The 57184-nt window shown below is 65.7% G+C and carries 52 protein-coding genes and 1 tRNA gene (2 of these 53 cut by a window edge); 28 read left to right on the top strand and 25 right to left on the bottom strand.

Annotated features, from left to right (window positions below):
* Together ACIA48_RS04420 and ACIA48_RS04415 are read left to right on the top strand one after the other, a co-directional pair.
* On the top strand, positions 1–1261 hold the 3' end of the coding sequence (locus ACIA48_RS04420) for a molybdopterin-dependent oxidoreductase (protein WP_396727973.1). The gene continues 1448 nt to the left of window position 1, outside the view; the window shows 1261 of its 2709 coding nt (coding positions 1449–2709); its start codon lies beyond the left edge, outside the window; it ends in the stop codon at positions 1259–1261.
* On the top strand, positions 1258–2223 hold the full coding sequence (locus ACIA48_RS04415; RefSeq protein WP_396727971.1) for an antibiotic biosynthesis monooxygenase: 966 nt from the start codon (positions 1258–1260) through the stop codon (positions 2221–2223). The genes ACIA48_RS04420 and ACIA48_RS04415 overlap by 4 nt, the downstream gene beginning before the upstream one ends.
* Here the strand turns inward: ACIA48_RS04415 and ACIA48_RS04410 are convergent.
* Both ACIA48_RS04410 and ACIA48_RS04405 read right to left on the bottom strand, forming a co-directional pair.
* A complete protein-coding gene (locus ACIA48_RS04410; protein WP_396727969.1) occupies positions 2220–5384 on the bottom strand; it encodes a multicopper oxidase family protein in 3165 nt (1054 codons plus the stop codon). The genes ACIA48_RS04415 and ACIA48_RS04410 overlap by 4 nt on opposite strands.
* A gap of 48 nt (positions 5385–5432) precedes the next feature.
* A complete protein-coding gene (locus tag ACIA48_RS04405) occupies positions 5433–5900 on the bottom strand; it encodes a nuclear transport factor 2 family protein (protein WP_396727967.1) in 468 nt (155 codons plus the stop codon).
* Positions 5901–5966: 66 nt separating this feature from the next.
* Between ACIA48_RS04405 and ACIA48_RS04400 the strand changes: the two genes are divergently transcribed.
* The gene (locus ACIA48_RS04400; RefSeq protein ID WP_396727965.1) at positions 5967–6647 is read left to right on the top strand and encodes a GAP family protein; all 681 of its coding nucleotides are present in this window, start codon (positions 5967–5969) and stop codon (positions 6645–6647) included.
* On the opposite strand, the gene ACIA48_RS04395 is transcribed toward ACIA48_RS04400, so the two are convergent.
* Positions 6642–7280 carry a TetR family transcriptional regulator gene (locus ACIA48_RS04395; RefSeq protein WP_396727963.1) on the bottom strand — a complete coding sequence of 213 codons (639 nt, stop codon included), beginning with the start codon at positions 7278–7280 and terminating at the stop codon, positions 6642–6644. The genes ACIA48_RS04400 and ACIA48_RS04395 overlap by 6 nt on opposite strands.
* Before the next feature lie 97 nt (positions 7281–7377).
* Here ACIA48_RS04395 and ACIA48_RS04390 point away from each other — a divergent pair, with 97 nt between their 5' ends.
* Genes ACIA48_RS04390 through ACIA48_RS04380 form a run of 3 tightly spaced genes read left to right on the top strand, consistent with a single transcriptional unit; the run spans position 7378 to position 10607 of the window.
* The gene (locus ACIA48_RS04390; protein ID WP_396727961.1) at positions 7378–8388 is read left to right on the top strand and encodes an ABC transporter permease; all 1011 of its coding nucleotides are present in this window, start codon (positions 7378–7380) and stop codon (positions 8386–8388) included.
* The gene (locus ACIA48_RS04385; protein ID WP_396727959.1) at positions 8375–9538 is read left to right on the top strand and encodes an FAD-binding oxidoreductase; all 1164 of its coding nucleotides are present in this window, start codon (positions 8375–8377) and stop codon (positions 9536–9538) included. Before ACIA48_RS04390 ends, ACIA48_RS04385 begins: the two co-directional genes overlap by 14 nt.
* Before the next feature lie 16 nt (positions 9539–9554).
* Positions 9555–10607: an NAD(P)-dependent alcohol dehydrogenase gene (locus ACIA48_RS04380; protein ID WP_396727957.1), complete on the top strand. Its 1053-nt coding sequence runs from the start codon at positions 9555–9557 to the stop codon at positions 10605–10607.
* Here the strand turns inward: ACIA48_RS04380 and ACIA48_RS04375 are convergent.
* On the bottom strand, positions 10604–11035 hold the full coding sequence (locus ACIA48_RS04375; RefSeq protein ID WP_396727955.1) for a nuclear transport factor 2 family protein: 432 nt from the start codon (positions 11033–11035) through the stop codon (positions 10604–10606). The two genes, ACIA48_RS04380 and ACIA48_RS04375, sit on opposite strands and share 4 nt — an antisense overlap.
* Between ACIA48_RS04375 and ACIA48_RS04370 the strand changes: the two genes are divergently transcribed.
* Positions 11034–11936, top strand: a complete 903-nt coding sequence (locus ACIA48_RS04370; protein ID WP_396727953.1) for an aldose 1-epimerase — start codon at positions 11034–11036, stop codon at positions 11934–11936. The genes ACIA48_RS04375 and ACIA48_RS04370 overlap by 2 nt on opposite strands.
* Here ACIA48_RS04370 and ACIA48_RS04365 read toward each other — a convergent pair.
* The 4 genes from ACIA48_RS04365 to dnaK are packed head-to-tail and all read right to left on the bottom strand — an operon-like array spanning position 11933 to position 15970.
* A complete protein-coding gene (locus tag ACIA48_RS04365) occupies positions 11933–12298 on the bottom strand; it encodes a heat shock protein transcriptional repressor HspR (RefSeq protein ID WP_396727951.1) in 366 nt (121 codons plus the stop codon). The two genes, ACIA48_RS04370 and ACIA48_RS04365, sit on opposite strands and share 4 nt — an antisense overlap.
* Positions 12298–13479, bottom strand: a complete 1182-nt coding sequence (gene dnaJ, locus ACIA48_RS04360; protein ID WP_396727949.1) for a molecular chaperone DnaJ — start codon at positions 13477–13479, stop codon at positions 12298–12300. Before dnaJ ends, ACIA48_RS04365 begins: the two co-directional genes overlap by 1 nt.
* A gap of 23 nt (positions 13480–13502) precedes the next feature.
* Positions 13503–14108: a nucleotide exchange factor GrpE gene (grpE, locus tag ACIA48_RS04355; protein WP_396727948.1), complete on the bottom strand. Its 606-nt coding sequence runs from the start codon at positions 14106–14108 to the stop codon at positions 13503–13505.
* On the bottom strand, positions 14105–15970 hold the full coding sequence (gene dnaK, locus ACIA48_RS04350) for a molecular chaperone DnaK (RefSeq protein ID WP_396727947.1): 1866 nt from the start codon (positions 15968–15970) through the stop codon (positions 14105–14107). Before dnaK ends, grpE begins: the two co-directional genes overlap by 4 nt.
* Before the next feature lie 175 nt (positions 15971–16145).
* Here dnaK and ACIA48_RS04345 point away from each other — a divergent pair, with 175 nt between their 5' ends.
* Genes ACIA48_RS04345 through ACIA48_RS04325 form a run of 5 tightly spaced genes read left to right on the top strand, consistent with a single transcriptional unit; the run spans position 16146 to position 19306 of the window.
* Positions 16146–16766: a TIGR03085 family metal-binding protein gene (locus ACIA48_RS04345; RefSeq protein WP_396727946.1), complete on the top strand. Its 621-nt coding sequence runs from the start codon at positions 16146–16148 to the stop codon at positions 16764–16766.
* Between the two features lie 20 nt (positions 16767–16786).
* A complete protein-coding gene (locus ACIA48_RS04340; protein WP_396727944.1) occupies positions 16787–17323 on the top strand; it encodes a hypothetical protein in 537 nt (178 codons plus the stop codon).
* 32 nt (positions 17324–17355) lie between these two features.
* Positions 17356–18288: an LLM class F420-dependent oxidoreductase gene (locus ACIA48_RS04335; protein ID WP_396727942.1), complete on the top strand. Its 933-nt coding sequence runs from the start codon at positions 17356–17358 to the stop codon at positions 18286–18288.
* Positions 18289–18327: 39 nt separating this feature from the next.
* A complete protein-coding gene (locus tag ACIA48_RS04330; protein ID WP_396727940.1) occupies positions 18328–18786 on the top strand; it encodes a hypothetical protein in 459 nt (152 codons plus the stop codon).
* A 19-nt stretch (positions 18787–18805) separates the two neighbouring features.
* Entirely contained in the window at positions 18806–19306 is a 501-nt protein-coding gene (locus tag ACIA48_RS04325) for a hypothetical protein (RefSeq protein WP_396727938.1), read from the top strand.
* Here ACIA48_RS04325 and ACIA48_RS04320 read toward each other — a convergent pair.
* The 4 genes from ACIA48_RS04320 to ACIA48_RS04305 form a co-directional block, all read right to left on the bottom strand.
* Positions 19303–20796, bottom strand: coding sequence for a dynamin family protein (locus ACIA48_RS04320; protein ID WP_396727936.1), 1494 nt, complete (start codon positions 20794–20796; stop codon positions 19303–19305). The two genes, ACIA48_RS04325 and ACIA48_RS04320, sit on opposite strands and share 4 nt — an antisense overlap.
* 12 nt (positions 20797–20808) lie before the next feature.
* Positions 20809–22638: a dynamin family protein gene (locus tag ACIA48_RS04315; protein WP_396727934.1), complete on the bottom strand. Its 1830-nt coding sequence runs from the start codon at positions 22636–22638 to the stop codon at positions 20809–20811.
* Between the two features lie 97 nt (positions 22639–22735).
* Positions 22736–23755, bottom strand: a complete 1020-nt coding sequence (locus ACIA48_RS04310) for an IniB N-terminal domain-containing protein (RefSeq protein WP_396727932.1) — start codon at positions 23753–23755, stop codon at positions 22736–22738.
* Between the two features lie 272 nt (positions 23756–24027).
* On the bottom strand, positions 24028–24561 hold the full coding sequence (locus tag ACIA48_RS04305; RefSeq protein ID WP_396727930.1) for an Rv0340 family IniB-related protein: 534 nt from the start codon (positions 24559–24561) through the stop codon (positions 24028–24030).
* A 231-nt stretch (positions 24562–24792) separates the two neighbouring features.
* Between ACIA48_RS04305 and ACIA48_RS04300 the strand changes: the two genes are divergently transcribed.
* The 5 genes from ACIA48_RS04300 (at position 24793) to ACIA48_RS04280 (ending at position 35004) form a co-directional block, all read left to right on the top strand.
* Positions 24793–26580 carry an Hsp70 family protein gene (locus tag ACIA48_RS04300; protein WP_396727928.1) on the top strand — a complete coding sequence of 596 codons (1788 nt, stop codon included), beginning with the start codon at positions 24793–24795 and terminating at the stop codon, positions 26578–26580.
* Positions 26577–29078, top strand: coding sequence for an isoniazid response ATPase/transcriptional regulator IniR (gene iniR, locus ACIA48_RS04295; RefSeq protein ID WP_396727926.1), 2502 nt, complete (start codon positions 26577–26579; stop codon positions 29076–29078). Before ACIA48_RS04300 ends, iniR begins: the two co-directional genes overlap by 4 nt.
* A gap of 169 nt (positions 29079–29247) precedes the next feature.
* Positions 29248–32400, top strand: a complete 3153-nt coding sequence (locus ACIA48_RS04290; protein ID WP_396727924.1) for a (Fe-S)-binding protein — start codon at positions 29248–29250, stop codon at positions 32398–32400.
* Between the two features lie 20 nt (positions 32401–32420).
* Positions 32421–33713 (top strand): pyridoxal phosphate-dependent aminotransferase, encoded by a 1293-nt coding sequence (locus tag ACIA48_RS04285; RefSeq protein WP_396728506.1) that lies wholly within the window; start codon positions 32421–32423, stop codon positions 33711–33713.
* 31 nt (positions 33714–33744) lie between these two features.
* A complete protein-coding gene (locus ACIA48_RS04280; RefSeq protein WP_396727922.1) occupies positions 33745–35004 on the top strand; it encodes a YibE/F family protein in 1260 nt (419 codons plus the stop codon).
* Here the strand turns inward: ACIA48_RS04280 and rfbA are convergent.
* Genes rfbA through ACIA48_RS04260 form a run of 4 tightly spaced genes read right to left on the bottom strand, consistent with a single transcriptional unit; the run spans position 34958 to position 38264 of the window.
* Positions 34958–35821, bottom strand: a complete 864-nt coding sequence (gene rfbA / locus ACIA48_RS04275; RefSeq protein ID WP_396727920.1) for a glucose-1-phosphate thymidylyltransferase RfbA — start codon at positions 35819–35821, stop codon at positions 34958–34960. The two genes, ACIA48_RS04280 and rfbA, sit on opposite strands and share 47 nt — an antisense overlap.
* Entirely contained in the window at positions 35821–36168 is a 348-nt protein-coding gene (locus ACIA48_RS04270; RefSeq protein ID WP_396727918.1) for a nuclear transport factor 2 family protein, read from the bottom strand. Before ACIA48_RS04270 ends, rfbA begins: the two co-directional genes overlap by 1 nt.
* 19 nt (positions 36169–36187) lie before the next feature.
* The gene (locus tag ACIA48_RS04265) at positions 36188–36937 is read right to left on the bottom strand and encodes a maleylpyruvate isomerase family mycothiol-dependent enzyme (RefSeq protein ID WP_396727916.1); all 750 of its coding nucleotides are present in this window, start codon (positions 36935–36937) and stop codon (positions 36188–36190) included.
* 1 nt (position 36938) lies between these two features.
* Entirely contained in the window at positions 36939–38264 is a 1326-nt protein-coding gene (locus tag ACIA48_RS04260) for a cytochrome P450 (RefSeq protein ID WP_396727914.1), read from the bottom strand.
* 16 nt (positions 38265–38280) lie between these two features.
* On the opposite strand from ACIA48_RS04260, the gene ACIA48_RS04255 reads away from it, so the two are divergent.
* Positions 38281–38898 (top strand): TetR/AcrR family transcriptional regulator, encoded by a 618-nt coding sequence (locus ACIA48_RS04255; protein WP_396727912.1) that lies wholly within the window; start codon positions 38281–38283, stop codon positions 38896–38898.
* On the opposite strand, the gene ACIA48_RS04250 is transcribed toward ACIA48_RS04255, so the two are convergent.
* From ACIA48_RS04250 to dcd, 4 genes are all read right to left on the bottom strand, one after another.
* Complete coding sequence (locus ACIA48_RS04250; RefSeq protein WP_396727911.1) at positions 38876–40225, bottom strand: UDP-glucose dehydrogenase family protein; 1350 nt, start codon at positions 40223–40225, stop codon at positions 38876–38878. The genes ACIA48_RS04255 and ACIA48_RS04250 overlap by 23 nt on opposite strands.
* Before the next feature lie 90 nt (positions 40226–40315).
* A complete protein-coding gene (locus ACIA48_RS04245; protein WP_396727909.1) occupies positions 40316–41905 on the bottom strand; it encodes a hypothetical protein in 1590 nt (529 codons plus the stop codon).
* Positions 41906–42149: 244 nt separating this feature from the next.
* Positions 42150–43466: an ammonium transporter gene (locus ACIA48_RS04240; RefSeq protein WP_396727907.1), complete on the bottom strand. Its 1317-nt coding sequence runs from the start codon at positions 43464–43466 to the stop codon at positions 42150–42152.
* A gap of 112 nt (positions 43467–43578) precedes the next feature.
* The gene (dcd, locus tag ACIA48_RS04235) at positions 43579–44151 is read right to left on the bottom strand and encodes a dCTP deaminase (protein WP_396727905.1); all 573 of its coding nucleotides are present in this window, start codon (positions 44149–44151) and stop codon (positions 43579–43581) included.
* A 57-nt stretch (positions 44152–44208) separates the two neighbouring features.
* Here dcd and ACIA48_RS04230 point away from each other — a divergent pair.
* A tRNA-Gly gene (locus ACIA48_RS04230) sits at positions 44209–44282 on the top strand.
* Here ACIA48_RS04230 and ACIA48_RS04225 read toward each other — a convergent pair.
* Positions 44271–45230 (bottom strand): TauD/TfdA family dioxygenase, encoded by a 960-nt coding sequence (locus ACIA48_RS04225; protein ID WP_396727903.1) that lies wholly within the window; start codon positions 45228–45230, stop codon positions 44271–44273. The two genes, ACIA48_RS04230 and ACIA48_RS04225, sit on opposite strands and share 12 nt — an antisense overlap.
* A 131-nt stretch (positions 45231–45361) precedes the next feature.
* Here ACIA48_RS04225 and ACIA48_RS04220 point away from each other — a divergent pair, with 131 nt between their 5' ends.
* The 3 genes from ACIA48_RS04220 to ACIA48_RS04210 are packed head-to-tail and all read left to right on the top strand — an operon-like array spanning position 45362 to position 47357.
* Positions 45362–46411: an AbrB family transcriptional regulator gene (locus ACIA48_RS04220; RefSeq protein ID WP_396727901.1), complete on the top strand. Its 1050-nt coding sequence runs from the start codon at positions 45362–45364 to the stop codon at positions 46409–46411.
* Positions 46412–46452: 41 nt separating this feature from the next.
* Entirely contained in the window at positions 46453–46851 is a 399-nt protein-coding gene (locus ACIA48_RS04215) for a hypothetical protein (RefSeq protein ID WP_396727899.1), read from the top strand.
* A gap of 20 nt (positions 46852–46871) precedes the next feature.
* Entirely contained in the window at positions 46872–47357 is a 486-nt protein-coding gene (locus tag ACIA48_RS04210) for a quercetin 2,3-dioxygenase (protein ID WP_396727897.1), read from the top strand.
* On the opposite strand, the gene ACIA48_RS04205 is transcribed toward ACIA48_RS04210, so the two are convergent.
* Complete coding sequence (locus tag ACIA48_RS04205) at positions 47354–48052, bottom strand: DUF427 domain-containing protein (RefSeq protein ID WP_396727895.1); 699 nt, start codon at positions 48050–48052, stop codon at positions 47354–47356. The genes ACIA48_RS04210 and ACIA48_RS04205 overlap by 4 nt on opposite strands.
* A 236-nt stretch (positions 48053–48288) precedes the next feature.
* On the opposite strand from ACIA48_RS04205, the gene ACIA48_RS04200 reads away from it, so the two are divergent.
* Both ACIA48_RS04200 and ACIA48_RS04195 read left to right on the top strand, forming a co-directional pair.
* Positions 48289–48615: a CD225/dispanin family protein gene (locus tag ACIA48_RS04200; protein ID WP_396727893.1), complete on the top strand. Its 327-nt coding sequence runs from the start codon at positions 48289–48291 to the stop codon at positions 48613–48615.
* 23 nt (positions 48616–48638) lie between these two features.
* Positions 48639–49043 carry a DUF2752 domain-containing protein gene (locus ACIA48_RS04195; RefSeq protein WP_396727891.1) on the top strand — a complete coding sequence of 135 codons (405 nt, stop codon included), beginning with the start codon at positions 48639–48641 and terminating at the stop codon, positions 49041–49043.
* A 10-nt stretch (positions 49044–49053) separates the two neighbouring features.
* On the opposite strand, the gene ACIA48_RS04190 is transcribed toward ACIA48_RS04195, so the two are convergent.
* Both ACIA48_RS04190 and ACIA48_RS04185 read right to left on the bottom strand, forming a co-directional pair.
* Positions 49054–50385: an FAD-dependent oxidoreductase gene (locus ACIA48_RS04190; RefSeq protein ID WP_396727889.1), complete on the bottom strand. Its 1332-nt coding sequence runs from the start codon at positions 50383–50385 to the stop codon at positions 49054–49056.
* 1 nt (position 50386) lies between these two features.
* Positions 50387–52573 carry a protein kinase gene (locus ACIA48_RS04185; RefSeq protein ID WP_396727887.1) on the bottom strand — a complete coding sequence of 729 codons (2187 nt, stop codon included), beginning with the start codon at positions 52571–52573 and terminating at the stop codon, positions 50387–50389.
* A 105-nt stretch (positions 52574–52678) separates the two neighbouring features.
* On the opposite strand from ACIA48_RS04185, the gene ACIA48_RS04180 reads away from it, so the two are divergent.
* The gene (locus ACIA48_RS04180; protein WP_396727885.1) at positions 52679–53452 is read left to right on the top strand and encodes an SDR family NAD(P)-dependent oxidoreductase; all 774 of its coding nucleotides are present in this window, start codon (positions 52679–52681) and stop codon (positions 53450–53452) included.
* A gap of 10 nt (positions 53453–53462) precedes the next feature.
* Here ACIA48_RS04180 and ACIA48_RS04175 read toward each other — a convergent pair whose 3' ends face one another.
* Positions 53463–54125, bottom strand: a complete 663-nt coding sequence (locus ACIA48_RS04175) for a hypothetical protein (RefSeq protein WP_396727883.1) — start codon at positions 54123–54125, stop codon at positions 53463–53465.
* A gap of 153 nt (positions 54126–54278) precedes the next feature.
* Here ACIA48_RS04175 and ACIA48_RS04170 point away from each other — a divergent pair, with 153 nt between their 5' ends.
* The 3 genes in view from ACIA48_RS04170 to ACIA48_RS04160 are tightly spaced (at most 30 nt apart) and all read left to right on the top strand, a layout consistent with a single transcriptional unit that may run on beyond the window.
* Positions 54279–55064: a FadR/GntR family transcriptional regulator gene (locus tag ACIA48_RS04170; protein WP_396727881.1), complete on the top strand. Its 786-nt coding sequence runs from the start codon at positions 54279–54281 to the stop codon at positions 55062–55064.
* Between the two features lie 30 nt (positions 55065–55094).
* Positions 55095–56672, top strand: a complete 1578-nt coding sequence (locus ACIA48_RS04165; protein WP_396727880.1) for a class I adenylate-forming enzyme family protein — start codon at positions 55095–55097, stop codon at positions 56670–56672.
* Positions 56669–57184, top strand: partial view of a class II aldolase/adducin family protein gene (locus tag ACIA48_RS04160; protein ID WP_396727878.1) — the 5' portion only. Its footprint extends 258 nt past the window's final position; the window shows 516 of its 774 coding nt (coding positions 1–516); it begins with the start codon at positions 56669–56671; its stop codon lies beyond the right edge, outside the window. Before ACIA48_RS04165 ends, ACIA48_RS04160 begins: the two co-directional genes overlap by 4 nt.

Genomic DNA, 57184 nt, shown 5'->3' with positions numbered 1-57184 from the left:
CATGCAATACCGCTGTCCCAATAAGAAATTCGACGGCTACTCGGCGTACACGAACACCGTGCCCAGCGGTGCGCTACGCGGATACGGCATGACCCAGCCCTCGTTCGCGGTGGAGTCCGCGATGACCGAGTTGGCGATCGCACTGCACATCGATCCGCTGGAACTGCGTCGCCGCAACGTCATCCAGCCGGGTGATGCTTTGGTGGCGATCGGTGAACATCCCGAAGATGTGACGTTCACCGAGGACGGCCTGACCGCCTGTATCGACCTGGTCGACGAGGCACTGCGTCGCAGACCCGAATCGCAGGACCTAGGGCCGGATTGGCTGCTCGGTAATGGGACAGCAAGTTCCATCCACGAAACCGCCCCGCCAACCGACCATGTGTCCGAGGCCTGGGCCACCCTGCGCGACGATGGAAGCTACGAGATCGCGGTGGGAACGGTCGAATTCGGCGAGGGTACCTCCACGGCGCATGTGCAGATCGCAGCGAGCGTGCTCGGCACCACCACATCTCGGATCCACCTCGTGCAATCCGACACCGACAGGACGGGTTTCGACACCGGCGCGTTCGCGAGCGCGGGCCTGTTCGTCTCGGGCAACGCCGTGCAGAAGGCGGCGACCGCGCTGCGTGACAGCATCCTGCAGTTCGCCGCTCGTCATGTCGGCGTCGATGTCGGGTCCTGTTCGATGGACGACGACGGGGTGTCGTGTGGCGATACCAGGCTGACGCTGACCGACGTGTTGGATGCTGCCCGGGCACGCGGGAGGCGGTTCACCGTGGCTCGCAAGGCCTATGGCTCGCCGCGCAGCGTGACATCCAACGCGCACGGCTTCCGTATCGCCGTCCATCGCGTCACCGGCGAGATCCGCATTCTGTACAGCGTGCACGCCACCGATCCGGGAGTCGTGATAAATCCGCAGCAGGTCCGCGGACAGATCGAGGGCGGCGTGGCGCAGGCGATCGGCTTCGCACTCACCGAGAACTTCCGTGTCGACGAGAACGGGGTGATGGTCAATCCGAACCTGCGCAACTACCGCATCCCTACCTACGCCGACATTCCGCGCACCGATGTGCTGCTCGTCGAAACCCATGATTCGGTCGGACCGATGAGGGCGAAGGGCATTGCCGAGTCGAACGTCAACCCGGTGGCACCGGCATTGGCCAACGCGCTCCACGACGCCACCGGCGTCCGGTACCGCGAGCTGCCGTTCACCCCGGATCGCATTTATCGTCGCCTGATCGAAGGGACACGACCATGACCGGGACCGCTGACACCTCGGCCACGGTCATCATCGGTCAGCGCGTACGGCCTGGACGAGAACAGGCTTTCGAGGCATGGCAGTTGAACATGAACCGTGAGGCCGCCAAGTATCCGGGCTTCATCGGGGCAGAGATCAATCGGCCCACCGCGGTCCAGAGCGACTGGGTCAACGTGTACCGGTTCGACTCGATCGCCCATGTTCAGGCGTGGCTCAACAGCGCCACCCGCCAGGAGCTGCTGCTCGATGCGGAACAGTATTTCGAAGGACCGGGAACCCAACAGATCGTCGGCGGCGGTGGCCGGCGGACGGACCCACTGGTGACCGTCGTGGTGACCCATCGGGTCGATCCGGCCGACGTCGACGAGTTCTTGGCCTGGCAAGAGCGACTTCGGTTGGCGGAAAACGCATTTCCGGGCTTTCGTGGTACAGAGCTGTTCCGTCCGGTGGAAGGCGCCCAGGAGGAGTGGACGGCGCTGTATCGCTACAGCACCGCCGACGATCTCGATCGCTGGCTGATTTCGAACGAGCGTAAGGAACTTCTCGCCGAGGGTGAGAAGTTCAAAGACTACCAATCCCGGACGGTCGACAACTCATTCGGCAACTGGTTCGCCTTCGACGACAAGGGTGCCGAAGCGCCTCCTCCGTCGAACTTCAAGTCGTCTGTCGCCGTGTGGGTCGGTGTCTACCCCGCTGTGGTGTTGATCACCCTGGCGCTGTGGCCGTTGAGGTTGCCGATGTGGATCAACCTGTTGATCGGAAACCTGTTGTCCAGCTTGGCACTCAGTTACTTCGTGATGCCGCATTTTGTCAATCCGCTGCTCAAGAACTGGCTGCGGCCGCCGCCCGATGTTTCCGTCACCATTTCCAACTGGCGTGGATTCGCACTTGTCTTCGCCGTTATGACGATCTTGAGCACGGTCTTCTACATCCTGACGCGAGTGGTTCTACATCTGCACTAGCGTCCGGCGAGTGGAGCCGTTCCGGTCGACACCTTCGGCAGCGTGGTGAGCAACTTCGGTACCACGGTCGTCGCGTCCGGCACCGAACGCTCGAAGCCGTATTTGCGGACCTCCTGACCGCCGGGAGCCGTCCCTGCCACGATCAGATCTGCTCCGTAGACCGTGCTGCTCGTCGCAACCGTAGCGCCGCCGGGAAACGGTGCGAAAGAAGCGATCTCAGCATACTCGATGTTCTCCTCGTGATGGTTCGGGCTCTCCAGGTACATGCTCGGCTGTCCGTCGAGCTTCGACCCCGTCGACCACACCCGCACCGTGCCTGGCCCAGCGAGCTGGCTGGTGATGATGCTCATGGCACCGCCTTCGCCGCCCGCGACCCAACCCGTGGACAACGCGACCCCGTCCTTGTAGTTCTCGTCGTAGGCAAGGAAGTTCGACGTCATCTTCGGCTCATTGGGTTTGGCGGCGTGCTCGGTGGCGGTGCCGTCGGCCTGAGACCGTGCGGTCGGCGTATAAAGGTCCCACCGGAATGACTTGATCAGGGGTGCCTCCCCGGGACCCGGCGCGGTCACGATCGTCTCGCGACCCGAACCGAATTCGACCATTCCGGTGGCCAGCGTGACCCCGGCCTGCGATCCGGGATAGGGCGTGAACGCGGAAAACACGTCGGGCTCCTTGCCCGCCTCGGACGGAAGTTTCGAGGTATACACCTTAACCTGCGATTCCGTTCCCGGCCCCGTGCCGACAATGATGTTGTCGGCCAGCGAATTTCCGTCGATGTCGGCTCCCGCGACCGTAACACCGCCCTTGAACTCGGACTCGAACGGGGCGAATCGCGTGATCTCGGTCTTAAACAGCCCGAGGTTGGTGTCGTTGCCGTCGTACACGACCACCTCAGGTGATGCGTCCTTACCGGTGCCCGCGACCAGATCGAGAATCATGTCGCCGTTCACGTCGGCCATCGCCACCGACGGCGTGCCCTCGAAGTCCGGGAATGGGACTACGGTCTGTAATACCTTGTCGCCGTTGCCATCCCGGATCTGAACCGAAGCCGGCCTACCGCCCGATCCGGGTATCGCCACGGCGTACGTCGACACCTCGGGAATGACGTTGATGGTGGCCATCAGACCGTTGTCCTCGTGGTTGAGTCGATGGCAGTGGATCACATAGGTTCCGGCGAACTCCAGGAACTCCTGGCGTAGGGTCAACGTCGCCGGCGTGCTCACGACGTGCTGATCGTTGAAAATCGGTGCGGGGACGTTGACGTTGTCGAGGCCCCACGGCTGCACGCCTGTCTTGCCCCGGTTCGGATCGTCAATCGACATCACCTGAAAGTCGTTGACGTGGATGTGCATTGGATGCGCATCGTTGTTCATGTTGATGATCTTCCATTCCTCAACCGAGTTGAGGCGTGGCTGAATCAGCGAGACGTTCGGAAATCCGGCGGGTTTGAACTGGTAGATGACGGCCTTCGGGTCGTTGTTGCTCGCGATGTTGCCACCGATGGTATCGGTGATCGTCATCTCGCGGGTGACGGCAGGGGTCATGACAGACGTGTCCACGAACGAGGTGTACGCGTCGAGGTTCTGGCCCGGCTCGAAGGCCGTCGTCTTCCCTTCACCACTGGTGTCCTGTGTGGCGCGAATCAGCGTTTGGGTCGGGAATACGAAGAAGCCGTCGGCGAAGGCCATGTACTTAGGGTCGACGGTGAGGGTGCCCAGCACGGCTGGCGGGTTCTCGGTGCCGTTGTTGGTATACAGCACACCGGGATTCACGAGTGGCTTGGCATTGGGGTCCGGCGGGAACTCCAGAACCAGGTCGCCTTCCTTCGGCATCGTGACCGCGATCGCGTAACGCGACCCGGGGGGCACGCTCAGCGTGGTTCCGTCACCGTAGACCGGCCTGCCGACCTGGGTGTAAGGATTGCCATCCTGTCCGACGATCGCGAACTTTGGATGGTTACCGGTCGCCGTCTCGGTCAATCGCAGTGTCATGTAAGCGATGTCGCTGATGTTGGCGACCGTCCAGATCTCCGTCTGGCCGGGCTTGATCTTCAGCTCAGGCTGGAACTGGCCGTTGATGGTGAACTGCACATCGCGCTGATTCTCCGGCAGGTCAGGGTTCTCGGCGACCTTGGTCGTCGGGCTGTCGAACTTCATCAGGTTCGAGGGGATGAACTGGGTCTGGCCCCGATTGTTCTTCGGCGACAGCGGTCCGGACCACCACGGTGTCAGATACTGGGCGCCCATGGTGGTTTCGGCGATGTTCACCGGTGCCAGGCTGGGCTGGTACGTACCGTCGGCGAGTTCGTCGCCTTCGGGCGGTTGGAGGGTACTCGCCCACTGTGGCCAGCTGTAGTTGTTGAGCTGGTGCCCCTTGCCGATGCGGTCGAACACGTAGTTGTACTGAATCGCCATGGTGCGGATGGGAATATCGTTCTGTGTGACCAGTGGCAGATTGCCGTCGGGACGGCCGATTTCCAACAGACCGGCCAATCCGGCGTACGTCTGCTGCGCCGTCATTGTGTGCCGGTGGCTGTGGTACCAGTACAGCCCATTGGGCATGTTCGTGGGCACGTCGTAGGTGAAGGTGTTGCCCATCCCGGCCGGAATCGACAACAGCACGTTGTCGGCGTTGCCCGACGGGCTGATGTGCAGACCGTGGGTGTGCAGGTTCAGCGGGGACTCTTTGAGAGGTGGCGGATAGAGCGGCACCTCGCCGCCCTTGGGAGTCATGGCGGGGTCGTAGAAATCCTCGATTGTCAGATTCTCAAGGTCGTTGTCGTAGTGGACGATCAGCTTCTCGCCGGGGTCGACCCGCAATGTCGGCGCGGGATAGAGGTTGTCACCCTTCGTCGATCCGTCCGACGCCGTTCCTTTGATGAGGTCGTAGGAGAAGATCAGGAAATTGGTCACCGGCTCGGAGACCGTGTCGAGGTTGACGGTGCCCTGATGCGCCGACAGCCGAACCTCGAGTACGCCGTCCTTGCTGGAGAGCCGCACGGGTTCCTTGAACGGGGCGGGCTTGCCGTCGAGCCCCGCGTTCACTCCGGCCTGCGGCGCGGGCGCCTCCTTCTCACGCGAGCACGCCGCCGTCATCGCGGCGATCAACGTGACGACCAAAAATAGGCCAACGAGTACGCGAAAACGGGGGCGCCGCGGCATGCGCAGATGCTAACGGCAAATTTGCTGGAATGTGCCCGACCCGGCACCTCAGGTGGCGGTCTCCTGTGCGGACAGCGCCATCCACTGGCCGTTCTGCAACTCGAAGACATCGGTGAATCGCTCGACAGCCATCACCTGGCCGTCCTGGAGCAACGTGTTGACCCCGTGGATCACCGCGGTGTTGCCCGAGATGTCGACGATCTGATCGGACGGGTTCATCGTGAACGGCAGCGGCGTCGTGCCGGCGATCTCCTCGGCCCGAGTGATCAGCCGGCCTTCGGAGTTGACGTGTTTGAAGGTCGGGCTCAGGATCGCCTCGATGGTTGCGACGTCGCCGGCGGTGATTGCCGTCAGCCAACGCACCTCCTGGCGGAGCACATCGGCGCACGGCCCCATCTCGAGCGGCAGCGGAGCCCCCGTCGCCGCGTCGAAGCAGGTGTTGGCGGCACTGGCCGACGCGGGTGCATACAGAGCGAGGGCCGAAAAAGCGATCAAAAGCGTCAGCCATCGCTTCATAAGAACAGTCCCCTTCATCAATGATTGCTAGGTTGCTTGTCGAATGATGCGACGAAAGGACGAGCATTGGCGGGCGATTGGGGATCAGTGCTCGTCGAGCTCATACCGCTGGCGCTCGTCGTCGCACTCTCACCGGTATCGATCATCCCCGCGGTACTCGTGCTACAGACGCCCCGTCCACGACCGGCGGGATTGGCATTCCTCGCGGGTTGGCTAATCGGACTTGCCGCGCTGACGACCATCTTCCTGCAAGTGTCGGGGCTCGCCGGCGGCCACCACGGTAAGCCTCCGAGCTGGGCATCCTGGCTGCGCATCACGGTGGGGGCGGCCCTAATCGTGTGGGGTGTCTACAAGTGGCTCAACCGCAACAAGTCCGAACACAGCCCCAAGTGGATGCGGAGCATGTCCAAGCTGACACCGGCACGTGCGGGGGTGACAGGACTCGCGCTCACGGTCATCAATCCGAAGGTGCTGTTCATCTGTGCCGCAGCGGGTTTGGCGATCGGTACGACGAGGCTGGATGGCACCCGGCTCTATCTCGCCGTGCTTTGGTACGTCATGGTCGCGGCTTCAACAGTTGCGCTGCCGATCCTCGCCTACGCCGTATCGGGCGACCGCCTCGATCCGCTTCTGGTACGGGTCAGGGACTGGATGGACCGCCAGCACGCCGTGCTCATCGCGGCGATCCTGGTCGTGATCGGTCTGCTGGTGCTGTACAAGGGAATTCACGGCCTGGGCCTCTTATAGCGCGGGCAATCCCAACTCGTCGGCGTCGGCGGTCAAGTAGCGGGTAACCGTCGGCGCGATCAGCCGGACCACATCGTCGTCGGGCAAGGTCGCCAATGGCGCCACCCTCATGACGTAACGCAGCACCGCCGCCCCGACGAGTTGACTCGCTGCGAGCATCGAGCGCAGCCTGGCCTGTTCCCCGCCACCGAGCACGCCAGACACCGCTGTCAGCACATAGTTCTGCATGAAGGCGCGGAATGCGTCATGGGCATCGGAGTTGGACGTGGCCGACTGCAACATCGCGACCATGCTGGGACCGGTGTCGGGAGCCTCCCAGATCCGCAGGTACGTCCGCACCATGCGGGTGCCGATATCAGGATCCTCGTCGGGACCGCCGGTCAGCGCGGCGACAAGCACAGCCGGATCGATGATGAGCCGGAGCGCCTCGCGGAACAAATCGGCCTTCGAGCCGAACAGGTACAGCACCATCGACGGATCGACGTGGGCGTCGTCGGCGATCGACCGCAGCGTCGTCTTCTCGTATCCCTCTGCGGCGAACCGCACCTTCGCCGCCGCCAGCACAGCCTCGCGCGACACCGGATCTCCCTGGCGTCTTCCCCGACGCTTCGTCGTTTTAGCTGGTGAAGGCATATAACGACAGTAGCATTTCACTGACTGTTGAAATTCACGCCGACCCGGGATACGCTTTCGTCGGCATTAATTCAACGATTAGTGAAAAGAGCGTTCAATGAGCACCGAGACACTGCCCCGGCACACCCATCACGCATCAGCCGGGCACGAACCTCCGGCGGCGCTCCGGGCTACCGGCATCGTCGTGGCGCTCACTGTCGCGCTGGCGATCATCGCGATCGCGTTCGCGCTGCCCGCCGCCCGGACCGCACCGCACGACGTGCCCATCGGCATCGCCGGCCCGCAGGCGGCCAGCGGCCAGATCTCCGCAGCCCTGGAGAAGCAGGCACCGGGCGCCTTCGCTATCACCTACTACCCGGGCGAGGCCGCACTGCGGGACGCGATCCACAATCGCGACGTCTACGGCGGTATCGCTTTCGGCCCCGACGGACAACGCTTGCTGATCGCCACTGGCGGGAGCCCGATGGTCGCGCAGCTGCTGACGCAGATCGGCAATGGCATCGCCCAGCAGGCCGGGGTACCGATACACACCGAGGACCTCGCACCGCCGACGACCGACGATCCACGCGGCGTCGGACTGGCCGCATCCGCGCTGCCGATCACCCTGGCCGGACTACTGCCTGCCATCGCCTTGTTGTCAATGCTCAAGCGTGAGGTGTGGACCCGGTTCACCGCCACGGTGGTCTTCTCGGGGGTGGCGGGCGTGTCGGTCGCTGCACTGCTCAAGTACGTGTTCGGCTCCGTCGATGCAAACTTCTGGGGCGTCGCCGCCGGACTCTCGCTGGGAGTGATGGCGATGGCCTTGTTCATCCTTGGGCTCGGCTCGCTGTTCGGCCGGGTCGGCCTGGCGCTGGGAGCGTTGTTGGCGCTGCTGCTGGGCAACCCGCTATCGGGGCTGAACAGCGCACCGGAGATGCTGCCCGCCGGCTGGGGCCAATTGGGGCAATGGTTGCCGCAGGGTGCCAATGCCACACTGCTGCGGTCGACGGCGTTCTTCGAGGGAGCAGGCGGAGCGCTGCCGATCGTGGTGCTGACCTGCTGGTCGCTGCTCGGTGTGGCGCTCGTCGTGGTGGCAGCGCTTACTATCGAACGGCGTGGGACTCGATGATCGGGACGCGCTGCGCATATTGCGCGACACCGTCGACCCCGCACTCGGCTCCGACGCACTGATCCGTCGCTTCTACACGCGCTGGTTCGCCATCGACATGTCGGTCCGCGACCTGTTCCCCCCGGACATGACGGCTCAACGCAGCGCCTTCGCCAAGGCGGTGACGTGGCTGTTCGGTGAACTCGTCGAGCAGCGGGCCCAGGAGCCGGTGGCGTTCCTCGCGCAGCTGGGCCGCGACCATCGCAAATACGGTGTGACACAACGGCATTACGACAGCCTGCAGGATGCCCTGCTGACGACGCTTCGCACTCAACTGATCGAACAGTGGGACGACCGGCTCGCCGAGGCCACCAGCGACGCGGTCGCGTTGCTCGTCGGGGTGATGCGAGGCGCCGCGGACGCCGAGAAGGGTCCGCCCTACTGCGACGGCACGGTGATCGAACTCATCCGCGCTACCAGGGACGTCTCGGTGATCCGGCTGCAACTGGACCGTCCGCTCTATTACCACCCGGGCCAGTACGTCACCGTCCAGGTGCCGCAGTGGCCGCGGCGGTGGCGCTACCTGAGCCCGTCCATTCCCGCCGACCGCGGAGGCGGTATCGAGTTCCATGTCCGTTCGGTGCCCGGCGGCATGGTGAGCCCGGCGATCGTCGGCGAGACCAGACCGGGCGACCGGTGGCGGGTGTCGAACCCGCACGGCGCGATGCACATCGACCGCGACGGCGGCGACGTGCTGATGGTGGCGGGCGGCACCGGCCTGGCGCCGCTGCGGACGCTGATCATGGATCTCACACGTAAGGCCGTCAACCCGCGAGTCCACCTGTTCTTCGGCGCCCGCTATCCATGCGATCTCTATGATCTGAAAACGCTGTGGCAGGTCGCGTCACAGAACCCGTGGCTGTCGGTGACGCCGGTGTCGGAGTACAGCACCGATCCGCCGTGGGCCACCGATTTCCCCGATGTGGCGCCCCCGCGCGGTCTGCACGTCCGCCAAACGGGAACGCTGCCCGAGGTCGTCACCAGGTACGGCGGTTGGGGCGACCGACAGATCCTCATCTGCGGTAGCCCGGAGATGGTCGCCGCCACCAAGGCGGCATTGCTCGCCAAAGGTGCTCCGGCCGAACGGATCCAGCACGATCCGCTCGCCTGACCCCTAATATGTGATCATGATGCGCGCGGCACGGATGCACGGATACAAGCAACCTCTGCGGCTCGAAGAGATCCCGATCCCCGACATCGGGCCGGGCGAGGTCCTCGTCAAGGTGGGCGGTGCGGGCATGTGCCGCACGGACTTTCAGCTCATCGACGGGTACTTCGGCACCGATATGCCGATGCCCGCAACCCCGGGACACGAGATCGCCGGAACGATCGACCGGGTCGGTGCGGGCGTGCCCGCGGCGGCCGGGCTGTCGGAGGGCGACCCGGTGGTGGTGTTCGGCCCGCTCGGTGACGGCTCGTGCCGCCAGTGCCACCGCGGCAACGAACACATCTGCAACCAGGGTCACTGGATCGGTTTCGGACCGCACGGCGGTTATCAGGAGTACGTGCCCGTCGCCTACCAACAGCTGATAAAGGTCAGCGGCAACCTGTCGCCGCTGTCGCTGGCGCCGCTAACCGACGCGGGCCTCACGCCGTACCGGGGTTTGAAGAAGCTGCGCGCCGCCGGAGTCCTCGGTCCCGGCACGGTGCTCGCGGTAATGGGCATCGGCGGCCTCGGCGCCTACGGCGTGCAGTACGCGAAGCTGCTCGGAGCGGGTGCGACCGTCGTCGCGCTCGCCCGGAATCCCGAAAAGCTGGCGCTGGCAACGGAAAACGGTGCCGACCACACCATCAATATCCGGGACAAGTCCGACGATCAGGTGCGCGACGCGCTCGAAGAGGCCACCGGCAAGCGTGAGTTCGACGCGGTGATCGAATGCGCGGGTGCCGAGGAGAGCATCCGGTTGGCCTTCTCACTGCTGGCGACCGAGGGTGCTGTTGCGTCGGTCGGACTGGTGGGCAACCGGGTGGACATCTCGCTGTTCCCGTTGGTCAGCCGGGAGTACACACTGTTCGGGTCGTTCTGGGGCAACTACACCGACCTGACCGAGGTGGTCGCGCTCGCCGAGGCGGGCAAGATCAAGGACTCGGTCACGCAAGTCAACTTCGAGGACGTCAACGACCATCTCGATGCGCTGGGCCGCGGCGACTTCGTCGGGCGCGCGGTCATCGTCTACTAGACGGGTACCCGCCGCCACAGTTCGTCGAAGGCGATGCTGTCGAAGAACGCGGTGCCCTTGACGATTCGGTCGCCCGCGAACGTCAGATACCACGTATAGGTGTTGCGGTAGGGCACGCCGTCACGGGCGGTGGCTTTGCCGTCGAAGAACACGATGACGGTGTCCCCGTCGGCATAGATCTCGCGGACCGTCGGCTTCAGCGGGACGGACAAGCGCTCGTTGAACTGTCGGATGACGTTGCTCAGGAAGTCCTGCTTGCCGTGGTACACCCGCGACGCCACCGAATTGCCGACGACCTCCCATGTGACGTCGTCGGCGATCGCTGCGAGCGGGCTCCCGGTGCCGTTGGCCCACGCCTCGAATCCCGAGCGCACCGCCTCGAGGTTGCGCGTCTCGCGGTCGTCGTGCATGGCAGGATCGTAAGTCATGCCGAAATTCGAGCCCGTCATTCTTCGCGATCCGTCGTCCGCCCTAACGGGCACCTTCGTACCGGCGGCCGGCCTCATCGGCACCTCACTCGCCGACGGCGACGACGAGTTCCTCGGCCAGCGTCGCGGGCTGGAGGCCTACGTCAGCGCGGGCAAGACGATGGGCATTCCGATCCTGTATCCGTGGGCAAACCGGTTGAGCGCCAGCGAGTATGAGAGCGACGGCATCGCCGTCACCCTGACCCCCGGCAAGGGCGGCGTCCGCGCCGACGACCACGGCCTGCCCATCCACGGAGTGCTCGCCGCCTACCCGGGTTGGGACGTCACGGCGCAGTCCGAGAACACGCTGGCGGCAACCGTCGACTTCGGAGCGAGCCCGGAATTGCTCGCGGCGTTCCCGTTCCCTCATGTGCTCACGCAGAGCATCACGCTCGCCGACCGCACACTCACGATCGAGACCACTGTGACGCCGACAGCGTCGGCTCCGGTGCCGCTGTGTTTCGGTTATCACCCGTACTTCACGATTCCGCGTGTGCCACGCGACCAATGGCGGCTCACCACACCGGAGATGCGGCATCTGCCGGTGGATGACCGCGGCATCCCGAACGGGGAGCACGAAGACTGGACGGGCGGTGCCCAGTCGTTGGAGTCCGTGACATACGACGACGGCTTCGACGAGGTACCCGCCGGCGCGATGTTCTCGCTTGCCGGCGGCGACCGTCGGGTCGATGTCACGTTCGAGGCGGGTTACCCGGCCGCGCAACTGTTCGCTCCCGGCACGGACAGCCTGGTCGCGATCGAGCCGATGGCCGCGCCGACCGACGCGCTGCGCCGTGGTGACTACCGCAGCGCGCTGCCCGGACAGCCGGCGACGCTGCGGTTCTCCGTCAAAGTCACCTAGCGCTTGTTGCGCGGCTGCCAGACCACCAGGGCTGTGCTTTTGGACCTGGGTTGTGAACGCAGTTCGTCGATCTCGCGCGCCATCTCCTGCAGGCGAGCCTGCAACGCCTCGACCTGATTGGTCAGCTCGATGATCCGCTTGATGCCCGCGAGATTGACGCCCTCGTCCTGCGACAGGCGCTGAACCTCACGGAGCAGATCGACGTCGTGCTGCGAGTAACGCCTACCGCCGCCGGAGGTGCGCTCCGGGCTGACCAGCCCGAGCCGGTCGTACGTGCGCAGTGTCTGCGCATGCATACCGGCCAACTCCGCGGCGACCGAGATCAGGAAGGTCCGCGCTTCGTTGTTGGCTCGCTTGCTCATCACGCACCGGCCCAGTTCGCTCTCGGGTCGAATCCGCTGGCCCGTTCGGCTTTCGCGTAGGCCTCCAACGCTTCAGCGGCCTCGCCCTCGACGTCCGGCGGCACCGCCACCTTGACGGTGACGAGCAGGTCGCCGTGACCACCGGAACGCTTCGGAACACCTCGGCCGCGCACCCGCAGGATGCGGCCGTCCGAGGTGCCCTTGGGCACGCGGACACCGACCTTGCCTTCCAGCGTGGGCACCGAAAGCGTTGTCCCGAGCGCCAATTCGTGGAAGCTGACCGGAACGCTGACCGTAAGGTCGTCGCCGTTGCGGCCGAACACCGTGTCCGGTTTGACGTGCACGGTCACGTACAGGTCACCCGAGGGAGCGCCACGCAGCCCGGCTTCGCCCTGGCCGGCCAGCCTGATGCGCTGACCGTCCTCGACGCCCGGTGGGATCCGCACGTTGATCGTGCGGGTCCTGGTGGTCACACCGGTGCCCTGACATTCGTCGCACGGGTGCTCGATGATCGAACCGCTGCCCCGGCACTCGGTGCATGGTTCGGAAAATCCGAACGCGCCCTGGTTGCGGTTGATGACACCGGACCCGTTGCAGTTCGGGCACACCTTCGGGCTGGTACCCGGCCGTGCCCCACTGCCGTGGCAGTTCGTGCACGGTGCGGGACTGGTGAGCCGCAACGGCATCATCACGCCCTTGGTGGCCTCCAGGAACGACAACTCGGTCTCGGTCTCGAGATCGTTGCCGCGCCGTGGCCGGCTCGGTCGCGGCTGTTGTGCCCCGCGCCCGAACAATCCGCCGAACAGATCGCCGATGTTGGCACCGCCGGTCTGGCCGGCCGCATCGAACAGATCGTTCAGATTGAACTCGCCACCTTCGGTGCTGAACCCACCGAAGTTTCCGCCACCTCCGCCACCGAAGCGACCACGACCGAACCCGCCGTTCGCGAAAAGCCTTCGCGTCTCGTCGTATTCCTTGCGCTTGGCCGGATCCGAGAGAACTTCCTTGGCTTCAGACACGGCCTTGTACCGGTCTTCGGCCGCCTGGTTGCCGGGGTTGCGGTCGGGATGGTTCTGCGCGAGCAGCTTTCGGGCCGCCCGCTTGATGTCCTGTTCGCTGGCATCGGAGGCGACGCCGAGCTCCTTGTAGAAGTCCTTTTCGACCCATTCACGCTGGGCCATACCGCGTCACCTCCTTACGGGGTCTAGTTGTCGTTTGATTGTGGAGCCTCTGGCGAGGCTGAGTCGGCGTTATCGGCATCGGGCACGGTGTCGACGACGCCCACAAGGGCGTGCCGCACCACCTGGTCGCCGACCTTGTAGCCGCGACGCATGACGGTTCCCACAACGGGGTGGGTGCCATCGCCCTCGTGCTGCACGGCCTCGTGCAGAGCGGGGTCGAAGTCGTCGCCTTCGTCTCCGAAGCCCGAAAGGCCGAGTCCCTCAAGGGCGGTCGCGAGCTTGTCGGCGACCGACTTCAGGGGTCCGGACTCCAGGTCCCCGTGGTTGCGCGCGCGGTCGAGATCGTCGAGCACGGGCAGCAGCTGGGTGACGATGGTGGCCTTGGAGCGTTCGGCGATGAGTTGCTGGTCGCGCAGTGCCCGCTTGCGGTAGTTGTCGTACTCCGCCTTGACGCGCTGCAGGGTGGACTTCAGCTCCTCGACTTCCTCGCTTCCCGCCACCGGGCCCGCGCCCGGCGCCGACCCGCTGGGGGCCGGGCCGGACGCGGATTCACGGACCTCGCCGGTGTCAGGATCGATGCGCCGCTTGTCGGTGACAGTCACCGGCTCGTGCGAATCGTCTTGGCTCACTTGCGCTCCTGGTCATCGTCATCGACAACCTCGGCGTCCACGACGTTGTCGTCGGCAGGGCCGGCCGCCGACTCGCCACCGGGGGCACCCGCGGACTGCTCGGCCTGAGTCGCCTCGTAGAGCGCCTGACCCAGACCCTGGGCCTCCACGCCGAGCTTCTCCATCGCGGACTTGATGGCCGCGATATCGGTGCCCTCGAGCGCGGACTTGGCCTCAGCGACCGCGGAGTCGACCTTGTCCAAAGTGTCCGCGGGGATCTTCGATCCACCTTCGGCTTCACGCTGTTCGGAGACGATCTTCTCGGTCTGGTAGACCAGTGACTCCGCCTGGTTGCGGACGTCGGCCTCCTCGCGACGCTTGCGGTCCTCCTCGGCGTGTGCCTCGGCGTCCTTGATCATCTGGTCGATCTCCTCCTTGGAGAGGCCGGAGCCCTCCTGGATTCGGATCGTGTTCTCCTTGCCGGTGCCCTTGTCTTTGGCGGTCACGTGCACGATGCCGTTGGCGTCGATGTCGAACGTGACCTCGATCTGGGGCACACCGCGCGGAGCCGGCGGAATGCCGGTCAGCTCGAAGCTGCCGAGCAGCTTGTTGTGCGCGGCGATTTCACGCTCACCCTGGAAGACCTGAATCTGCACCGACGGCTGGTTGTCGTCGGCCGTGGTGAAGGTCTCCGACCGCTTGGTCGGGATCGTGGTGTTGCGCTCGATCAGCTTGGTCATCACGCCGCCCTTGGTCTCGATACCGAGGGACAGCGGGGTGACGTCAAGCAGCAGAACGTCTTTCACCTCACCCTTGAGCACACCGGCCTGCAGCGCGGCACCCGCGGCGACAACCTCGTCCGGGTTGACGCCCTTGTTGGGCTCCTTACCGCCGGTGAGTTCCTTCACCAGATCGGTCACGGCGGGCATACGCGTCGAACCACCAACCAGCACGACGTGATCGATGTCGGACACCGAGATACCGGCGTCCTTGATCACCTGCTGGAACGGCTGGCGGGTACGGTCCAGCAGATCCTGTGTGATGCGCTGGAATTCGGCACGCGTCAGCTGCTCGTCGAGGAACAGCGGGTTCTTGTCGGCGTCGACGGTGATGTACGGCAGGTTGATCGAGGTGCCCTGCGAACTCGAGAGCTCGATCTTGGCCTTCTCGGCGGCTTCACGCAGCCGCTGCATCGCCATCTTGTCCTTGGTCAGGTCGATGCCCGAGGTGCCCTTGAACTTGTCGACCAACCAGTCGACGATCCGGTCATCCCAGTCGTCGCCACCGAGGTGGTTGTCACCCGAGGTGGCACGCACCTCGACAACACCCTCGCCGATTTCGAGCAGCGACACGTCGAACGTGCCACCACCGAGGTCGAAGACCAGGATGGTCTGTTCCTTCTCACCCTTGTCCAGCCCGTAGGCCAGCGCCGCGGCGGTCGGCTCGTTGACGATGCGCAACACGTTGAGCCCGGCGATCTGGCCGGCTTCCGTAGTGGCTTGCCGCTGAGCGTCGTTGAAGTACGCGGGCACGGTGATCACCGCATCGGTGATGTCCTCGCCCAGGTAGCTCTCGGCATCGCGCTTGAGCTTCATCAGCACGCGGGCGCTGATCTCCTGGGGGGTGTATTTCTTGCCGTCGATCTCAACGTTCCAGTCGGTGCCCATTTCGCGCTTGACCGAACGGATTGTCCGGTCGACGTTGGTCACTGCCTGGTTCTTGGCGGGCTGGCCGACCAGCACCTCTCCGTTGCGCGCGAAGGCGACGACGGACGGCGTGGTGCGGGAACCCTCGGAGTTGGCGACGACGACGGGGTCGCCACCCTCCAGTACCGCGACGACCGAGTTAGTGGTCCCGAGGTCGATTCCGACCGCACGAGCCATGTTGTTCCTCCTGAATTAGTCCAACTGTGGATCTGAGTGCACCGCACTCAAGACTGCTCCGGACGACCTTATCCTGTCAACCCAGACTTGAGTCAAGCACGCTCAACTGTCGAAGTGGTCAACGGGGACGTGAGCGAGTTTGTTCCCGAGGCCCAGATCAAGGGAGACTTGCCCCATGACTGCAGCCCGGCGTGAGCGCGCCGCCCTTGTCGCGACGATGAGCGAGATCGGGCCCGACGCGCCCACCCTGTGCGAAGGATGGACCACCCGCGACCTCGCGGCGCACCTCGTTGTCCGCGAGCGCAGGCTCGATGCCGCACCCGGCATCGCGATCCCGGCCCTCGCCGGCTACACCGACAAGGTGCAGCGGCAGACCGCATCGTCGACCGGCTGGGATGTGCTGGTGGACAAGATCTCGTCGGGGCCACCGCTGCTGTCGCCGTTCAAGCTGCTCGATTCTGTGGCCAACATGGATGAGATGTTCATTCACCACGAAGACGTTCGCAGGGCCCAACCCGGTTGGGAGCCAAGGTCTCTGGACCCCGAGACACTCGCTGCGCTGCGGCGCCCGGTCGGCATGATGGCCCGGCTGACCATGGGCAAAGTGCCCGCCCGCGTGGCACTGCGGACCCCCGACGGCGAGACGGTGGCCGTCGTCGGTAGCGGTCCTGAATTGACCGTCACCGGCGATATCGGCGAGCTCACACTGTTCGTTGCGGGCCGCGACGAGGCCCGGCTGACCTTCTCCGACGCCCAGGCCATCCAGGCTGTCCGCGCCGCGCGCCGGGGCCTGTGACAAACGCGTAGCCTGACCACATGAAAGTCGGCCTCGCCGTTGGGATTCTGCTATCCGCGGCCTCGCTGGCCGGCTGCTCAACGACCGTCGAGGGAAATCCCGTCGCGTCCAGCGTGGCACCGACCGAACCGAGCTTCCCGACGTCGAGGCCGACGCGAACGCCGTCGCCGAGCAGCACACCCCCTTCCACGACGCCGCCCACCGGGCAGCCTGGCGCGACGGCGCTGCCACCCGACGTATCGGGCTACGTGTTCATCGAAACCAAGTCGGGTCTGACCCGCTGCCAGATTTCCGAGGCCGAAGTCGGTTGCGAGTCGCAGTTCACCAACTCGGTCGAAGTGAACGGCATGCCCGCCAACGGGGTGAAAATAACCGCCGAGGGCAGCATGAGCTGGGTCGTCGGCAACCTCGGCGCCATCCCGGCCGTCACGCTCGATTACCAGACCTACAGTGCGCTCGGCTGGACGATCGCCGCAGCCAGCGACGGCACCCGCTTCACCAACGACGGCACCGGCCACGGCATGTTCGTCAACACCTCCGGCGTCGAGGTCTTCTGAGCGGCGCAACCGCATTCACTAGGCTGGCTCTCGTGGATTTCCGGGTCTTTGTAGAACCTCAACAGGGCGCCACCTACGCCGACCAACTGGCGGTCGCACGCACGGCCGAGTCCGCCGGGTACTCGGCGTTCTTCCGCTCCGACCACTTCACCGCCATGAGCGGCGACGGCATGCCAGGACCAACCGATTCCTGGGTCACCCTGGGCGGCATCGCCCGCGAGACCTCCTCGATACGCCTCGGCACGTTGGTCACCTCGGCCACGTTCCGATACCCGGGCCCGCTTGCGATCGCCGTCGCGCAGGTCGACGAAATGAGCGGCGGCCGTGTGGAATTGGGCATCGGGGCCGGTTGGTTTGAAGCCGAGCACAAGGCCTACGCCATCCCGTTCCCGCCGCTGGGTGAACGGTTCGACCGGCTGACCGAACAACTGAACATCATCACGGGGCTGTGGACGACACCGTCCGGCAAGACGTTCGACTACACCGGCACCCATTACGCCGTCGCGGAGTCCCCCGCCCTGCCCAAGCCTCTCCAGTCGCCGCATCCGCCGATCATCATCGGGGGCGCGGGCGCCAAGCGGACACCGGCGCTCGCCGCGCAGTTCGCCGCCGAGTTCAACATTCCGTTCGCACCGCTGGACATGGCTCAGACTCAATTCGAGCGGGTCGCCTCGGCGGTGGCCGACGCCGGACGTCCGGCCGAGTCGATGACGTTCTCCGCGGCGTTCGTGGTCTGCGCAGGCCGGGATGAGCAGCAGATCGCGCGCCGAGCCGGGGCGATCGGTCGCGACGTCGACGAGCTGCGCAGCAACTCCCCGCTGGTCGGGACCCCCGCAGAGATCGCCGACAAGCTCGGGCCCTACCTGCAGATCGGCGTACAGCGGATCTACCTGCAGGTTCTCGACATGTCCGACCTTGACCACGTGGACTTCTTCGCCGCGGAGGTTCTTCCGCAGCTCGGCTGAACAGGCGCTTGCCTGCATGCCGCCACTACTATCAGCGCCGTGGCCCGCCGGTATGACGAGGATGACGACGGGCAGCCCTGGCACAACCGCACCTCCACGGTCGTCGGGGCCAGCGTTCTCGCGATCCTGGTGATCGGCATTTTGATCGTCGCGGCGACGGCGCTGGCCCGCCAGTTCGGCGAAACCGAGGAAGCTCCGATCGACTTCGTCACGCCCTCGTTCTCGGCGACCGCGTCCCACTCGGCCGACACGACCACCACCCAGACGATCACGAGCACGAGCCCACCGGAGACCACCGACATCGACGGACCTTCGACATCTCCGACATCTCCGACATCTCCGACATCGTCCTCAGCGACGACGTCGAGCAGCACTGAGACGCCGACGCGGCGCCCGACGACCGGCAACGATGACGACGAGGACGAAGGTCCCACCACCCGGACCACACGTCGCACGCCACGCACCAACATCACGCGTACATTCAATCCGCTTCCCTGAGCGCCTACTATCGGTCCCCGTGGCGCGATACGGATCTCCTGACGACCAGAACTATCCGGACGACGACCCGACCGTCTACGCCAACTATGGCGACGGTGGTGGATATGACGAGCCGCCCGGCCCCCCGCCGGGTGGCCCGAATGATGAGGTCCCGTGGTTCCGCAAGCCGGCCGCACTCGTCGCTTTGGGCGCCCTCGGTGCGGTGCTCATCGCGCTGATCGTGTTCGGATTGGCCAAACTGATCACCGGGGGCGGCGACGGGCCCTCCGAACAGACGACGTTGACACCGCTCACCACAACGTCGCGATCGATCACATCCACGACGACGCCGACGCCAGAGACCGTGACGGAGACGTACACGCCGACGACCACCGCCGAGTCGCCGACGACCACGACGACCACAACGACGCCGCCAACCACCACGACGACCACGACCACGACGCCCAGCGTCAGCACCAGCATCAGTACCAGCACGGAAACCAGCACGGTCACCGAAACGGTGACGCCGCCTGCTCCTTAACGGCCCCGTGACGCGTATTCGGCCACCAGCGCCTCCGCGCTGCGCACCGCTGCCCGGCAGGCGCGCGTCGTGAACGGATCGTTGAGCGGGTGTTCCGCCCGGCGGCGCCAGCGCTGGGCGGCCGCGAACGCGGAGCGGGGCCCGTCGTAGGGAGCATCGGGTTGCAGGCCCAGTCTGCTCGCGGGGTCGGTGCCGGAGCCGCCGATGATGCGACGCAGTGACGCCATCTCGTCCTCGTTCAAAGTGGTTGATCGAGAACGTAATTGACTAAGCAGCCGTAGCTCCTCGAACGCGTGGGTGTCGGCCAGGAGCGGGTCGATGTCGGCGATGATGGCGCGACTGGCATAGATCGGATTGTTTTCGACGAAGCGCCGCAGCGACACTAGTGCGGTATGCGCCTTCAGGAGATCCGACCGCTGCGCGAACTGCTGGTCGATCACGTCGCGCAAAGCGATCAGGCCGCTGCGCTCGAGTAATTCGTCGGCCAGGGCCAGCGAATCGCTGACTCCGGCGCGCAGCACGGCGATCGAGATCCTGATCCCGAACATGCCGAACCGCTCGAGCAGGGCGGCGCGGGTGGCGGCGTCAACCGGCAACGCGCTGTCCTCGCGGACGAATCGGTCCACCGACAACATCGCCTTGGTCAGTTCGGTGGCATCGACCGCGGCCAGCTTCTCCAGCGCGACGAACTCGCTCTGCCGCAGTGTGCGTGCGGTGAGCGCCAGCAGCCCCGACACCGGTACCACCGCCTGACAGATGCCGGTCTTGTCCATCTCGCTGGTGAACCGCGCGGCGACGTCCTTAGCCGACAGCATGGCGTCGATCCGGCCCGCACCGATCTCGTCGGCGCGCGACGCGACGCCGATCACGCCGAGCGCCCCTGCCGATCCTCCGACCAGTTCGCCGATCTGCATGAGCAGCGCGATGTCAGCGGCGTTGAGGGTGCGCAGCAGGAACACCACGGCGTCGATGCGGGGAACGCCGTCGTCGGGCACCAGCAGCCGCAACGTGCGCTGGGAGACGTCCCTGGACAGCGACGACGTGCCCGGGGTGTCGATGATCGTGGTGTCGATCAGCTCCGCGGCGGGCCACTCCACGTCGAGGTCGACGACGTCCTCGGGGTCGAGGGTGGCGAAGTCGAAGGTGAGACCGCCCTCGACGGCATCGCGGCCGATCGGCACATTCGAGCGCCGGCCGCCGCGATGGTTGGCGGTGACCTTCGGCGTCGGCCCGTGCCGAAACCAGGTGACGATACGGGTGGCCTCGGTGGCATCGGTAGGCGCAATGTCCTCGCCCACAAGGGCATTCACCACGGTCGACTTACCCGCCTTGAGCGTTCCCGCCAAGGCGATGCGAATGGGCTGGTTGAGCCGGCGGCCGATGCGGTCCAGCTCGTTGTGCACGTCAGGACGCTGCGCATAGGCGGGATCGGAGCGGTAGGCCTGGATGGTTCCGCCCAGGATCGCGCGCACCTGGTCACTCGTGCTCATCGACAGACCAGCTTAGGGGGCCTCCCCCGCGAGCTTGGCGGCATGGTCGGTGACCTGGTTGAGGATGTTGAGTTGACGCTCGAGTTCCTTGACGCGCGTATTGCGTTCGTTCTCCTCTAGTTTCGCCGAGGCGATGGTCGCCTGCAGCGATTCGTTCAGCGACCGCGTCGTCTGGTTGGCGATACCGCGGTAGTGGTCACGCAGTTGACGCTGAATGCCTTTGAGCCGGTCGCGCGACTCCTTGTTCACGACGAACGACACGTCGTCGATGAACCGGCGGGTGTTCATCTTCGCCTCGTTGCGCACCCGCATCATCCGGTTGTCCATGTTCTCCCGATACGCGCTGCGCCCCATCAGCAGACCAGCGCCGAGGGACAGCGGATTGAACATGCCGAGACCGGCCAACGACGTCATCATGCCGAACATCAGCACGCCGCCGTAGGACCCCTGCATTCCTATCCCGATCTTGCGGGCCTTGCCGACCGGTTTGGCCTCCAGGGTGGCGAGCGACTTGATCTCGCCGAGGCTGGCGCCCATCTCACGCGCGTCGATCTGCGGCATCTTGATCGCGTTGAGGCCCGCCTCGGTGAAGGTGCGGCCCACCTCCTCGGCCAACGCTGTCGCGCGCTGGTACGCCCAGACGAAGTTGTCGCCGACAGCGGTGGCTATCGCGCTCTCCAGCTCGGTCCCGATCTCGGCCCAGTGCTGCGTCGGGTCGCAGTTGTCGATCTCCTTCTCGATGTGCTGTCCGATGATCCGGAAGCGGCCACGAAGATCGTGGTCGATATCGGCTGTGAGATCGGCGATTCCGTCGTTGAGCACCTGCTGCCACAGCGCGGTCTGCTGCAGTGCCTCTTGGGCTTCCTCTTTGCGCCGCTCCAGATCCTCCGTCAGCCGGTCGCGGACGTCGGCATCGTTGAGCGACGCCAGCTCGGCGCTGACCTTCAGCGTGAGATGTTCAGCGGACGAACGTATTTCGGCGACCACCTGATCGCGAATGTGGTCGTTCTGGCGGGTCAGCACCTGCTCGGTGAGGAACTTCACGATCACCGGGAAGTTCGACTCCGCGTTGAGTTCCTTGTCGTTGAGCTGAATGGCGTGACTGCGTAAGACCGACGACGACGGGATCATCGGTATCGACAGACCCGCCCGCTCGAGATGGGCTTTGTTCGCATCGACGATCGAGCGCCACTGCGGATACAGATCAGTCTTGGTGGCGATGATCGTCGACACCGGACAGATGCCGAAAGCCTGTCGCATGAAAGTCATTTCGGGTTCGGTGAACTCCTGGCTGGTATCACTGCACATCAGCAGCGCGTCGGCGTCGGGCAACAACCCCAACGTCGCCGACAGGTGCGGCTGCCCGTGCCCACCGACCCCCGGCGTGTCCACGAACGCCAGCCCGTTCTTCAGCAGCGGCCCCGCGGCGGTGACCTCCACCCGCAACACCTCGCGACCGCCGGCCTGTGGGGCCCTTCGCAGATCGGTCTTGATGTCGTCCATGCCGATCTCGATGGCTTCGGGCTCCGCGCCGTCGGGCCGCGCGACGATCAGCCTGGCCGAGGTGTTCTCGCCGTAGGACACCACCGTCGGCAGCACGGTGCTCTCGTCGTCACCGACGCGCGCGACGGGAACATTCAGCAGCGCGTTGAGGAGCTGGCTCTTGCCCTGTTTGAGCTGCCCGGCGATGACCACACGGATCTGCGGATCGGTGATCCGGGTCTTGGCCCTCGCCAGCCGCTCGACCAGGTCACCGCGCTCGTTCACGTCGGCGATCTTGCTGGTGTGGTCGATCAGCTCGACGATGACCTTCACCTTGCGAGGGTCGCTGGGTTGCGTCATGGAGTCCTTCTAGTAAGCCGGGTCAGCATCTAACGGTAGATGCGCGAACTGGCGGGGATCGAATTTCGATCCCCGCCAGTGGCGTTGTCGTGCGGTGTCAGAACAGGCTGGCGTCGGCCGTGTTGTCGACATCGACATCGGTGTTGACCTGGCCCGAGTTGTCGACGGTGTTGACCTGGCCCGAGCTGTCGACGGAGTTGACCTGGCCCGAGCTGTCGACGGAGTTGTCCACCGAGCTGTCCACCGAGCTGTCGACCGAGTTGTCCTGGCCCGAGTTGTCCACGGCGCTGAAGCCACCGGCGGCCCCGCCGGACGCGTCGCCCTCAACCGTGGTCTGGTTCCCACTGACACTGGTGGTGTCGTTGTCGACGATGACGATGCCGCCACCGGAACCGCCTGCGCCACCGGACGCGTCGCCGCCGTCGTTGCCGACACCGATGAGGCCGCCGCCACCGTCTCCGCCGACCGCACCGCCACCGCTGCCGCCGCTCATGTCGACGTCGTTGATGACCGGGCCCTCGTTGTCGGAGATGATGTCGCCGCCCGCGGTCTGGTCGCCGCTGTCGTCGATGTCGTTGTCCTCACCGATGTTGACATTCGAGTCGTCGATGTCGCCGGTGCTGACGTTCTCGTTGTCGTCACCGACCACGTTGCCGTCGCCGTCGACGTGGGTCGCATCGATATCGCCCGCCGTTCCGGTGTTGACCACACCACCGTTGGTGGCGGTGTTCGACGTCTTGTCACCGAAGGTGATGTCACCGAAGTCCATGTTGAAGTTGCCGACGCCCTGCTGCTGGTCTTCACCCGCCGTGTTGGCCAGGTTGGTCTCGGGGCTCATGAAGCGGGTGTCGTTGTTAGACATCAAGTCGGTCTGGCGCTGCGGGGCGAAGGCGATGCCGTGGGTCTGGGCAACGGCCTGCTGCAGCCCGAAGACGGGATCGCCGCCGCCGTGAACCATCGCGGCCGGTGCCACCGTGGCGGCGACCGCCTGCACCTGAGCAGCGGTCACATTGGAAACATTCGCCGCGGCCATCGAGCGGGCGGGGTCGGTGATGAATTCCTGGGCCCGGACCGGATCACGGAAGAGGTCCAGGAGCCAGTCGATTACGTTCGTCATTTCTGTCGTCCTTCGGTTGTGTTGTCAGGGTCTTCGTCGCCGGGCTGTCCGGCGGACTGATGACTACGTTATGGACCGAGCAACCCCGGTGAAACGGGGTCGGAACCCCTCCCCGCGGCGGGGCATCCCGGGGTGGGACCTCGAACTCCGTTAGGGGATTAGGGGCTTGATAGGGGGTCGCTCCAAAGTGGCCGCGAAACGAAACTGCGCGGCCGGTTCCGGCCGCGCAGTCGTGGTGGTGGTCGATCAAAAAGTCAGAAGATTCAGAAGATTTAAAAGATGTCGTAACCCGACGGGTCGGAATCCATGTCGGCGACCTCGATGATCGTGTCGCTCAGATCGCCGTCAGCCGGCAGGTCGAGCACCGGCAGATCGTCGATCACCGGCTGATCGAATTGCAGTGATCCATCGTCGGAACCGACCACACCGGGTACGCCCGACTCGTGCAGCGCGTCCAGCCCGGAGTCCAGCGTCTGATCCGGCGAATCGACGTAGTCGATGATCGTCGTGTGCACGTCATCGACGGCCTGAACAGGCACTTGATCATCGAACGCGTCGAACGCCGCGGTCGCCGCGCCACTGGCCCAGACGTTGTCGGCCATATCGATGATGCCTTCGGTACCCGTGCTGGGCACTGCCGCACCCAGCGACTCGGTGACCACCGGGATCAGGTTGCTGACGTCGGCACTGGTCACGTTGGTGAGGTTGGCGTCGAAGATGGCTTGGTCCGGGTTTTCTGCATAGCGTGCGGCGGCGTCGGGATCTCGCACCAGGGACATCACGAAGTCCAGCAGCGAGTTGGCCATGAAACACCCTCCTTCCCAATTCAGATATAGATGGCATACAGATGGCAGCAGCCAAGTGGCTTGATCACGATGCTATCGACGGCGGACGCCGCAGAGATCGGTGCGAAGCCCACCTCTACACCCGGGGCATTAGGGGGCCCGGCGTTAGGGGTTTTCGCGGCATAGGGGGATGTCCCGGGATATGGGGCACCGAGCCGCTATCGTGATGGTCGGCCGAATGCAGAGGAAAAGATGAGCGACTCTCTCGGGTTGTCGATCGGGATGACCAATTTGGTGGCGGCTCGCATGGGTCGTCCCCCGGTGATGCGACGTTCCGTGCTCACCCTGTTCGACGATCGCCCCGCCGAAGTCGGCGTACCGGCCGAGAACCCCAACCTCAATCAGCCCGGGATGGTGCTGACGGGGTTCGTCGAGCGCGTGGGCGACCCGGTGCCGTTGGTGGCGGCGGATGGGTCGGCCCACCGCGGCGAGCAGGTGCTTGTCGAAGCGCTCGACGCGATGGCACGCACCGTCGGCGGCGGTGCGCCCATCGCCGTCGCGGTGCCCGCGCATTGGAGTGCCGCGACCGTCGGCGCGCTGCGCGGCGCGTTGCGCGCCAACCCGGCCCTGTCTCCCAACGGCGTGGCACCGGCACTGGTCCCGGATTCCGGGGCCGCCCTGTCTGCATTGCAGGCAGCGCCCGGGCTGCCGGCCAGCGGCGTCGTGGTGCTCTGCGATTTCGGCGGCAGCGGTACCAGCGTCACGCTGGCCGACGCGGGCGCCAACTTCGACACCATCGGCGAGACGGTGCGATACGCCGAGTTCTCCGGCGACCAGATCGATCAGGCGCTGCTGAATCACGTCGTGGCCGGCATCGCGGAGGCCAACGACTCGGATCCCGCGAGCACGGCGGCCGTCGGGTCGCTGGCCCGGCTACGCAACGACTGCAGGCTGGCCAAGGAACAGTTGTCCGCCGAGACCGCCACAGCCGTGCACGCCGCGCTGCCCGGCTTCGCATCCGATGTTCGCGTTACGCGCACCGAGTTGGAACAACTCATGGGCGAACCGCTCGACGGATTCCTCAGCACCGTTGAAGAAACGTTGCAGCGCAACAACATTGCGGCATCGGACGTGTCGGCGGTCGCGACGGTCGGCGGCGGCGCGAACATCCCGCTGGTCACCCAGCAGCTGTCGACGCGGCTGCGCGCGCCCGTCGTCACAACGCCGCAATCACAGCTGAACGTGGCCGCGGGCGCTGCCGTGCTGGCCGAAGGGGCGGACGCGGCAACGGGAATGGCGACCGCAGCGGATGCTCCCACAGGGATGGCCCCGACCGCGGGATGGGTCGCCGGTGCGGCCGGCTTAGGCGCCGCCGGTGCGGCTGCGGCCGGCGCGGCCGGTGACCCGACGGATTCGTCGGCGTTCCGTGCACTCGCATGGTCGCAGGACGACATCCCTGCGGGCGGTGGTGAACCCGTGCCGTACACCGGCGAGGACTACACGTTCGATCCGGCAGCCACCGGGGCGGCGGCCCGTCCGCCGATGGAGTTCAGCCACGAAGAGGAGGCCTTCACCCCGGAACCCGGTCCGCTGCCCTGGTACAAGCGGCCGACGATCCTCTTCGGGGCGGCCGCGGCCGCCGTGCTGTTGGCCATCGGCGGCCTCGCCGTCACGTTGACCGGAACGTCGAGCAACACCGGTCCGGTGACCGAGACGGCGACGACCGTGGAGACCGGCCCGTCGCCGGCGGGTCCACCCACATCGGAGACCATCACCGTCACAGGGTCCGACGGCCAGCCGAGCACGACGGTGGTGCCGCCTACCTCCACGACCACCACCGCAACAACAACGCCGTCCACGACTTCGTCAACGACCACGACGACAACCACAACGACAACGACCACCACAACGACGACAACGCAGCCCACGACGACCCAGCCGACCACCACGCAACCCACCACCACCGCGCCGCCGACCACGACCGACGAGCCGATCATCACCACGACGCCCGACGTGGTGATTCCCGACGACGGCACGTGATCCCGCCGCCCGCGCGTGACACCGTCGCGGCGCTGACGGCAGCGCCGGGCGACCCGGTCAAGATCCTGGTGTCCGGCGGCATCGGCAGCGGCAAGACGTCGGTCCTCGCAGCGGTGCGAAACACTCTGCGGGCGGCTGGGATTCCGGTGCTCACTCGGCCAGCGCGCAGCGGTGACGACCCAGGTGCCGCGGTGGTGATCGACGATGCGCACCTGCTCGACGATGCCGAACTCGCACAGCTCGTGGACCGGGTCGCGGATCCCGAATCGACGGTCATCGTCGCGACGGAACCTCTTGCGCACAGACCTGCGTTGCGCGCCTTGGCCACCGCGATGGAGCGCGAGAACCCCGCCATATCCATAGGTGCACTGAGCCCATCCGAAGTCTCGGCCATTGCGGCCGAAATCCTGGGCGCCGCACCGACTCCCGAGTTCACCCGGGCGCTCATGGTCTCCACGGCCGGGCTGCCGTTTCTGTTGGAACCGGCGATCACCGCTGCCCGCAATCGGGAGGCACCGGCATCCGCCATCGCGCAGGTCGCCAGCTTCACACTGATCGAGCGGCTACGCCGATTGGGTGAAGCGGTGTTGGACACACTCCTGGTGACATCGCTGAGCCCGGAACTCGGACCCGACGATGTCGCGGCGACGCTTCGGATCGAAGCCCCGGATGCCCACTTACTTGTCGACCGCGCCCGCGCGACCGGACTGATCGAGCCGTCGCACAGCCCTACCTTCCGGCGCTCTGTGCACCACTGCATTGCGCAGATAATCGGCACCGCTCGGCATCACGACACCGAAAGTGCGCTGCTGGTTTCTCAACTCGAATCATCAACGTTGTCAGCAGATCTCGCTCTACGTCTGGCCGAGCACGGTCTGCGCGATGACCGGCTCGCGAGCGCACTGGCCGAGCTCGCTTCCGAAAGTCATGGCCAACCAGCAAGGGCAGCAAGGCTTTACCGGGCGGCCGTTGATGCCGGGGCGACGAGAGTCAACTCGCGATTGGCGGATGCGCTCGCGCTGACCGGTGACTGTGCGACCGCGGGCCGCATCGCCGACGAGTTACTCGGGTCCGAGGACATCGCCGAACGCGCGGCCGCGGTGCGCATCGCGGCCAGTATCGCGGCGCACGATGGCAGCTCCGGCCAGGCCGCCGACCTGTTCCGCTGGCTGGGTCCCTACCCGGACGCGTTCGTCGGCTCAGCAGGTGCCGTCGTGTCGCTCGCGGTTGGGGACTTGCCCGCCGCGCAGACGGCGCTCAGCGCCGAGAGCGCGGGCCCACCGACGTCGACCTCGCGGGCCGCCCGCAGCCTCGCAGAGGGACTGCTGATGTCCCTCGAGGTGCCCTATGCCTCGGCGGTAGCGCGCCTGGGTCAGTCGATCACCACCGAACAGCTGTCGACCGGCGTCGCACCCGATACCCCCGCGGCGCTCGTGACGCTCGCCGCACTGCATGGAGGGGATCCGGTGCGGGCCCGCAGCGTCATCGGCCGCGCTGTGCGGGCGTCGCTGGATGACAGCCCGGAGAACACGGCGTTCGTCGCACGCAGACACCGGCTGCTGTTGGGCTGGGTGCGAATGCTCGACGGCCACCTACCGGCGGCGACCGCCGATGTCACCGCGGTGGCTGCGGACGCCGACGCTCTGCACCGCCGCGATGCGCTGTGGGCGTCGGCGCTGCAAACGGCGATCGCGCGACGCAGCGGTGACAGCGGCGCAGTGCAGAAGCATTGGTATGCCGCGGCCGAGGTACTCGCCGAGTATTCGATGGATCTGTTCTCGCTACTCCCCTTGGGTGAGCTGTGGGTGGCCGCGGCCCGGATTCGCCAGGTCGACCGGCTACAGCACACCCTCGACGAGGCGTTCGCCCTGCTGGACTCGCTCGGGCACCCGCTGCTGTGGTCGGTGCCGTTGCACTGGGCGGGTGTGCACGCGGGGATTCTCGCCAATTCGCCGGAGGCGGTGGCGCCGCACGGCCAGGCGCTGACCGGTGCGGCCGCACAGAGCCCATTCGCCAAGGCGCTGGCGACCGCGGGCCGCACCTGGCTGCGGGTGCTCGCGAACCACGTCGACACCGACGAAGTCAGTGCGGCGGCGCGCGGACTATCGCAATTCGGGCTCACCTGGGATGCCACCCGCCTGGCCGGCCAGGCCGCGCTGCATACACCCGACGGCCGCGTCTCGGGGGCGATGCTGCAGCTGGCTCGCGACCTCAAACAGACCACCGCCCTCGATGCGGCACCGGGCCCCGAAGTGTCGGCGGCCGCCGACATTCACCCCGGTCCTACCCGTCCGGCATCGACGAAACTGTCGGACCGCGAGCGTGAAGTCGCCGAACTCCTATTGCTCGGAATGCCCTACCGGGACATCGGTACGCAACTGTTCATCTCAGCCAAGACCGTTGAGCATCACGTCGCCAGAATCCGTAGACGATTGGGCGCCGAATCGCGTTCGGAGATGCTGTCGATGCTGCGCACGATGGTGGCGCCGCAGGGCTGATTTCCCGGCCGCTCCCCGGGCCACCCGCCGACAGCGAAGCCAAGTTAGGTCAGCCTGCCTAGCGCTGTTTCTAGGTGGGGTGCAACTATGAGCAGGCATGCAGCGAAAGTTACTGACGGGTAACATTCATTAAGTTACCCTTGAGTAACTTAAGAACGGGAGGCGCGCGGTGGAAACGCAGATGCTGATCAGGATCATCACCGTGGTCCTGATGCTCGCGCTCGTCGGGGGGTTCGCGTTCAAACGCGTCCTCTTCCTGACGAACCTGATCCGGTCCGGCGCTAAGACGAGCGTCGAGAACAACCGGAAGGACGACCTCAAGAAGCGCATCACCACGCAGTTCGAAGAGGTCTTCGGGCAAACCCGGCTGCTGCGCTGGTCCATCCCCGGCATCGCCCACTTCTTCACGATGTGGGGCTTCTTCATCCTCGGTTCGGTCTACGTCGAGGCCTTCGGTCAGGTCGTCGACCACGACTTCCACATCCCGTTCGTCGGCCGGTGGGACGCCCTGGGCTTCCTGCAGGACTTCTTCGCCGTCGCGGTGCTGCTCGGCATCATCACGTTCGCGATCATCCGCATCGTCCGCGAGCCCAAGAAGCACGGCCGCGACTCCCGCTTCTACGGTTCGCACACCGGGGGCGCCTGGCTGATCCTGTTCATGATCTTCAACGTCATCTGGACCTACGCGCTGGTCCGCGGCGCCGGTGCCAACACCCATGCTCTGCCCTACGGCAACGGCGCGTTCTTCTCGCAATTCATGGGCTGGATCCTGCATCCGCTCGGCGAGTCCGCCAATGAGTGGATCGAGACGCTCGCGCTGATCGGCCACATCGCCGTCATGTTGATCTTCCTGCTGATCGTGCTGCACTCCAAGCACCTGCACATCGGCCTGGCCCCGGTCAACGTCACGTTCAAGCGCATGCCCAACGGCCTGGGGCCACTGCTGCCCGTCGAGTACAACGGCGAGCGGGTCGACTTCGAGGATCCCGCCGAGGACGCCATCCTGGGTCGCGGCAAGATCGAGGACTTCACGTGGAAGGCCTACCTCGACATGACCACGTGCACCGAGTGTGGACGCTGTCAGTCGCAATGCCCCGCGTGGAACACGGGCAAGCCGCTGTCCCCCAAGCTCGTCATCATGAACCTTCGCGACCATTTGTTCGCGAAGGCGCCGTACATCCTCGGCGACAAGGAGTCGCCGCTGGAGAACACCGCCGAAGGCGGCGCGACCGAATCCGTGGCCAAGGAGCTCGAGTCCACCGAGGGCGGCTTCATCGAGACCAAGCACGACGAGGAGCACCACGTTCCCGAGTCGGGCTTCGAGCGCATCATGGGCTCGGGCCCCGAGCAGGCCACCCGTCCGCTGGTGGGCACCCTCGAGCAGGGCGGCGTCATCGATCCCGACGTGCTGTGGTCATGCACCACCTGCGGCGCGTGTGTCGAACAGTGCCCGGTCGACATCGAGCACATCGACCACATCGTCGACATGCGCCGCTACCAGGTGATGATGGAGTCGGAGTTCCCCGGCGAGCTCGGTGTGTTGTTCAAAAACCTTGAGAACAAGGGCAATCCGTGGGGCCAGAACTCCAAGGACCGCACCAACTGGATCGACGAGGTCGACTTCGACGTGCCGGTCTACGGCAAGGACGTCGAGTCCTTCGAGGGTTACGAGTACCTGTTCTGGGTGGGTTGCGCGGGTGCCTATGAGGACCGCGCCAAGAAGACCACCAAGGCGGTCGCCGAACTGCTCGCGACCGCGGGCGTGAAGTACCTGGTGCTCGGCGAGGGCGAGACCTGCAACGGCGACTCGGCCCGCCGTTCGGGTAACGAGTTCCTGTTCCAGCAGCTCGCCGCGCAGAACGTCGAGACGCTCAACGAGCTCTTCGAGGGTGTCGAGCGAGTCGACCGCAAGGTCGTGGTGACGTGCCCACACTGCTTCAACACGCTGGGCCGCGAGTATCCGCAGGTGGGCGGCAACTACACCGTGCTGCACCACACGCAGCTGCTGAACCGGCTGATCCGGGACAAGAAGCTGGTGCCGGTGAAGCCCGCCGACGGTGGACAAGACGTCACCTACCACGACCCCTGCTACCTAGGCCGGCACAACAAGGTATACGAGGCGCCGCGCGAGCTGATCGGCGCCTCCGGGGCGAAGCTCACCGAGATGCCGCGCCACGCCGACCGCGGCCTGTGCTGCGGCGCCGGCGGTGCGCGGATGTGGATGGAAGAGCACATCGGCAAGCGCGTGAACGTCGAGCGCACCGAAGAGGCGATGGACACCGCGTCCACGATCGCGACCGGCTGCCCGTTCTGCCGCGTGATGATCACCGACGGTGTGGACGATGTGGCCGCCACCAGGGACGTGCCGAAGGCCGAAGTGAAGGACGTGGCGCAGTTGCTTCTGGAGTCGCTCGACAAGAGCGGTGTGGCGTTGCCCGAAAAGGGCACCGCCGCTAAGGAAGCCGAGGAGCGCGCAGCCCGCGTCGAGGCTGAGGCGCCTGTCGTCGAGGAGGAGACCGAGGCAGAGGCCGAGGCTGACGAGGACGCCAAGCCCGAGGCGAAGGCATCCACCGCGACTGCAGACTCCAAGCCCGTCACGGGTCTGGGCATTGCCGGCGGGGCGAAACGTCCGGGCGCCAAAAAGGCAGCCACCTCACCCGCTGCCGAGGCCCCCGCTGCCGACGAAAAGCCGGCTGCCCCTGTCAAGGGTCTCGGTATCGCAGGCGGCGCCAAGCGTCCAGGCGCCAAAAAGGCAGCCACCTCACCCGCTGCCGAGGCCCCCGCTGCCGAGCAAGCAACCCCTGCTGCCGAGCCCGAGGTCAAGGGTCTCGGCATCGCGTCAGGCGCGCGTCGACCTGGCGCGAAGAAGGCCGCGGCCCCGGTCAAGGCCGAAGCCGAAGCGCCCGCTGCCGAAGAAGCAGCCCCTGCCGCCGAGCCGGAGGTCAAGGGTCTCGGCATCGCGGCGGGTGCGCGTCGACCCGGCGCCAAGAAGGCCGCGGCCCCCGTCAAAGCTGAAGCGGCACCGGAGCCCGAGGCCGAGGCCGAAGCACCCGCGCCCGCGGCCGAGGCACCCGCCAAACCCGAGCCCGAGGTCAAGGGCCTGGGCATCGCACCCGGCGCGCGCCGCCCCGGCGCGAAGAAGGCAGCACCTCCCAAACCCCAAGCCGCTCCGAAACCTGCTGCCCCACAGCCGGAACCAGAGGCCAACGGTGAATCCAGTCCTGCGCCTGAGCCTTCCGCCGAGGACAACGGCGAAGCGCCAGACGTACCGGTGAAGGGCCTGGGCATCGCGAAGGGTGCGCGTCCGCCCGGCAAACGCTGACCAGCGTTTTTAGATATTCGCTGGACGACAGTGAGACGATTGTCGACGTGACTACGCACCACGTGCCGTTTCAAGCCAGCGGGCAGCATCCGCGGCCGCGCACGTTCACGCAGTCATCCAAGCTGCAGGACGTGCTGTACGAGATCCGTGGCCCTGTGCACGAGCACGCGTCACGTCTCGAGGCCGAGGGCCACCGCATCCTCAAACTCAACATCGGCAACCCGGCGCCGTTCGGGTTCGAGGCGCCCGATGTGATCATGCGCGACATGATCCAGGCGTTGCCGTACGCGCAGGGGTACTCCGATTCGAAGGGCATCCAGGCGGCCCGCCGCGCGGTGTTCACCCGCTACGAATTGGTCGAGGGATTCCCCCGATTCGACGTCGACGACGTCTACCTCGGCAACGGGGTGTCCGAACTCATCACGATGACGCTGCAGGCGCTGCTCGACAACGGCGACCAGGTGCTCATCCCCGCGCCGGACTATCCGCTGTGGACCGCGTCGACCTCGTTGGCCGGCGGTACGCCCGTGCACTACCTGTGCGACGAGACCCAGGGCTGGCAGCCCGACATCACCGACCTCGAGGCGAAGATCACCGACCGCACCAAGGCGCTCGTCGTGATCAACCCGAACAACCCCACCGGTGCGGTCTACGGCACCGAGATCCTCGAGCAGATAGTCGAATTGGCGCGCAAGCATCAACTGCTGCTGCTCGCCGATGAGATCTACGACAAGATCCTCTACGACGACGCCGAGCACATCAGCGTCGCGACGCTGGCGCCTGATCTGCTGACGCTGACATTCAACGGCCTCTCCAAGGCCTACCGGGTGGCCGGCTACCGCGCCGGCTGGCTGGTGATCACCGGCCCCAAGGAACACGCAAGCAGCTTCTTGGAGGGCATCAGCCTGCTCGCCAATATGCGACTGTGCCCGAATGTGCCCGCGCAGTACGCAATTCAGGTCGCCCTTGGCGGGCATCAAAGCATCGAGGATCTGGTGCTGCCGGGCGGACGGCTGCTCGAGCAGCGTGACATCGCCTGGACGAAGCTCAACGAGATCCCAGGGGTGTCGTGCGTGAAACCCCAAGGCGCGCTGTACGCCTTCCCGAGACTTGACCCCGAGGTGTATGACATCGTCGACGACGAGCAACTGGTGCTCGATCTGCTGATGCAGGAGAAGATCCTGGTCACCCAGGGCACCGGCTTCAACTGGCCGACACCCGACCATCTGCGTATCGTGACGCTGCCCTGGGCTCGCGATCTGGCCAACGCCATCGATCGGCTGGGCAACTTCCTCGTCAGCTACCGGCAATAACAATCTCAAAACAACCTCTACCCTGTTGCGGGTGACGCATTCGCACGCCCATTCGCATTCCCTCAGCGGCCCGTCACCGCTGGGGCCGTTGGCCGCCAAGGTCGTCGTCGGACTGCTGATCGCCATCGGCGTCGTGACGTTGGCCGGGGCGGCGTGGCTCTGGCCCAGTCAGCAGAAGGTCGACATCCCGCTGCCGTTCCAGAACGCCGAGGGCGGCGCCGTCACCACCGAGGCCGGTCACGTGGTGTCCAGCACCGCGGCGACGTGCGGTTACCAATCGGTCGGGGCGGTGCTGACGGCCCCGCCGGCACCCACCGAAGGCGAGGGCGCCAAATGCGTGCAGGCATTCATCGCGATCGACTCCGGTCCTAACGCGGGTGCCAACACGCTGCTGGAGTTCAGCGGCGGGGCCGGCCAGCCGCAGCTCGCGGTTGGCGATGCGATCAGAGTCACCCGCCAGGTCGACCCGACCGGCACCACGACTTATTCGTTCTACGACTACGAGCGGACGTGGCCGCTGGTCGGCCTGGCCGTCGCATTCGCGGTCGTGGTCGTCGCAGTCGCCAGGTGGCGCGGATTGCGGGCCATCGTCGGGATCGTCGTCGCGTTCTTGGTGCTGGTCGCGTTCATGCTGCCCGCCCTGCGCGACGGAACTGCCGCCATCCCCGTCGCGCTGGTGGCATCGTCGGTGATCTTGTACGCGGTGATCTACCTGGCACACGGTGTGAGCCTGCGTACCAGCGCGGCCCTGCTCGGGACGCTGGCATCGCTTTTACTTGCGGCCGTATTGTCTTGGGCCGCAATCGAGTTGACTCATCTCACCGGTCTCTCCGAGGAAGAGAACAACGCGGTTGCGACGTACCTGGGCAACGTGTCGATCACCGGGCTGCTGTTGGCCGGTTTCATCGTCGGTTCACTGGGTGTGCTCAACGACGTCACCGTCACACAGGCGTCGACGGCCTTCGAGCTGGCCGCGCTGGAAGGCACCTCTCGCCGCGCGGTGTTCGTCGGCGCTATGCGGGTGGGCCGTGATCACATCGCGAGCACCGTGTACACGCTGGTGCTGGCCTACGCAGGTAGCGCGCTGCCGCTGCTGCTGCTGTTCAGCGTCGCCAACCGCTCACTGGGCGACGTGCTGACGAGCGAGAGCGTCGCCATCGAGATCGCGCGGTCCGCCGTCGGCGGCATTGCGCTTGCGCTTTCGGTGCCGCTGACGACGGCGATCGCCGCGGTGCTCGCGACGCCTAGCGCTCCAGCAGCCCCAGCAGGTAACGGCCATAGCCCGACTTGAGCAGAGTCTTTGCGCGCGCGGCCAACTGCTCGTCGTCGATGAAGCCGACCTGCCACGCCACTTCCTCGGGGACGCTGATCTTCAAGCCCTGCCTGCGCTCGATGGTGCGCACGAAGTCGCTGGCATCGAGCAGCGAGTCGAAGGTTCCGGTGTCCAGCCAGGCCGTGCCGCGAGCGAGGACCTCCACCGAAAGCCGACCCTGGTTGAGGTAGGTCTGGTTGATGTCGGTGATCTCGTATTCGCCTCGCGCCGAGGGCTTCAGGCCACGTGCGATCTCGATGACGTCGTTGTCGTAGAAGTACAGCCCCGGCACAGCATATTGCGATTTCGGAGTCTCGGGCTTCTCCTCCAGCGATAACGCGACGCCGTCTTCGCTGAACTCCACCACGCCGTAGGCCGAGGGGTTGGCGACCCAGTAGGCGAAAACCGCACCGCCGCTGATCTCATGGAATCGCGACAGGCTGGTGCCCAGACGCGGGCCGTAGAAGATGTTGTCCCCCAGCACAAGTGCCACCGGCTCGTTCCCGATGTGGTTGGCACCGATCACGAACGCCTGCGCCAGGCCGTCGGGTTTCTCCTGCACGGCATACGTGAGGTTGATGCCGAATTGCGAACCGTCACCGAGCAATCGGTGAAAGGCGGGTGCGTCGTCCGCGGTGGTGATGATCTGGATGTCGCGGATCCCGGCCATCATCAACGTGGACAGCGGGTAGTAGATCATCGGCTTGTCGTACACCGGGACCAGCTGCTTACTCACGCCAATCGTGATCGGATACAGCCGCGTCCCCGAGCCCCCGGCCAGAATGATCCCCCGCATCAGCCCGCCAGATCCCTTTCGCTCAGCTCGGTGGCCGCCAGCGCCGACGCGAGGTCGTGATGCCGGAACACCGAGGTGACGTGGTCGCGCACGACGCGGAACGCCGCCGCCTTGCCGTCTTCCTCCTCTGCGACGACGACACCGTCGCGGACAAACATCCGGCCGGGAACGGCCGCAGACGTCGCCAGGGAACTCGCCCACTCGCGTAGGGCGCCGTGACCCTGCCCCGCGCCGTTGGCGTCGCCGAACTCGATGTCGTCGCTGGATACCTGGATGAGGGTGTCGAGGTCCTGCTCGTTGAGCGCGTCATGCCAAGCAAGGACGGTCGCGATCTCCGATGTCGTCATGGTCGTGAAAATACGCCACTCAGAACGGTGTGCGCTCGAGCCATGCGTCCCACACCGAGTTGTCACCGAAAACGTCGATATCGAGCTCCGATGCCTGGCGTCGGCGCACGATCGCCAGCAGCAGGTCCCTGACGGGTCCACGCAGCGCCACGTCACCTTTCCCGTGGTCGTGAGTCCAGTTCACCCCATATTCGTCGTTGACGATCGTCCACTCGCCCGTCGGCCCGAGTCCGGCGTCGGTGGCGTGCAGGTGCAGTGCGCGGCCACGGTCCACCGCCGGGCCCAGTCGTTGCGATTGGAGCACCATCAGCTCGATCCACTCACTGATGGCATCGGCCGCCAGTTCAGGGGACGGTCGGTAGTCGACCCCGAGCGCGAGCGCAGCATCGGCTCGGTGCACAACCACCTCGTGCAGACGTCTGCGGATCCAGAACCCGGCGGGCTTCGGCCCATTGAACGTCCACACGCGGGCGTCGGACCCTACCTGCTCGACGGCCATGATCAGCTGCTGCACACCACCGTTGAGCCACGCAATGGCGGCGTCGGGATCGTCAGGCGGCGTGCCGTCACGCACATCACGCGGGTCCAGCGGCTCATTGCGGCGCTCGGCGACTATCTGCGCCGCCCACCGGTTTCCGCGTCCGACGTGGCGAAACAATTGGTTCAGCGTCCAGTTGGGACACGTCGGTACCGGCGTCGAAGGGTCTGCGCCGCGAATCAGTTCGCCGAATGCCTGTGTTTGATCGAGCAGGGCGGCTCGGAAGTCCACCTCACGAACTTACCGCCGTGCGCGCTTCGCCAAGCGCGATCGGTAACGTCGACCATCCCCGCAGCACCCGCGTCTGCCTGCGACTGCCCCCGCCCGCGAGCCGTGCGTCGGGGAAACGTTCAAAGAACGTCCGTAGGCCTACTTCTCCTTCGGCACGGGCCAGCGCCGCGCCCAGGCAGAAGTGCCGCCCGCCGGAGAACGACAGGTGCTTACCCGCGTTGTGGCGTTCGAGGTCGAAACGGTGCGGATCGTCGAAAACCTTCGGGTCGCGATTGGCGCCGGCGAGATACAAGATCACGCCTGCGTTGCGTTTTACCAGCGTGTCCGCGACGTCGATGTCCTTCGTCGCGATGCGCGCACTGAGTTGAACCGGCGAGTCAAGCCGCAGGATCTCCTCGACCGCGGTGGGCCACAGCTCGGGACGTTCGGCCAGGGTCTCGAGATGCTCGGGATGATCCACCAGCATGCGGATCCCGTTGCCCAGCAAATTGACCGTCGTCTCGAAACCCGCGGCCAGCACCAGACCCGCGGTCGCGAGCAACTCGTGGTGGGTGAGCGGACCGCCTTCGGCGTCCTTTGACGCCACGATGATCTGGCTCATCAGGTCGTCGCCGGGGTTGCGGCTCAGCTCGTGCAGATGGTTCGACAGCCACTCATTGAAGCCTCTGATGCCGCGGTAGACCGTTCGGTACTGCTGCCACGTGAGACCGATGTCGAGGCTTGGCGCCCCGAGTTCGCCGAACTCGAGGATGCGGGGCCTGGCGTCGTCAGGTACGCCGAGGATGTCACCGATGATGGTGACGGGGAGTTGCGAGCAATACCTGTCGACGATGTCGACGGTGCCGGCGTCGGTCAGGTCGTCGAGCAGCGCGTTCGCCGAATCCTGAACGCGGTCGCGCAATGCCGCAACCGCGCGGGTGGTGAACACCGATGAGACCAGCTTGCGATAGCGCGTGTGCTGCGGCGGCTCGACCGACAGCATGGACGGGGGCTGAATCGGATGCAGCAGATCGGATTTCGTGCGATCGGCGAGCCACTGCAACGGCTTGGGCAGATTCGAGCCCATCCCGAAGACGTGGAAATCATCGGAGCGCAGCAGATCGTTGACGACTTTGTGGTCAACGGTCATGTAGACCGCGCGGCATTTCACGAGTGGGCCGCGGGCACGCAACTCGTCGATGAAAGCGATCGGGTTCGACCGCACGGTCGGATCGACGACCAGCCGTCCCTGCGGGTCGCCCCGCCGGGCGAAGACCTTGGAGATTCCGCGGATCGATCCGTGCACGGCAAGCCAGTGAATTCGCTGCTTGATCGCGGTCTGAGCCATGTCCATCCGCCCTTCGATGCCATCTAGGGTAGCAACCGAGGAGCGACGGGTTCGCATCCTCGAGGCGGCAGTCGAGGTCTTCGCCGAGCACGGCTACACCGCCGCCAAGATGTCTGACATCGCCGCGCGGGCGGGCGTCGTGCCGTCCGTCCTCTACGACCACTTCGGCTCCAAACGCGAGTTGCACGTCACGCTCCTGCTAGCCCACGCCGAGCAGTTACGGGAGCGCTCGCTGCGACGTCTCGAAGGTGCGACGGTCGAGGAAATGGTGCGCGCCAGCATCGAGAACTACTTCGCATTCGTCGAAGAGGATCCGTTTATTTGGCGCGTCTTCCACCAGGACGTCCCCGCCGACCCGGAGATTGCCGAAGTCCGGCAGGAACTGGCCGACCGCGGCACCGCGGGCATCGCCGATTTGATCCGATTCGGCGCGGGTGATTCAAAGCCCCTGAAAGGCATCACCATTGACGACGCGGCGTGGATACTCGCCACGGCAACCCAGGCGGCGTGTCACGGCGTCGCCAGCTGGTGGTACGGAAACCGTGACGTGCCGCGTGAGCGCGTCGTGGAACTCGTCTTCATGCTGTTGTGGCAGGGCTTCGACGGAATGCTCAAACAAGCGACGGCGGACTGACCGCGTGCGCGCTCTTGCCCAGGCAGTACACCCGCCATCCCGCAGCAGACCAAAGCTCGTCATCGAGGCAATTACGGCCGTCCACAATGACTTTGGCACGCACAGTGCCGACAAGATCGGTCGGGTCGAGCTCGGTGAACTCACGCCATTCGGTCAGCACCAGCACTGCATCAGCGCGTTCACACGCCTCCACCACCGATGTCGAGTAGTTCAGCGTCGGGAACAGACGCCGCGAGTTCTCGATGGCCTTTGGATCGTAGACATTGACGGTCGCACCGTTGAGTTGCAGCATGCCGGCGACGTTGAGTGCCGGTGAATCACGAACGTCGTCGGACTCGGGTTTGAACGCCGCACCCAGAACGGCGATGTTCGCGCCGAGTAGTGAACCGCCGCAGGCATTGGTGGCCAGCTCCACCATCCGGGTACGACGGCGCATGTTGATGCTGTCGACCTCGCGAAGGAACGTCAGCGCGTGGTTGGCGCCGAGTTCACCGGCGCGGGCCATGAACGCGCGAATGTCCTTGGGCAGGCAGCCGCCACCGAATCCGAGGCCCGCGTTGAGGAATCGCCGTCCGATGCGGGAGTCGTGGCCCAGAGCGTCGGCGAGCATCGTGACATCAGCGTCGACGGCTTCGCACACTTCCGAGATCGCGTTGATGAAGGAGATCTTCGTGGCCAGAAACGCGTTGGCCGACACCTTGACGAGTTCGGCGGTCTGCAGATCGGTGACAAGGAACGGTACATCCTCGGCAAGCAGCGGAGCATACAGTTCGCGGACAGCCGCTTCGGCGGTGACCGAATTCTTCGGCACGCCAAGGACAATACGGTCGGGATGCAACGTGTCGTGGACGGCGAAACCCTCACGCAGGAACTCGGGGTTCCATGCCACCTCGACGTCGACGCCTTCGGGTGCCAACGCCCGGGCCCGTTCGGCGAGTTCGGCGGCAGTGCCTACTGGGACCGTGGACTTTCCAACGATCACCGCTGACCGCGACAGCCGCGGCACCAACGTGTCGATGACGGCGTGCACATGCCGCAGGTCCGCACCGTACTCACCCTTCTTCTGCGGAGTCCCGACACCGAGGAAGTGCACGTCAGCGAATTGTGCTGCCGCGTCATAGTCAGTGGTGAACTGGAGGCGACCCGCAGTAATGTTGTCGCTCAACATCTTTCGCAGGCCCGGCTCGTAGAACGGTATATCGCCCGAAGCGAGCTTGGCGACCTTCCCGGGATCGATGTCGACGCCTATCACGTCGTGTCCGAGTTCGGCCATTCCGGCGGCGTGTGTCGCACCGAGATAGCCCGTACCGAAAACTGCGCATCGCATACCACCTCTTTAGGCAGCCGTGATGAGCTAACTGCTACGCGACACTTAGCAGCACACCAACGGCAGGTTACGAGTGCGCGCGGCCTGGTGTCAGCTGCAGAAGATCAGGAAGCAATTCTGCCCTGAACCGCCGCGACCCGACGAGCCCGATCCCGGGTACTGAGAACCACGGCGCGAGCCATCCGACCCCGAGCTGCCACGTCCCGAGCCGCCGTTGTTGAAGCCTCCGTCGTTCTGCGACGGCGACTGCGGAATCAGCGGGACCTGAGGGAGCTGAGGAACCTGCGGCTGCGGCAACTGGGGCTCTTCAGGTTCGTCGTCCCACGGCGGATTCCACCGCGGCGGCTCCCACGGCTTCGGCGCCACGTAGGTCGGGCGCCATGGCGGCGTCCACGGCCGGTAGAACGGCGGTGGGCTGTACACGGGCGGCGGCACGTACACCGGCGGCGGCGCAGGCGCGGGAATCGGGGCGGCCGGTGCCGGTGGCGGAGCCGCCGGGGCTGGTGGTGGAGCCGCCGGTGGCGGTGCCGCCTCGACGTAGACCGTCCGCGGCGGTGCCTGCGGAACCTGCTGGGCCACGGGAACCGGAGGTTTGATCGTCTGCGCTGCGGGTGGCGGAGGCGGCGCCACGAGCGGCTTCGCCTCAGGAACAGGTGCGGGCGCGGGCGCCGGAGCGGCGGGCACGACCGTCGTCGGGACGAGTGCGTTCTGGCCGGGGCTGGGCCGCTGGTCGGCCGTCGGGCGGATGCTCACCGCCAACGAAATGACCAGGGCCACAACGCCGACGACGAAGATGGACGTCAGCGCACTGCCGACGAGCAGGAACGGCTTGCGCTCCCCCTCGGCCAGCTGCATGTCGGTCTGGGGGTCGTAGTCCCCGAGCGCCGCGCCGTCGGAGCCGACCGGCCGGATCTGCGTCTCGACATTGGCGAGCCCGGCGAGGACCGAACCTGCGGTGGTGCCGTCGGGGTCCAGCGAGTAGGCCAGGCCGACAGTGGACGACTCCATGGCCGGAGCGTTGGCGGCGGCCAGAGCTGCACCGCGAGCGAGCGCGAGTTCGGGTTCGTCCGGCGCGTTGACCGGGAGGCTGACCAGATGCCGGAGATGTTCCTTCACCGAGGAGACGTCGACGCCCGAGCCGACGACGAACATGCCCTGAGGAGGCGAGTCCTGCGCGTCGACAGCGGCGGCCATCTCGGAGAGCACGCCCATCGCGTCCGCGCTGTGCAGGCTGCTGCTGAGCACCTTGACGACCGAGCCATCGTCGGTCTGCACGACCGAAAGCGTCGCGGTGTCGCGGTCGATGAACAGCAGCGCGGTGGTGTCGTAGCCGACTGCGCGGCCTGCCGCCTGTGCCAGTGATGCCGCTGCGTGGCTCGCGGACACGAGCATCACGTCGTCGAGGCCCTTGGCCGCCAGCGCATCACGCAGTGCCGCACCCTCGGTGTGGTCGCTCCAGGTGACACCGATCGCCTTGAGGTGATGACCGCCGGTGGCGGCGCTCTCCTGAGTGCCCAGCACCGCTTCGACAACCTGATCGGCCGCAGAGTTAGCCGAGCCTTCCTTCGAGGCGACGTCGAACGAGTCGTGGTCGACGGTCACTCCGTCGGCTTTTTCTCCTTCGACCAGCACCATGCGGACCGTCGTAGGTGTCGTCGACACACCCAATACGATGTCCACTTACCCTCCAATAAGTTTGCTAATCCATCTAATTCTCTGGTGGGCCCCACAATCCGCACGAGCCGACCACTAGTACTTAATCGACCGGATCTGCAGGCGCGTTACATTCAAAACGCATTTGCTGACGGCGATCAAGTCGTAGCCAGATCTATGGCAGCTCCGGCGTCCCGACGATGCCGGTACCTCGACCCTACCCGGGTCAACGGCCGGATGCGCGGGGCCGTTCAAACCGTCAGAAAAAGACTCACTCCGAGCTGTCCTCAGCGGTCTCGGCGCGCTGCCCCAGGGGGCCCGGACCGCCGAGTGTCGGCCGCCGCACGGGCTGGTGTCCGTGCACACCTTCGGCGTAGGCCGTCTCGGCGTGCTGGGTGAAGTCGACGCCCGTGGTCTCGTCCTCGGGGCTGACGCGGAATCCGAGAACGCGGTCGATGATCTTGGCCAGGGCATACGAGACGGTGAAGGCATAGAGCGTGACCACCACGGCCGCCAATGCCTGCTTGCCGAGCTGGGCGAGGCCGCCACCGTAGAACAGGCCCTCGGGGCCGGCCGTCATCACCTCCGCGGCGAGGAATCCGATCAGCAGCACCCCGACGAGTCCACCGACGTAGTGGACGCCGACGACGTCGAGCGAGTCGTCATAGCCCCACCGGAACTTGAGCCCGACCGCATACGAGCAGATGATGCCCGCGGCCAGACCCACGACGATGGCGCCGAGCGTGTTGACCGTTCCGCAGGACGGCGTGATCGCAACAAGGCCGGCGACGACACCGGACGCGGCGCCGAAGGTTGTCGGCTTGCCGTCGCGGAACCGCTCGACGACGATCCAGCCCAGCATGCCGAGACAACCCGCGACGAGGGTGTTGAGGAAGACGGCGGCCGCCGTGCCGTTTGCCGCCAGTGCCGAACCGGCGTTGAAACCGAACCAGCCGAACCACAGCAGGCCGGCGCCGAGCAGGACGAAGGGCAGGTTGTGCGGACGCATTGCGTCCTTCTTGAAGCCGATGCGCGGACCGAGCACCAGTGCCAACGCCAAAGCAGAAGCGCCGGAGACGATCTCGACGACCAGGCCGCCGGCGTAGTCGAGCGCGCCGAGGTTGAACAGCCAGCCGTCGGGACCCCAGACCCAGTGCGCCACTACGGCGTACACGGCGACGGTCCACAGGGGGACGAAAACGCACCATGCCGAGAACCGCGCGCGGTCGGCGATCGCGCCACTGACCAGTGCGGCGGTGACGATCGCGAACGTGAGTTGGAATGTGGCGAAAAGGAGTTCGGGCACAGACCCGCGCACGGTCGTCGGATCGATACCGAGCATGCCGAAGTGTGAGAGATTGCCGATCAATCCGCCGCCGGCGTCCTCGGAGAAAGCGACGGTGTAGCCGAGTAGGAGCCAGGCGACCGTGCACGCGGGAATCGAGATGAAGCACATCATGATCATGTTGAGCACCCCGGTGGTGCGCACCATGCCGCCGTAAAAGATGGCCAGGCCCGGGGTCATCAGCAGGACCATCGCGGTGGCGGCCAGCAGCCATGCGGTCGCGGCGGGATCTATCTCGGGCACGTCAGCTCCTTCGGCGAGGTTCGCCAAGAGCATTTCGGCCCTACGTTTCCGCCGCGCGGCAAAAGTGTTTCCGGAATGTTTCGTGTTTCGCCGCAGTTACCGAAAGCTCACGTCAGCTGGACTTGATGAAGTTCTGATACGAGCGCGACGGGGTGGGCCCGCGCTGACCCTGGTACTTGGACCCGGCCTGCGAGCTGCCGTAGGGATGCTCGGCGGGGCTGGTCAGCCGCAGCAGGCAGAGCTGGCCGATCTTCATGCCTGGCCACAGGGTGATCGGCAGGTTTGCGACGTTGGACAGTTCCAGCGTGATGTGGCCGGTGAACCCCGGATCGATGAACCCGGCGGTGGAGTGAGTCAGCAGCCCGAGGCGGCCGAGCGAGGACTTGCCCTCCAGGCGGCCGGCGAGGTCGGCTGGCAGCGAGCAGCGTTCCAGCGTGGAGCCGAGGACGAACTCGCCGGGATGGAGCACGAACGGCTCGCCCTCCTTGGGTTCGACCAAGGTCGTGAGGTCGTCCTGGCGCGTCGACGGGTCGATATGGGTGTAGCGGGTGTTGTTGAACACCCGGAACAGGTTGTCCAGCCGGACGTCTACGCTCGACGGCTGGATCAGGCTTTCCTCGTACGGGTCGATGCCCAACCGACCGGTGGCGATTTCGGACTTGATGTCACGATCGGAGAGCAGCACGCGACGAGCGTAGCCGCTCGAGTGTTAGCCTTCGTGATCACTGGCACAGCCAGTCACGCCGATGTAGTTCAATGGCAGAACATCAGCTTCCCAAGCTGAATACGCGGGTTCGATTCCCGTCATCGGCTCCACATGTACTTGGCCGACCCCGCGGCGAGCCAGAGCCGCACCAAGCACCGCCGGTGCTCGACCTCGGTGGCGTCGGTGAAGGCATTGCGGTTGTGGAGCATGGTGTTGTTGTCGGCGAAGAAGACATCGCCGGGTTCCATCGTGAAGTCGATGGCGTTCGCCGGATCGTTGAGGATCGCATCGAACGCATCGAGCGCCTCACGCTGGCGCGCGGTGAGCGGATTTCCCGAAAGATGATGCCCCAGTTCGATATGCAACCGGTTGTACCGAATGGCCACACCGTCTTCGGTGTCGGTGAACACCGAGCCACGGGACACGGGGTCCTCGCCTTCGGCGGTGTCCTTCGACCGGTCGAAGAGGAACTCTCCGTAGAGCACCTCGGCTAGATCCGGCCGCGTGGACAGCAGGCTGTTGTAGGCCGTGTGACCGCTGACCATCAGCGACTCACCTCCGGACACTGCCTTGCGCAGGCACATCAGCGCGAGGATGTCGGGACGGCTGCCGACGAAGGCCGCGGCCGAATCGGTGTGGTAGATCATCCCGAGATTCGTCTTCGAACCGCGCGCTTCCATCAGCGTCGCACCGGTGTCCTGAACCAGGTAGACACGATCACCGGCCCGGTTCTGCGGCAGCGGCCGCCCCATATACGTGCCGAGACCCCAGTACAGCATCGAGGCCTCCTCATCGGTCCACCCCTCGGACGGCAGCCCGCGCAGCACGACGAAGCCTGCGACGGAGTGCACATGCTTGCTGATGATCCCGGCCAGCTCGGCGAGCGCGGGATGACGGAAGTCAGTGGCCTCGACGGTATCGATCCGCTTGCCGCGTCGCCGCAGCTCAGACACAACGTGCATGCAGGCCTCTGCCTGGTGCGGCTCGACCGTGATCATGTACGACTCGCCGTCAAAGGAGGTGCGATCCCACACCTTGGATCCGGTCATCATGAGCATCTGCGGACTCCTCTCGTGTATCGCAGGGATGCGTGACACGAGATTGGTGACCGATTCTTTGAAGTTTCTTGGAGCCGTGCACACCGTTGGTTTTTAGGAATCGCCAAGAACAGCATCGGACCCTATGCACCATGAACACCGTCGAGCTCGCCGCAGTCGCTCTCATCTGCGGAGTCCTGGCCTGGACCCTTGCGCGCCGCGCGCCGCAGGCGGTGGCGGCGTCGACCGTGGCGGTCCAGGGTGTGCTCGGAGTGGCCACCGGACTTCTGGTCCGCGAGATCTCGTTCACGTCTCTCGACGCGTCGGACTGGGTAGCGGTGGTGGCCGTCGCCGTCGGGACGCTGACCATTTGCATCGCAGGCGGCGCGCTCCTAGGCATGCACCGCGGGATCAGCCCGCTGACCGGTGCGCTTTCGCTCGTCGCGGGCGGTTCGTCGGGGGTGGTGTCCATCGCGCGCGAGCTCGGTGCCGACGATCGCATCGTCGCGGCAGTGCAGTACCTGCGCGTCGCAATCATCACCGCGGCAATGCCTTTCGTCGTCGCGGTCGTCTTCGGCGGAACCGCAACAGACGCATCGCCTGCCGCCGCCACGAACAGCGTGCCGTTGTTGTTCAGCCTGCCGCTGATCGTGACGATCGTTGTCATCGGCGTAGCGGCTGGCCGCGCGGTGCGGCTCCCCGGCGCCGGGCTGCTCGGCCCGATGGCGATCACCATCGCGCTGGAATTCAGCGGAGTGCTCGCCGGTGTCGACGTCCCGGTGATGCTGGCCCAGGGTGCGGCGCTGCTCTTCGTGTGGCAGACGGTGCTTCAGTTCGACCGCGAATCACTGCGCGCGATCCGCCGGATCCTGCCCACCGCACTGGTGTTGATCACGATGCTCAACGTCGCGGTGGCCGGATTGGGCGTGGTGCTGGCCAACGTCGCAGGCCTCAGTCAGCTCGACGGATATCTCGCGACCAGTCCCGGCGGCATCTACGCCGTGCTCGGAACCACCATCGGATCGGACTCCGACGTGGCATTCGTCATGACGTCCCAGGTGATCCGCGTCGTGTTGATGCTGTTCGCCGCACCCTTGGTCGCAAAAATGTTCCTGCGGTTCACGCCGGAGATTTCGATTCGGCGACATGACGGCCACAACCAGGAATCGCAAGCCGTGCTGACGCCGATCGGGGTGACCTGACCGTTAAATTCCTGATCACTATGACAAAGGTCTTGCGCACAATGGCCATCGCTGTCGCGGCGCCGGCGATCGCGGGCGTCGCACTTGCCGCTGCAGCGGCGGCCGACCCAGCACTCCTGAACGGCACTTATGGCTCCTCTGACGGCGACCCCTACAACGTGTGGACCATCGCGACGAGTTGTGGCGTCACCGGGTGCGCCGGCACAGTCACCAGCAACGCGGGGTGGAGCACCCCCACCACATTCAGCGGTGGCCGCTGGAACTTCACGGTCTCGAAGCCGGGTGGTCTTACTTGCGACGACGGCCACTATGAACCGGCCGTGGTGTCGATGTCGGTCGACCCGGCGACGTTGGCTGGCGTGATGACGTCCGACTCCAACTTCGGGTGTGCGGGCGGAATCGTGACCCAGAGTCCGTTCCAGCTGCAAAAGCTCGCCTGAGCCCTGCACACTTTGCACTCATGACGTCACAAAGTCCCGCGATGATCGCCCGCGACGAGGGCGGGCACTTCCACTTCCTCAACACGCTGTACACCGCGAAGATCAACAGCGAGCAGACCAACGGTCAGTTCACCGCCATGGAGTTTTTGGGTCCCAAGAACTTTGGGCCCCCACTGCACCGCCACGACGCCGAGGACGAACTCTTCTACGTCATCGAAGGCCAGATGTGGTTCTCGTGCGGCGACGTGGAGGCGGTGCACGAGGCGGGATCCGTGATCTGGCTGCCGCGGGGCCTTCCGCACACGTTTCAGGTCCGCTCGGAGACTGCCCGGGTGTTCCAGGTGTCGACGCCGGGAGGCTTCGAAACCTTCGTCGCCGCACTCGGACAGTCCACCGGCGACCCCGTGCTGCCGGCACCCGAGGAGATCGACCCCGGCCATGTGGCGGAGGTCTGCGCCCGGTTCAACATCGAGGTGCTCGGCCCACCGCCCGCACCGCTCGCCTAGCTGAAATGGGTTGCCGGACGGGCTAGTTGCACACCGTCGACGGTGATGTCGACCTTCTCGTTGTAGAACGCGATCATGTTTGCGATCGGCGCCACGGCAGGTAGCGGCCTCTCGTAGGTCCAGGCGAGGTCGGCAACGAGCCCGTCCGCGACGCGCACAGACCAATACCCCGACGTGACGCCCTTGTACGGGCACAGCGTCTGCGTGTTCGACGGTTCGAGGTGTGCGAACGCGACATCGGTGCGGTCGATGTAGTAGCGGGTCGGTAGTCCGGTCTCGAAAAGCATTACCGGGCAGCGGGTCTCGGCCAACGTCACTCCGTCAAGCGCGACCACGACGTGGCGGTGGGAGCGGAGTGCGTCCACGCGCGCATACGGGTTGCGTGGATGGCCGTAGATCGGCTCGTCCTCCTCGAACCAGTCCAACGTGTCCCAACGGAACCGGACCAATCCGGCGAGATCGCCCTCGTCGAAAACCCGCACACCCGGAAGACCCTCGTGTAGAACGTCGGCGCGGACATCCGAGAGCGGTATGTAGTACTGCGGGTAGTACGGCACCTCCCACACATAGCGGGCCGAGGTCGTGTCGAATACCAGCTCGGCGCCGCGGTAGCCGCGAACCCGGCGCGGAGCCGGTTCGATGCGACCGCGTTCAGCGGCCATCTGCGGGTAATCCGATTCCGGCGGCGTGGTCATGCTGCCAGACTAGGCGCGCAAACGGGCGGGATGCGCCCGTGGACAGCAAACCCAACGCGAGAGCCCATACGCTAGAGCGTTCCCGACCGTTGCCAACGCAAATATGCAGGTGAGCGGGATATCCGGGCATGGTCCGGGAACACAATATTGATCTTGATTTTCCCGGCTTTTAGGGCGCTGCTCGGGTACATTTAGCACCGCTTTTCCGTCCTAACGGCCTTAACAGGAAGACGACGATGACACAACCACCGCCACCGCCTGGCAACTACCCGCCTCCGCAACCTCAGGGCGCGGCGCCAAGCTCGCACCTGGTGCTCGCCATTCTGGTGACACTGTTCTGCTGTCTCCCGTTCGGCATCGTCTCGATCGTCAAGGCAAGCCAGGTGAACGGGCTCTGGGCGCAGGGCCAGTACGACGCAGCGCAGGCGTCGTCCGCTGCCGCCAAGAAGTGGGCGATGTGGGGCATCATCGCCGGCGTCATCGTGGCCGTCATCTACGCCATCCTCATGGTCGCGGGCGTCTTGACCTTCGACGGCGACGTCTCTACAACGACTGAATACTGATCGCTACACCGCTTCGGCACAGCGTGCCTGTTCGCCTCGGCGGCCCACTTCTGGTGGGCGCCGTGGCGGCAGGTGCGTGCGCGGTCGTCTGGATCGGTGATCCGACCACACCGGGCGGCTTTCTTCCCGTGTGTCCGACGAAAGCCCTTCTGGGCATCGACTGCCCCGGCTGCGGCACACTTCGAATGATCTACTCGCTACTGCACGGGGACTTCCTGGCTGCGGTGCGTTTCAACGCCCTCGCTGTCGTGGCGGTGGGATTCCTGATCGTCGCGCATCTCGTGTGGACGTACGGCCAGGTCGTCGGCCGCAAGATCGCGGGCTGGCAGCACCACCGCTGGGCCGCCACGGTGACGATGGTTGTCGTGGCAGTGTGGTTCGTGGTGCGCAACCTACCGTTCGAGCCGTTCACCGGCTTGCGTGTTTGACCGGCGAAATCTATTGACGCAGTGCGTGATCGACGCTGCGCAGCGCTAGCGCCGCCGCAGTCAGCGTCGGGTTGACCGCGAGCGCGGTGGGAATCACCCCGACGGTGGCCAGGTAGAGACCCCGCGTTCCCCACACCTCACCGAAGCCGTCGGTCACCGACGTCCCGTCATCGACGGCGCCCATGCGGCACGTGCCCATCACATGCGCGAACCCGAGATCCATCCATTGCGGTTCCACACCCGCGCGGAAACGACCGAGCGCAGCGGCGAGCCGATGCTGATCGGCGAGAACGGCATCCATGCGGGCACGATCGGCCTCGCGCAGCGGGACGTCGAACCACACGCCGCTGTCGTCGATCACCATGGCGTTCTCGGAATGGTTGTCGACGGGGCAGAACGACTGGATTTCGACGAGCCGGTTGGCCGCCACTTCGATGTCAGGGCGCGCGGCGGGTGCCGGACAGGTATCCCGCAGGATCATCGTGTTCCACGGCGCCGCGACCGTCGGTGGGATCTGCAGCCGAGGCGCAATGTCGTAACCGTCACCGCGGCAGAGGCTTTCGTCGAGCACCAACTGCGAGAACAACACGGGATGGTAGGTGACGTACTTTCCGAGCGCCGCGGACCCGAGCCCAGATCGGTGCAGCAGCAACGGTGTGTCAAAGGCGCCCGCAGCCACCACCACGACCTCGGCATCAATGCGCTCACCGTCCGTGAGCTCGACGCCCACGACACGCTCGCCATCGGTATCGACACGGCGCACCTCGCCATGTCGCACGCCCACGTCGGCCCCGGCGAGGATGTCCTCGGACGCGACGTAGTGGATGGTGGCGGTATCCACAAGCCTTCCCGCCATTGGCTGTCCGACGATCTCGCGACCATCCTCGGCGAGCGGAGCGCGCAGCCGTTCGGTGATGCACCGCTGGCGTACCGAGGCGTCGAACGTGTCGTCGCGGACGTCGAAATACCGTTCGGCGTCCTCGAGATACCGGTCCCACTCGACATCCGGCATCACCGGCCACAGTTCGAATGCGGCAGGGCGCGGGCAGTTGTTGGTCCACAGCACGCCTTGACCGCCGACCGCAGTCGTCGTCGACGCGCCGGGCAGTCCGGCCGGCGGCGCGGTCTCGTCGAAATAGCGGAAGTAGCCTTCAATACCGGCGAAATAGGAGTCCGGATCTTGTTGGAAGCGAGCCTGATTGCGGACATGGCTACCCGGCGGCGACGAGATCGGCTCACCCGCTTCGAGCAGCGTCACCTGCTCACCCGCCTCGCAGAAACGCCGGGCGGCCACCGCGCCGATCGGGCCGCTGCCGACGACAACGATGCCGCGACGCGCCATATCAGGGGTTACGAATGCAGTCGTACGTCAGGGGGACGTCCGGTCCCAGTTCGACGACCTCGAACGCCTCGGGAGTGATCGCGCTGAACGTATCCGAGGCGATACCAAGGTCCGCCCACTTTGCGGTGCTCGTCCGGTCGTCAGAGAAGGTCAGCGGGACCTGGCCGCCGTCGGCAAGCAGCATTCCGTGGGTTTTGAGGGCTTTGATCACCACCTTCTGCGGGTCGGTGTAGCCCGACTCGTCGAAGTCGGCCTTCAGCCGGAGTCGCACACCGAAGGGGGGTGCGTTGGGGTCGGTGCTTTCGGGACCACCGGCGTGGCTCGCCGGGTGCACATAGACACCTGCTCTTATCCGGTCGTTGGGCAGGATGAACCGGATCGCGTGATCGATTGAGCCCGACGCGACTTGGTCGGCGGTGGGCGTCATGGCGGCGATGGGAAAACCGCCCGCGTCTGCGCTCGTGCACTGATCGCCGCGCAGGTTGTCCGGGTACTCCTTGTTCAGATCCCAGATGAAGAAGCCTTGGGCCCTTATGTTTTCGCCGTCCTTCGTCGACTGGTACGTCTCGTAGAGCTTCTGACCGTCGCGGTCGACCACAAGCAGTTGGCAGTCCCCCTGGCCCTCGGTGTTCCCGGACGGATCGCACTGGAGATCCGGTGAGCCACCGATGTTGGCGTTCTCCGGGACCGGCATCTCGGCGGGCACCGCGTCGCAGGCCGGACCTCCGAAGCAGTAGTCGTCGGTGCCGACCACCTGCATCCGCGGCGTGCTGCCGTCGGCGAAGAGGACCGCGTTCGAAAAGTCGATCTGCAGCCTGTTCTCGGTGCCCCAACCGCCTGCGGCGCTCAGCGCGCCGATGATCGCGTCGCTGCGGTCGGACTTCGGGGCTCCGGAGACGTCGACGGTCCACGGTTGCGTGCCGCTGAACATAGCCCCGGGCGTCGGCTGCGGTCCGGACGGCTGTGTCGACGGCTGTCCCGACGCCGAGGGCCCAGCAGGCGACGACGCAGTGCCGCTCGACGGTGAGTCGGAGTCGCCGGTGAACATCACCACCGCGACGACGGCCACGATCACGACGAGTACCGCGGCAGCCGAGGCCAGCAGAATGTTTCTGCGCCGCGTTGAAGGCGAGCCGGTCGCGGCGGGTGGCGGGGGCGCGACGGGTGGAGTGGGCGGGACCCGATCGGTCGGCGTCCGGTACTGCGTCGCGGCGGCGAATGCGTCTGGGGGTGGTTGATTTATACGCTCGGTCGGTTCCGGTGGCCGGGCGGCCATCGTCGGGCCGGGCTGGTTCATCTGCGCGGTCGGCTCGGCCGTCCACGCCGGCGGCGCGGCCTGCGTGTGGTCCTGGTGTCCAGCTTGGGGCCGAGCCTGCTCCCCGCCGACAGCGGCGCGAGCGGCCGTCGCAAGATCCTTGGTCGAGCGATACCGCTGGTCGGGCTCCTTCGCCATGCCGGTGGTGATGACCTGATCCATCGCCTGGGGGATCTGCGGCCTCACCGTCGACGGCGCCGGAGGGGGATGGAGCATGTGGGCGGACGCGATCTGCTCGAGTGTCTTTCCCGGAAAAGGTGATTCACCGGTCAGCGCTTCGTAGAGCACACATGTCAGCGCATAGACGTCGGCGCGCGCATCTGCCGAGCCGGTGGAGAATCGCTCGGGCGCCATGTACGCCCAGGTGCCCACCGCGGTTCCGGTATCGGTGAGGCCGGCTTCACCCTCCACCCGAGCGATGCCGAAGTCGATCAGGTAGGCGAAGTCGTCCTCGGTCACCAGAATGTTCGACGGTTTGACGTCGCGATGCACGAGCCCGATCCGGTGGGCGGCGAACAGCGCCAGCGCGATCTGCTCGATGATCCTGATGGCGCGCTGCGGGGGCAAGGGCCCGCTCCGGAGCAGTGTGCCGAGGTCCTCACCCTCGATCAGCCGCATGTCCACGAACAGACGTCCGTCGATCTCGCCGAAGTCGTGAATCGGCACCACGTGGGGATTGTTGAGCCCCGCCGCCGCCCGAGCCTCCCGGCGGAATCGTTCCTGGAACGTCTGATCGCTGGCCAGATGGGCTGGCAGTACCTTCACCGCCACTACGCGATCGGTCACCGTGTCGTAGGCGCGCCAGACGTCGCCCATACCGCCCTGCCCGAGTAACTCGACCAACCTGTAGCGACCGAACGGAGTGCCCTCCAAGTCAACCTCCTGGCGGTGTGGCTTTGCTGAACGATATGTCGCTGCGGCCACCTTATGCGCGAAAAGCAGTGGCCACATCCACACCGAAGAATGGCTGGAGGCAATATGTCAGTCGTGTCGGGACAGCTGGAGAACAAGGTCGTCATTGTCGCCGGGCTCGGCGGTATCGGAGATGGCCTGGCGCGCCGGTACGCCGACGAGGGCGCGCGCCTTGTGATCGGTGACCTCGATGAAGAGGTCGTGTCGCGTGTCGTCGCCGATCTCGACCCCGAAAGGGTGCTCGGCGTCCGGCTGGACGGCGCCGACGAAGAGTCGGTCATCGCGATCGTGAAGCTGGCGGTGGACACCTTCGGGAGGCTGGACGGTATCCACGTCAACTTCACCAACGCGGCCGACGCCTACCTGCCCGGCGGTGTCGTCGAGTTGCCTCTGGAGGCCTTCGACGAGGTGATGCGCGTCAACACAAGGGGTTTCGTGATCTGCGTCAAGCACGCGATACCGCCGATGATCGAGAGTGGCGGCGGTTCCATCGTGTTCACCGCGTCGATCGAGGCGTACAACGGCGGGGGCAGCCGGGTCTCCTACGCGATGAGCAAGGCGGCGGAACTCGCGCTGATGCGGCATATCGCCCGCAAGTACGGCCCCAAGGGGATTCGCGCCAATGCCATTGCCCCCGGGCTGATCTGGCACTACAAGTTCGACGAACAGTGGATGCCCGAAGGCGTCGTGGAGCAGACGCGCGCCCGTCAGATGATCAAGTCGCGGTTCGGCAATCCTGATGACGTCGCCGCCCTGGGCGCCCTGCTGCTGTCGGACGACGGCAGCTTCATCACCGCTCAGACGATCAGTGTCGACGGCGGAGTGACTTTCCGCCCCTAGTCAATCCGGCTCAGCGGTAATAGTTTTCGCCGCCGGTCGGATAGCCGCCGCCGGTGGTGGTGACGTGAACGTGGTCGTAGTGGCCGTAGCCGCCGCCACGTTGCGCGCCGTTGGGGGTGTAGTACACCCCGCGCCAGATCGCGTCCTGCATCCCGAACCTGGACGCGTTGCGCAGCACGTAGTCGACGATCTCGTTACCGAGCGCGATGCCTTCCGCGCTGCCGGGGTTGGGGATCATCACGTCGAGGGCCAGGCCGTTGGGATGCCATCTCAAGGCATCGGGCCGAACACCGCCGATGCTGTGGATCTCGGGGAAGGCTGCCGTGATCGCGCGCGACGCGAGGATCGTCTTCACCTGCAGACCGCGCTCCGGGGCGAGTCCGACAGGCAGCGTGCGGTCGACGGTGCGGTACCGCGATGCGGCGATGACGGTGTCGGGAGCGGAGCTCAAGCTGACCTGGCCGACGATCGGCGCCGGGAACGAATTCATCGGAGCGGCGGCCACAATCTCGACATTCCACGGGGCGACCTCGTCGGCCGGGGCGCTCTTGACCGCATCCTTGGTGGGTTGCATGTCGGCGCCCACCGCGAAGAGCACGGCGGCAGGACCAAGCACCGAAGCCAGGACAACCGGCGACTTGCGTCGCTTTTTGGCTAATGAGTGCCGACCCACGCAGTGCACAATAACGGCAATTTGGCGGTTACACAGCATCGGTCCGACCTGCAACGATGTTTCCGCTGGTCACCGGCTTGAGATTGTTTTGTTATCTGTCCGTTATCGGCGGTCAATTGCCTCTTCGGCGTTTGATGAGTGGACAATCGATTCGTGGCAGAGCCGACCATTGCATTTCGCCGACTGGCCGAGCAGGTCGCCGATCAGCTTCGGCGCCGCATTCTGCGTGGTGAGCTGGCCGACGGGAGCATCCTGCCCAAGGAGGACGAACTGCTCCTCGAGTTCCCGGTGAGCAAGCCGTCGCTGCGCGAGGCGATGCGCATTCTCGAGGCCGAGGGGCTGCTGCGCGTCCGCCGCGGAAAGCTCGGCGGAGCCGTCGTACGCCGGCCCAATGCGGCCAACGTCGCGTACACCGTCGGACTGGTTCTCGGGTCCCAGGAGGTGGGCCTGTCCGACGTCGGTAACGCTCTCCTGCAGGTCGAGCCCGCCTGTGCGGGGCTGTGCGCCCAGCGTGACGATCGGGGCAGCGAGGTGGTGCCCCAGCTGCGGCGGGTACATGCCGAGGCCGTAGCGGCCGTCGAGGACCTGCTGCTCGTGACGTCGGCGAGTCGGCGGTTCCACGAGTCGCTCGTGGCGCTGTGCGGCAACCAGACCATGATCATCCTGGCCGGGGCGCTGGAGATGCTGTGGTCGGCGCACGAGACCAGCTGGTCCAGTCGGGTCGCGGACGGCAGCATCGTGCCGATCGACGAGCGGCTGGCCGTGCTGGAGGACCACAGGCAGGTGATCGACGCGATCGACGCAGGCGATGCGCGACTCGCCTATGACCTGGCCGCTGCCCATCTCATCGACGCGCAGCACTACCCGGGTTCGTCGGGTGTCGTCGATCCCTCGATGCTGCGCGGCTGGGCGACCACCCGACCGGAAACCGACCGTTGACCGCCGGTCTTATTTTCATATGATTTGGTGATGAGCGTCGACGGGGTCGCGGTGACGAGCGCCGAAGCGGCGCAGTATCGGGCCGCGGGCTGGTGGACGGACGTCACGCTGTCGGACGGCGTACGCCGCAATGCGATCGTCTCGCCGGACAAGGCGGCCTACATCGACTTCACCCTCGACTTCGCGGGCCCGCAGTTCACCTGGACAGAATTCGACACCGCCGCCACCAACCTGGCCTACGAGCTACGCGACCTCGGCGTCGCGCCGGGCGACAGCGTCGGGCTGTGGCACAAGGACACCGCGGCGATCCACGTCGCGCTGGTGGCCATCGAGCGATGTGGCGCCGCGGTGGTCGGTCTCGGATCCCGCGTCGGGCTCCGCGAGGCCGAACACATCCTTCGCACAACGCAACCCACCCTGCTGGTCGCCGACGCCGAGAGACACGACCTGGCGAAGGAGGCGGCCGGTACATCGATGCGGGTGATCGCGCTCGGTGTCGATCTCGAGGTCGACACGCGGCCTCGACCGGAATCGCCGCTGTCCCAGGCCGGGCCCGATGGCGTCTTCCTGATCAATTCCACATCGGGCACCACCGGCATGCCCAAGTGTGTGGTGCACACCCAGAACCGTTGGCACTACTTCCATCTCAAGGCGGTCGCCAACGGCGGGCTCACCTCCGACGACGTCTTCCTTCCGATCATCCCCACGCCCTACGGCTTCGGGATCTGGACCTCACACACGACACCCATCCACCTGGACGCGACCACCGTCCGCATCGAACGATTCGATGCCGCCGCGACGTGTGCGGCGATCGAACGGCACCGTGCGACGGTATTGTGTTGTGTCAGTACGCAACTGGCGATGATCCTCGCCGACCCGGCGTCGCGTGACCATGATTTGAGCAGCCTGCGGGTCGTGTTCACCGGCGGTGAGCCCCTGCCCTACACGCAGGCAGCACAGTTCGAGGAACTGACCGGGGTGACGATCCTGCAGTTCTACGGCTCCAACGAGACCGGCATGCTCAGCGCCACCACCCTTGCGGATTCGCTGGATCGCCGACTGCGCACCGCGGGCCGGATCGTGCCGGAGATGCAGGTGCGGTTGTTCGACGGCGACCGCGACGTCACTGACACCGGACGCGGACAGCCCGTGTGCCGCGGGCCTGCACTGTCCCTCGGCTATCTCGGCGGCACCGACCACGACCAGCTGTACACCGAGGACGGCTGGATGCGGATGGGCGACATCTGCGAACTCGATAGCGACGGCTATCTCACGCTCACCGGCCGGACTTCGGACTTCATCCTGCGCGGCGGAAAGAACATCAGCGCGGTCCAGGTCGAGGAATCCGTGGCGACACATCCCGCGGTCGCCCTCGCCGCCGCGGTCGCGATGCCCGACCCGGTCTTCGGCGAACGGGTCTGCGTGTACGTCGAGCTCAAGCAGGCGAGGACTCTGGATCTGGCGACACTTGTCGAACATCTACTGGCGCAGGGCATCTCGAAGGAGCTGCTGCCCGAGCGGCTCGAGATACTCGACGAGCTACCGCGGTCCTCCGGCGGCAAGGTCGCCAAAGGCCAACTTCGAGAACGGATTCGGGAGGGATCATGACCACAGAGGAAGTTCGCCGCGGCGGTCTGGATGTCTGGTCGCCGTCGATAACGCCACCAATCGGCGGCAACCTCACCGACGAACAGTTGATGGCCGTCGCATTCCGCCACCTGGCTGACATCGGCTTCGCGGAGAACATGGCCGGGCACATCACGTGGCAGCCGGACGGACAGTCCGACATGTACGTAAACCCGTGGGGACTGTGGTGGCAGGAGTTGACCGCGTCCGACATCTGCGTGGTCGACGAGGACGCCCACGTCGTGCGTGGCCGCTGGGACGTCACGCCCGCTATCCACCTGCACACCGAACTGCACCGCGTCCGCCCCGATGCGCGCGTAGTGGTCCACAACCATCCGTATTACGTCAGCCTCATCGCGGCGCTGGGCATCCTGCCCGAACTCGTGCATCAGACCGGAGCGCTGTTCCTCGATGACATGTTCCTCGTCGAGAAATACGATGGTGAGATCGACGCCCCTTGGCGGGCAAGCGAACTGGCACAGCAGATCGGCTCG

Source organism: Mycobacterium sp. NPDC051804 (genome assembly GCF_044452905.1).
Taxonomy (GTDB): domain Bacteria; phylum Actinomycetota; class Actinomycetes; order Mycobacteriales; family Mycobacteriaceae; genus Mycobacterium.
This window is presented reverse-complemented; position numbering and strand designations above follow the sequence as displayed.

What these genes read in the sequence shown, in the direction of transcription:
- ACIA48_RS04415 (WP_396727971.1), top strand. Translation starts at nt 1,258, where the DNA reads ATGACCGGGACCGCTGACACCTCGGCCACGGTCATCATCGGTCAGCGC.
- ACIA48_RS04410 (WP_396727969.1), bottom strand. Translation starts at nt 5,384, where the DNA reads ATGCCGCGGCGCCCCCGTTTTCGCGTACTCGTTGGCCTATTTTTGGTC.
- ACIA48_RS04405 (WP_396727967.1), bottom strand. Translation starts at nt 5,900, where the DNA reads ATGAAGCGATGGCTGACGCTTTTGATCGCTTTTTCGGCCCTCGCTCTG.
- ACIA48_RS04395 (WP_396727963.1), bottom strand. Translation starts at nt 7,280, where the DNA reads ATGCCTTCACCAGCTAAAACGACGAAGCGTCGGGGAAGACGCCAGGGA.
- ACIA48_RS04390 (WP_396727961.1), top strand. Translation starts at nt 7,378, where the DNA reads ATGAGCACCGAGACACTGCCCCGGCACACCCATCACGCATCAGCCGGG.
- ACIA48_RS04380 (WP_396727957.1), top strand. Translation starts at nt 9,555, where the DNA reads ATGATGCGCGCGGCACGGATGCACGGATACAAGCAACCTCTGCGGCTC.
- ACIA48_RS04370 (WP_396727953.1), top strand. Translation starts at nt 11,034, where the DNA reads ATGCCGAAATTCGAGCCCGTCATTCTTCGCGATCCGTCGTCCGCCCTA.
- ACIA48_RS04375 (WP_396727955.1), bottom strand. Translation starts at nt 11,035, where the DNA reads ATGACTTACGATCCTGCCATGCACGACGACCGCGAGACGCGCAACCTC.
- ACIA48_RS04365 (WP_396727951.1), bottom strand. Translation starts at nt 12,298, where the DNA reads ATGAGCAAGCGAGCCAACAACGAAGCGCGGACCTTCCTGATCTCGGTC.
- dnaJ (WP_396727949.1), bottom strand. Translation starts at nt 13,479, where the DNA reads ATGGCCCAGCGTGAATGGGTCGAAAAGGACTTCTACAAGGAGCTCGGC.
- dnaK (WP_396727947.1), bottom strand. Translation starts at nt 15,970, where the DNA reads ATGGCTCGTGCGGTCGGAATCGACCTCGGGACCACTAACTCGGTCGTC.
- ACIA48_RS04345 (WP_396727946.1), top strand. Translation starts at nt 16,146, where the DNA reads ATGACTGCAGCCCGGCGTGAGCGCGCCGCCCTTGTCGCGACGATGAGC.
- ACIA48_RS04340 (WP_396727944.1), top strand. Translation starts at nt 16,787, where the DNA reads ATGAAAGTCGGCCTCGCCGTTGGGATTCTGCTATCCGCGGCCTCGCTG.
- ACIA48_RS04320 (WP_396727936.1), bottom strand. Translation starts at nt 20,796, where the DNA reads ATGAGCACGAGTGACCAGGTGCGCGCGATCCTGGGCGGAACCATCCAG.
- ACIA48_RS04315 (WP_396727934.1), bottom strand. Translation starts at nt 22,638, where the DNA reads ATGACGCAACCCAGCGACCCTCGCAAGGTGAAGGTCATCGTCGAGCTG.
- ACIA48_RS04310 (WP_396727932.1), bottom strand. Translation starts at nt 23,755, where the DNA reads ATGACGAACGTAATCGACTGGCTCCTGGACCTCTTCCGTGATCCGGTC.
- ACIA48_RS04305 (WP_396727930.1), bottom strand. Translation starts at nt 24,561, where the DNA reads ATGGCCAACTCGCTGCTGGACTTCGTGATGTCCCTGGTGCGAGATCCC.
- ACIA48_RS04300 (WP_396727928.1), top strand. Translation starts at nt 24,793, where the DNA reads ATGAGCGACTCTCTCGGGTTGTCGATCGGGATGACCAATTTGGTGGCG.
- rfbA (WP_396727920.1), bottom strand. Translation starts at nt 35,821, where the DNA reads ATGCGGGGGATCATTCTGGCCGGGGGCTCGGGGACGCGGCTGTATCCG.
- ACIA48_RS04270 (WP_396727918.1), bottom strand. Translation starts at nt 36,168, where the DNA reads ATGACGACATCGGAGATCGCGACCGTCCTTGCTTGGCATGACGCGCTC.
- ACIA48_RS04260 (WP_396727914.1), bottom strand. Translation starts at nt 38,264, where the DNA reads ATGGCTCAGACCGCGATCAAGCAGCGAATTCACTGGCTTGCCGTGCAC.
- ACIA48_RS04255 (WP_396727912.1), top strand. Translation starts at nt 38,281, where the DNA reads ATGCCATCTAGGGTAGCAACCGAGGAGCGACGGGTTCGCATCCTCGAG.
- ACIA48_RS04250 (WP_396727911.1), bottom strand. Translation starts at nt 40,225, where the DNA reads ATGCGATGCGCAGTTTTCGGTACGGGCTATCTCGGTGCGACACACGCC.
- ACIA48_RS04225 (WP_396727903.1), bottom strand. Translation starts at nt 45,230, where the DNA reads ATGCTCATGATGACCGGATCCAAGGTGTGGGATCGCACCTCCTTTGAC.
- ACIA48_RS04220 (WP_396727901.1), top strand. Translation starts at nt 45,362, where the DNA reads ATGAACACCGTCGAGCTCGCCGCAGTCGCTCTCATCTGCGGAGTCCTG.
- ACIA48_RS04215 (WP_396727899.1), top strand. Translation starts at nt 46,453, where the DNA reads ATGGCCATCGCTGTCGCGGCGCCGGCGATCGCGGGCGTCGCACTTGCC.
- ACIA48_RS04210 (WP_396727897.1), top strand. Translation starts at nt 46,872, where the DNA reads ATGACGTCACAAAGTCCCGCGATGATCGCCCGCGACGAGGGCGGGCAC.
- ACIA48_RS04205 (WP_396727895.1), bottom strand. Translation starts at nt 48,052, where the DNA reads ATGACCACGCCGCCGGAATCGGATTACCCGCAGATGGCCGCTGAACGC.
- ACIA48_RS04200 (WP_396727893.1), top strand. Translation starts at nt 48,289, where the DNA reads ATGACACAACCACCGCCACCGCCTGGCAACTACCCGCCTCCGCAACCT.
- ACIA48_RS04190 (WP_396727889.1), bottom strand. Translation starts at nt 50,385, where the DNA reads ATGGCGCGTCGCGGCATCGTTGTCGTCGGCAGCGGCCCGATCGGCGCG.
- ACIA48_RS04180 (WP_396727885.1), top strand. Translation starts at nt 52,679, where the DNA reads ATGTCAGTCGTGTCGGGACAGCTGGAGAACAAGGTCGTCATTGTCGCC.
- ACIA48_RS04165 (WP_396727880.1), top strand. Translation starts at nt 55,095, where the DNA reads ATGAGCGTCGACGGGGTCGCGGTGACGAGCGCCGAAGCGGCGCAGTAT.